General features: G+C 74.0%; 48 protein-coding genes and 2 pseudogenes (2 of these 50 only partly in view). 23 read left to right on the plus strand and 27 right to left on the minus strand.

The window, feature by feature from the left end; translation table 11 throughout:
- From ACIBPC_RS15075 to ACIBPC_RS15085, 3 genes are all read right to left on the minus strand, one after another.
- On the minus strand, nucleotides 1-228 hold the start of the coding sequence (locus tag ACIBPC_RS15075; RefSeq protein ID WP_398844498.1) for an oxidoreductase. Its footprint begins 555 nt before the window's first position; 228 of the gene's 783 nt are visible here — the first part of the coding sequence; it begins with the start codon at nucleotides 226-228; the stop codon falls past the left edge of the window.
- A gap of 109 nt (nucleotides 229-337) precedes the next feature.
- On the minus strand, nucleotides 338-916 hold the full coding sequence (locus ACIBPC_RS15080; RefSeq protein ID WP_362962325.1) for a TetR/AcrR family transcriptional regulator: 579 nt from the start codon (nucleotides 914-916) through the stop codon (nucleotides 338-340).
- A gap of 136 nt (nucleotides 917-1,052) precedes the next feature.
- The gene (locus ACIBPC_RS15085) at nucleotides 1,053-3,221 is read right to left on the minus strand and encodes a discoidin domain-containing protein (protein ID WP_398844500.1); all 2,169 of its coding nucleotides are present in this window, start codon (nucleotides 3,219-3,221) and stop codon (nucleotides 1,053-1,055) included.
- A 329-nt stretch (nucleotides 3,222-3,550) separates the two neighbouring features.
- Between ACIBPC_RS15085 and ACIBPC_RS15090 the strand changes: the two genes are divergently transcribed.
- Nucleotides 3,551-4,690, plus strand: a complete 1,140-nt coding sequence (locus ACIBPC_RS15090; protein ID WP_362962329.1) for a glycoside hydrolase family 88 protein — start codon at nucleotides 3,551-3,553, stop codon at nucleotides 4,688-4,690.
- Nucleotides 4,691-4,721: 31 nt separating this feature from the next.
- Here the strand turns inward: ACIBPC_RS15090 and ACIBPC_RS15095 are convergent, their stop codons facing one another.
- Nucleotides 4,722-5,963, minus strand: a complete 1,242-nt coding sequence (locus ACIBPC_RS15095) for an MFS transporter (RefSeq protein ID WP_398844504.1) — start codon at nucleotides 5,961-5,963, stop codon at nucleotides 4,722-4,724.
- Nucleotides 5,964-6,050: 87 nt separating this feature from the next.
- Between ACIBPC_RS15095 and ACIBPC_RS15100 the strand changes: the two genes are divergently transcribed.
- Nucleotides 6,051-6,413 (plus strand): ArsR family transcriptional regulator, encoded by a 363-nt coding sequence (locus tag ACIBPC_RS15100; protein ID WP_362962333.1) that lies wholly within the window; start codon nucleotides 6,051-6,053, stop codon nucleotides 6,411-6,413.
- A gap of 16 nt (nucleotides 6,414-6,429) precedes the next feature.
- Here the strand turns inward: ACIBPC_RS15100 and ACIBPC_RS15105 are convergent, their stop codons facing one another.
- Nucleotides 6,430-8,478, minus strand: a complete 2,049-nt coding sequence (locus ACIBPC_RS15105) for a glycoside hydrolase family 31 protein (protein ID WP_398844507.1) — start codon at nucleotides 8,476-8,478, stop codon at nucleotides 6,430-6,432.
- Nucleotides 8,479-8,749: 271 nt separating this feature from the next.
- Between ACIBPC_RS15105 and ACIBPC_RS15110 the strand changes: the two genes are divergently transcribed.
- From ACIBPC_RS15110 to ACIBPC_RS15120, 3 genes are all read left to right on the plus strand, one after another.
- Nucleotides 8,750-10,084 carry a hemolysin family protein gene (locus ACIBPC_RS15110; RefSeq protein WP_398845596.1) on the plus strand — a complete coding sequence of 445 codons (1,335 nt, stop codon included), beginning with the start codon at nucleotides 8,750-8,752 and terminating at the stop codon, nucleotides 10,082-10,084.
- Nucleotides 10,081-11,124 (plus strand): hemolysin family protein, encoded by a 1,044-nt coding sequence (locus tag ACIBPC_RS15115; RefSeq protein WP_398844510.1) that lies wholly within the window; start codon nucleotides 10,081-10,083, stop codon nucleotides 11,122-11,124. The genes ACIBPC_RS15110 and ACIBPC_RS15115 overlap by 4 nt, the downstream gene beginning before the upstream one ends.
- A 79-nt stretch (nucleotides 11,125-11,203) precedes the next feature.
- Nucleotides 11,204-11,392, plus strand: a complete 189-nt coding sequence (locus tag ACIBPC_RS15120) for a DUF2795 domain-containing protein (RefSeq protein WP_362962339.1) — start codon at nucleotides 11,204-11,206, stop codon at nucleotides 11,390-11,392.
- Between the two features lie 226 nt (nucleotides 11,393-11,618).
- Here ACIBPC_RS15120 and ACIBPC_RS15125 read toward each other — a convergent pair whose 3' ends face one another.
- The 6 genes from ACIBPC_RS15125 to ACIBPC_RS15150 all read right to left on the minus strand — a co-directional run bounded on the left by ACIBPC_RS15125 (nucleotide 11,619) and on the right by ACIBPC_RS15150 (nucleotide 18,895).
- Nucleotides 11,619-12,968, minus strand: a complete 1,350-nt coding sequence (locus tag ACIBPC_RS15125) for an MFS transporter (protein ID WP_398844513.1) — start codon at nucleotides 12,966-12,968, stop codon at nucleotides 11,619-11,621.
- Between the two features lie 199 nt (nucleotides 12,969-13,167).
- On the minus strand, nucleotides 13,168-14,343 hold the full coding sequence (locus ACIBPC_RS15130) for a zinc-dependent alcohol dehydrogenase (protein WP_362962343.1): 1,176 nt from the start codon (nucleotides 14,341-14,343) through the stop codon (nucleotides 13,168-13,170).
- A gap of 78 nt (nucleotides 14,344-14,421) precedes the next feature.
- The gene (gene ctaD, locus ACIBPC_RS15135) at nucleotides 14,422-16,137 is read right to left on the minus strand and encodes a cytochrome c oxidase subunit I (protein ID WP_398844515.1); all 1,716 of its coding nucleotides are present in this window, start codon (nucleotides 16,135-16,137) and stop codon (nucleotides 14,422-14,424) included.
- Between the two features lie 117 nt (nucleotides 16,138-16,254).
- On the minus strand, nucleotides 16,255-16,725 hold the full coding sequence (locus ACIBPC_RS15140; protein WP_362962348.1) for an SRPBCC family protein: 471 nt from the start codon (nucleotides 16,723-16,725) through the stop codon (nucleotides 16,255-16,257).
- Between the two features lie 24 nt (nucleotides 16,726-16,749).
- The gene (locus ACIBPC_RS15145; protein WP_398844518.1) at nucleotides 16,750-18,333 is read right to left on the minus strand and encodes a phytoene desaturase family protein; all 1,584 of its coding nucleotides are present in this window, start codon (nucleotides 18,331-18,333) and stop codon (nucleotides 16,750-16,752) included.
- Between the two features lie 169 nt (nucleotides 18,334-18,502).
- Nucleotides 18,503-18,895 (minus strand): DUF2267 domain-containing protein, encoded by a 393-nt coding sequence (locus tag ACIBPC_RS15150; protein WP_362962352.1) that lies wholly within the window; start codon nucleotides 18,893-18,895, stop codon nucleotides 18,503-18,505.
- A gap of 210 nt (nucleotides 18,896-19,105) precedes the next feature.
- Between ACIBPC_RS15150 and ACIBPC_RS15155 the strand changes: the two are divergent.
- Nucleotides 19,106-20,029, plus strand: a pseudogene (locus tag ACIBPC_RS15155) (SigB/SigF/SigG family RNA polymerase sigma factor); the annotation flags it as partial.
- Between the two features lie 236 nt (nucleotides 20,030-20,265).
- The gene (locus ACIBPC_RS15160; protein ID WP_398844522.1) at nucleotides 20,266-21,624 is read left to right on the plus strand and encodes a cytochrome P450; all 1,359 of its coding nucleotides are present in this window, start codon (nucleotides 20,266-20,268) and stop codon (nucleotides 21,622-21,624) included.
- 9 nt (nucleotides 21,625-21,633) lie between these two features.
- Here ACIBPC_RS15160 and yicI read toward each other — a convergent pair whose 3' ends face one another.
- From yicI to ACIBPC_RS15190, 6 genes are all read right to left on the minus strand, one after another.
- Nucleotides 21,634-23,922: an alpha-xylosidase gene (gene yicI, locus ACIBPC_RS15165; protein WP_398844525.1), complete on the minus strand. Its 2,289-nt coding sequence runs from the start codon at nucleotides 23,920-23,922 to the stop codon at nucleotides 21,634-21,636.
- A gap of 79 nt (nucleotides 23,923-24,001) precedes the next feature.
- Nucleotides 24,002-25,423 carry a GH1 family beta-glucosidase gene (locus tag ACIBPC_RS15170; protein ID WP_398844528.1) on the minus strand — a complete coding sequence of 474 codons (1,422 nt, stop codon included), beginning with the start codon at nucleotides 25,421-25,423 and terminating at the stop codon, nucleotides 24,002-24,004.
- Between the two features lie 20 nt (nucleotides 25,424-25,443).
- Nucleotides 25,444-26,271 (minus strand): carbohydrate ABC transporter permease, encoded by an 828-nt coding sequence (locus ACIBPC_RS15175; RefSeq protein ID WP_362962359.1) that lies wholly within the window; start codon nucleotides 26,269-26,271, stop codon nucleotides 25,444-25,446.
- 6 nt (nucleotides 26,272-26,277) lie between these two features.
- The gene (locus ACIBPC_RS15180) at nucleotides 26,278-27,234 is read right to left on the minus strand and encodes a carbohydrate ABC transporter permease (protein WP_398844531.1); all 957 of its coding nucleotides are present in this window, start codon (nucleotides 27,232-27,234) and stop codon (nucleotides 26,278-26,280) included.
- Between the two features lie 8 nt (nucleotides 27,235-27,242).
- Entirely contained in the window at nucleotides 27,243-28,478 is a 1,236-nt protein-coding gene (locus ACIBPC_RS15185; RefSeq protein WP_398844534.1) for an ABC transporter substrate-binding protein, read from the minus strand.
- Between the two features lie 24 nt (nucleotides 28,479-28,502).
- Nucleotides 28,503-29,534 carry a LacI family DNA-binding transcriptional regulator gene (locus tag ACIBPC_RS15190; protein ID WP_398844536.1) on the minus strand — a complete coding sequence of 344 codons (1,032 nt, stop codon included), beginning with the start codon at nucleotides 29,532-29,534 and terminating at the stop codon, nucleotides 28,503-28,505.
- A 147-nt stretch (nucleotides 29,535-29,681) separates the two neighbouring features.
- On the opposite strand from ACIBPC_RS15190, the gene ACIBPC_RS15195 reads away from it, so the two are divergent.
- Nucleotides 29,682-30,800, plus strand: a complete 1,119-nt coding sequence (locus ACIBPC_RS15195; RefSeq protein WP_398844539.1) for an NAD(P)/FAD-dependent oxidoreductase — start codon at nucleotides 29,682-29,684, stop codon at nucleotides 30,798-30,800.
- A 72-nt stretch (nucleotides 30,801-30,872) separates the two neighbouring features.
- On the opposite strand, the gene ACIBPC_RS15200 is transcribed toward ACIBPC_RS15195, so the two are convergent.
- The 4 genes from ACIBPC_RS15200 to ACIBPC_RS15215 form a co-directional block, all read right to left on the minus strand.
- Entirely contained in the window at nucleotides 30,873-31,892 is a 1,020-nt protein-coding gene (locus ACIBPC_RS15200) for a hypothetical protein (RefSeq protein WP_398844542.1), read from the minus strand.
- Nucleotides 31,893-31,952: 60 nt separating this feature from the next.
- Entirely contained in the window at nucleotides 31,953-32,099 is a 147-nt protein-coding gene (locus tag ACIBPC_RS15205; RefSeq protein ID WP_362962370.1) for a hypothetical protein, read from the minus strand.
- A 122-nt stretch (nucleotides 32,100-32,221) separates the two neighbouring features.
- Nucleotides 32,222-32,422: a superinfection immunity protein gene (locus ACIBPC_RS15210; RefSeq protein ID WP_362962372.1), complete on the minus strand. Its 201-nt coding sequence runs from the start codon at nucleotides 32,420-32,422 to the stop codon at nucleotides 32,222-32,224.
- Between the two features lie 141 nt (nucleotides 32,423-32,563).
- Nucleotides 32,564-33,544 (minus strand): helix-turn-helix domain-containing protein, encoded by a 981-nt coding sequence (locus ACIBPC_RS15215; RefSeq protein WP_398844546.1) that lies wholly within the window; start codon nucleotides 33,542-33,544, stop codon nucleotides 32,564-32,566.
- A gap of 277 nt (nucleotides 33,545-33,821) precedes the next feature.
- Between ACIBPC_RS15215 and ACIBPC_RS15220 the strand changes: the two genes are divergently transcribed.
- The 4 genes and pseudogenes from ACIBPC_RS15220 to ACIBPC_RS15235 all read left to right on the plus strand — a co-directional run.
- The gene (locus ACIBPC_RS15220; RefSeq protein ID WP_398844549.1) at nucleotides 33,822-34,658 is read left to right on the plus strand and encodes an NAD(P)H-binding protein; all 837 of its coding nucleotides are present in this window, start codon (nucleotides 33,822-33,824) and stop codon (nucleotides 34,656-34,658) included.
- Nucleotides 34,659-34,908: 250 nt separating this feature from the next.
- Nucleotides 34,909-35,292, plus strand: coding sequence for a type II toxin-antitoxin system RelE/ParE family toxin (locus ACIBPC_RS15225; RefSeq protein WP_398844551.1), 384 nt, complete (start codon nucleotides 34,909-34,911; stop codon nucleotides 35,290-35,292).
- Complete coding sequence (locus tag ACIBPC_RS15230) at nucleotides 35,289-35,627, plus strand: helix-turn-helix transcriptional regulator (protein WP_362962388.1); 339 nt, start codon at nucleotides 35,289-35,291, stop codon at nucleotides 35,625-35,627. The genes ACIBPC_RS15225 and ACIBPC_RS15230 overlap by 4 nt, the downstream gene beginning before the upstream one ends.
- 35 nt (nucleotides 35,628-35,662) lie before the next feature.
- Nucleotides 35,663-35,878: pseudogene (locus tag ACIBPC_RS15235) on the plus strand (helix-turn-helix domain-containing protein); the annotation flags it as partial.
- A 33-nt stretch (nucleotides 35,879-35,911) separates the two neighbouring features.
- Here ACIBPC_RS15235 and ACIBPC_RS15240 read toward each other — a convergent pair.
- The 4 genes from ACIBPC_RS15240 to ACIBPC_RS15255 form a co-directional block, all read right to left on the minus strand.
- Nucleotides 35,912-36,775, minus strand: coding sequence for a glycosyltransferase family 2 protein (locus ACIBPC_RS15240; protein WP_398844554.1), 864 nt, complete (start codon nucleotides 36,773-36,775; stop codon nucleotides 35,912-35,914).
- Nucleotides 36,776-36,809: 34 nt separating this feature from the next.
- The gene (locus ACIBPC_RS15245; protein WP_398844556.1) at nucleotides 36,810-37,697 is read right to left on the minus strand and encodes a glucose 1-dehydrogenase; all 888 of its coding nucleotides are present in this window, start codon (nucleotides 37,695-37,697) and stop codon (nucleotides 36,810-36,812) included.
- 53 nt (nucleotides 37,698-37,750) lie between these two features.
- Nucleotides 37,751-39,562, minus strand: coding sequence for a thiamine pyrophosphate-requiring protein (locus ACIBPC_RS15250; protein ID WP_398844558.1), 1,812 nt, complete (start codon nucleotides 39,560-39,562; stop codon nucleotides 37,751-37,753).
- Nucleotides 39,563-39,637: 75 nt separating this feature from the next.
- On the minus strand, nucleotides 39,638-40,699 hold the full coding sequence (locus tag ACIBPC_RS15255; protein ID WP_398844560.1) for an NAD-dependent epimerase/dehydratase family protein: 1,062 nt from the start codon (nucleotides 40,697-40,699) through the stop codon (nucleotides 39,638-39,640).
- A 247-nt stretch (nucleotides 40,700-40,946) separates the two neighbouring features.
- On the opposite strand from ACIBPC_RS15255, the gene ACIBPC_RS15260 reads away from it, so the two are divergent.
- From ACIBPC_RS15260 to ACIBPC_RS15310, 11 genes are all read left to right on the plus strand, one after another.
- Nucleotides 40,947-41,939, plus strand: coding sequence for an NAD-dependent epimerase/dehydratase family protein (locus ACIBPC_RS15260; protein ID WP_398844562.1), 993 nt, complete (start codon nucleotides 40,947-40,949; stop codon nucleotides 41,937-41,939).
- Nucleotides 41,940-41,978: 39 nt separating this feature from the next.
- Nucleotides 41,979-43,655 (plus strand): carbamoyltransferase C-terminal domain-containing protein, encoded by a 1,677-nt coding sequence (locus ACIBPC_RS15265; RefSeq protein ID WP_362962400.1) that lies wholly within the window; start codon nucleotides 41,979-41,981, stop codon nucleotides 43,653-43,655.
- A 4-nt stretch (nucleotides 43,656-43,659) separates the two neighbouring features.
- Entirely contained in the window at nucleotides 43,660-44,691 is a 1,032-nt protein-coding gene (locus ACIBPC_RS15270) for a glycosyltransferase family 2 protein (RefSeq protein WP_398844566.1), read from the plus strand.
- Between the two features lie 61 nt (nucleotides 44,692-44,752).
- Nucleotides 44,753-45,376, plus strand: coding sequence for an HAD-IIIA family hydrolase (locus ACIBPC_RS15275; protein ID WP_398844569.1), 624 nt, complete (start codon nucleotides 44,753-44,755; stop codon nucleotides 45,374-45,376).
- Complete coding sequence (locus tag ACIBPC_RS15280) at nucleotides 45,373-46,467, plus strand: glycosyltransferase family 9 protein (RefSeq protein WP_398844571.1); 1,095 nt, start codon at nucleotides 45,373-45,375, stop codon at nucleotides 46,465-46,467. Before ACIBPC_RS15275 ends, ACIBPC_RS15280 begins: the two co-directional genes overlap by 4 nt.
- Entirely contained in the window at nucleotides 46,464-47,429 is a 966-nt protein-coding gene (locus ACIBPC_RS15285; RefSeq protein ID WP_398844573.1) for a glycosyltransferase, read from the plus strand. Before ACIBPC_RS15280 ends, ACIBPC_RS15285 begins: the two co-directional genes overlap by 4 nt.
- Nucleotides 47,429-48,691: a glycosyltransferase gene (locus ACIBPC_RS15290; protein WP_362962410.1), complete on the plus strand. Its 1,263-nt coding sequence runs from the start codon at nucleotides 47,429-47,431 to the stop codon at nucleotides 48,689-48,691. The genes ACIBPC_RS15285 and ACIBPC_RS15290 overlap by 1 nt, the downstream gene beginning before the upstream one ends.
- A 32-nt stretch (nucleotides 48,692-48,723) precedes the next feature.
- Nucleotides 48,724-49,410, plus strand: a complete 687-nt coding sequence (locus tag ACIBPC_RS15295) for an SIS domain-containing protein (RefSeq protein WP_398844575.1) — start codon at nucleotides 48,724-48,726, stop codon at nucleotides 49,408-49,410.
- Nucleotides 49,407-50,837, plus strand: a complete 1,431-nt coding sequence (gene rfaE2 / locus ACIBPC_RS15300) for a D-glycero-beta-D-manno-heptose 1-phosphate adenylyltransferase (protein WP_398844578.1) — start codon at nucleotides 49,407-49,409, stop codon at nucleotides 50,835-50,837. Before ACIBPC_RS15295 ends, rfaE2 begins: the two co-directional genes overlap by 4 nt.
- A complete protein-coding gene (locus ACIBPC_RS15305) occupies nucleotides 50,834-51,799 on the plus strand; it encodes a glycosyltransferase family 9 protein (RefSeq protein WP_398844580.1) in 966 nt (321 codons plus the stop codon). The genes rfaE2 and ACIBPC_RS15305 overlap by 4 nt, the downstream gene beginning before the upstream one ends.
- A 352-nt stretch (nucleotides 51,800-52,151) precedes the next feature.
- Complete coding sequence (locus tag ACIBPC_RS15310) at nucleotides 52,152-55,676, plus strand: AAA family ATPase (RefSeq protein WP_398844582.1); 3,525 nt, start codon at nucleotides 52,152-52,154, stop codon at nucleotides 55,674-55,676.
- A 27-nt stretch (nucleotides 55,677-55,703) separates the two neighbouring features.
- On the opposite strand, the gene ACIBPC_RS15315 is transcribed toward ACIBPC_RS15310, so the two are convergent.
- Together ACIBPC_RS15315 and ACIBPC_RS15320 are read right to left on the minus strand one after the other, a co-directional pair.
- Nucleotides 55,704-56,003 carry an NIPSNAP family protein gene (locus ACIBPC_RS15315; protein ID WP_398844585.1) on the minus strand — a complete coding sequence of 100 codons (300 nt, stop codon included), beginning with the start codon at nucleotides 56,001-56,003 and terminating at the stop codon, nucleotides 55,704-55,706.
- A gap of 89 nt (nucleotides 56,004-56,092) precedes the next feature.
- A protein-coding gene (locus ACIBPC_RS15320; protein WP_398844588.1) for a LysE/ArgO family amino acid transporter crosses the window boundary here: on the minus strand, nucleotides 56,093-56,227 show its 3' portion. It continues 486 nt past the right edge of the window; 135 of the gene's 621 nt are visible here — the last part of the coding sequence; its start codon lies beyond the right edge, outside the window — the gene reads right to left on this strand; its stop codon occupies nucleotides 56,093-56,095.

Genomic DNA, 56,227 nt, shown 5'->3' on the forward strand with positions numbered 1-56,227 from the left:
GCCGCCCAGTTCGGTGAGGGCGGCGTCCATGAAGCCGGCGACGCCTCCGGCGGTGCTCAGGTCGGCGGACACCGCGTACGCGCCCGTCTCCTTCAGTTCCGGGGTGACGGTGCGGGCGGCCCCGGCGACGCGGACGCCCTCGGCGGTGAGGGCCCGTACGGTGGCCAGGCCGATGCCGCGGCCGGCTCCGGTGACGACGGCGGTCTTGGCGGAAAGATCGAGGTTCACGGTGTGCTCCACGGTGGTGCGGGAAATATTCTTGAATCAGAGGTACAGAATGTGGGCGCGGAAGATCCTGGCCCACGGCCGGGGACGTGTCAGGACTGCCAGGGAGCCGTCAGAGGGAGTCGAGGAGCCCGTCGACCAGGCGCATGAGCCGGTCGGGGCCCTCGGCGACCCGCGCCAGGAGCCGCATGCCGACCATCGCGCCGAGGATCAGGCTCGCCAGCGCCGCCGGGTCGCGTTCCGGCGCGATCTCCCCCGAGCGCTGCCCCTCCTCGATCAGCGCGCGGAAGGCGTCCTCCGTGCGGTCGAGCATGCGCTGGACGAGCCCGGTCGCCTCCTCGTCGACCCCCGCCAGTTCCGACGCCGCCTTCACGGCCATACAGCCCCGGCGGTCCGGATCGGCGAGGTCCGTCTCGGCGAGCAGCAGCAGCGCGTCGCGCAGCCGCTCCTTCACCGGGCCCGGCTCCTCCAGGATCCCGATCAGGACGACCGCCTGGCTGTCGCGGTAGCGGCGCAGCGCCCGCTCGAAGAGGGCGTGCTTGCTGCCGAAGGCGTTGTAGAGGCTGCCCTTGCCGATGCCGAGGGCGTCGACGAGGTCCTGCGGCGTGGTGGCCGCGTACCCCTTGCGCCAGAACACCTGCATCGCCTGTTCGACGGCGGTGTCCGGATCGAACTCCTTGGGTCGTCCCATGGGCAGGACACTACGCCCTTCTTGACCTGGAGGTCAAGAATCGCTCGCCGGACCCGTCCCGCCCGTGGCGGAGGGGCGCCACCCGGGTCGGGTGGCGCCCCTCGGAGTACCTCAGGCGGGCCGGTGCGGGCCCGGCCTACGGGTAGTTGGCGACGTACTGGACCTGGTTGGCCAGGTTCGCCGTTCCCCCTGTGTCGTTGATGACGCGGTTGATCGTGCCGACGCCGCCGAGCGACACGGACACGAGCCCGTGGAACCGCACGCCCGGTTTGTTGGGCACTTCGAAGCTGCGCGCCGCCGTGACGGACGGGTTGGCGTTGAAGAAGCAGTAGCTCCCGACGCCCCACGCCTCGTGCGTGTTCACGGAGTCGGCGACCTTGTAGGCCGCGTACCCCTGGGTGGAACCGTTCATCCAGGCGGCCTGGTTGGGCGGGTCGTACGGCATCTCGTTCTGGTAGAAGTACGTCCTGCCGCGCTCGCCGTTCCAGATCGTCTGGTACTTCTGGTAGTGCTCGACGAACAGGCCGTACATCGTGACGTCGTCGCCGTTCACGATCAGGCCCTGGTCGGCCGTGTTGGTGTTCCAGCCGATCCCCGCGCCGTGGTCGCCGCGCCACAGCCACAGGTGGTCGCCGATGACGTCGTCGCTGTTGACGGTGAGGCTCGTCGTCGCCCGGCCCGCGTGCGCGCCGCCGATGCGGAAGTACACGTCGTGCAGCGACGTCGGGTTGGCCGAGTGGTCGGCCGACGAGCCGGGCGGGCCCAGCTCCATCAGGTTGGGCGAGTTGTTCGGGCCCGCGTCGATGAACAGGCCGGCGATCTTCACGCCGTCCACGTCGGCGACCGAGACGGCCGTCGCGCCGGTGTCGGGGACGAGGGTGGCGAGGCCCAGGCCGAGGACGACCGTGTTCGGGTTCGTGACGCGGATGGTGTCCGACAGGTGGTGGATGCCGGGCGTGAACAGGAGGTGCTTGTTCTGCGCCAGCGCGGCGTTGATCGTCGCGGTGGACGTGCCGGGCTGGACCACGAAGAAGTCGGCCAGGGAGATGGAGGAGCCGGGCGCGTTGCCGTTCGCCCAGCTGGTGCCGACCGCGTTGCGCCGGACGGCGGGGACGAAGACGTTGTACTCGCCCGAGCCGTTGACGTACAGGAACGGCTTCTCCCGCACGACCGGCGTCTGGCCGACGACCGTGTGCGAGGGGTTCGGGAAGTTCTGCCCCGGGGTGCCGGTCGAGCCGACGAACACCATGTTCCACACCGAGCCGGTCCAGGAGCCCAGCTCGCTGTTGCGGGTCAGCCACTGCTGCTGCGAGCCGGACTGCACGAAGCCGTCGATCTTGGTGTCCGCGAACAGGCCGCCGCTCGCCCAGCCGTCGCCGCCGTTCCACAGCTGCGTGCCGATGCCGCGCAGGTGCATGCGGCGGTACGGGGCGGCCTGCGAGACGGCCCAGCGCTCGACCTGGTTGGCGGGCAGGGTGACGGAGAAGTTCTCCGCGCCGCGCCAGAAGTTCTGCGTGGCGTTGCCGAGGTTGTTCGGGTTGTCGCCCTGCTGGAGCCAGTCGGCCTCGACGCGGACGTGCCCGTTGATGTTGACGTCGTCCGGGTTCAGGCCGAGGCCGGCGATCTGGGTGTAGAAGCCGACCGGGACGTCCAGGTTGTAGTTGCCCGGCTTGAAGAGGAACGCGTGGCGCTGCTCGCCGAACTGGTTGGTGTGCTGCTGGTTGTAGACGGTGTTGATGCGGCTCTGGATCGTGGACGCGGGCGTGGACGGGTCGTACACGTACACGTTCGGGCCCAGGTTGGGGTTGCGCGGGTCGGTCGGCGGGACGGTCGGGCCGCTGCCGCCGTCCACGGTGCCGTAGACCTGGAACTCCCAGAGCGAGTAGCCGTACCCGGTGGCGCGCTGGGTGCCGTAGACGCGGACGTAGCGGCCGGTGCCGGTGACGTTCAGGGTCTCGATGCCGCCGGTCCCGGCGGTGGTGGTGTGGACGGTGGTCCAGCTGGAACCGTTGGCGGAGACCTCGACGCGGTAGGCGCGCCCGTACGCCGCCTCCCAGTTGAGGACGACCTGGCTGAGCGTCGCGGTGCTGCCGAGGTCCACCTGTATCCACTGCGGGTCGCTGAACGCGCTGGCCCAGCGGGTCCCGGTGTTGCCGTCCACGGCGGCCGAGGCGGGCGTGCCGCCGTTCTCCGTGGACGAGGCGGTGACGGTCTTGCCCTGGGAGAGCAGGGTGGGCGCGGCCTCGGCCGTGGTGGCGGGGGCGACGAGCAGCCCGGCCGCGACCAGCAGGACGGCCCACAGCATGGCGGCCCGTGAGCGCCGCCAGCTCGGTCGGTATCTGCCCGGTGGATGTGCCGAAAGGGATGTCATGGCGTCTCCTGGTGGGGGGCGGAAGCGGGTGAACACAGGGAGAGAGCGCTCTCTCAGGCCATCGCCAGGAGTGTTGTTGCGGCTCCGTTTCGTGTCAAGGAGCTGAACGGACCGGAACCGCGCGGCAGTCGGCGCTCCGGACGTTCAGCCTGGTGAACGCGTTCCGGATCTCGGGTGGGCCCGTTCAAGACGTGGACACGTCAGGTCTAGACCTGAACGATGGGACCCCCAGCGACGCCCCCCCACCGACGGAGGTTGGTCCCTTGGACAGGCGACAGCTCCTCACCACCGCCGCGCTCATCGCGGCGGCACCCGCCGTTCCGCTCGTCACGGCGGCCCCCGCACACGCCGCGCCCTCCCCCACGCTGCCGTCCCGCGCGGCGATCGTGTCCGTGCTGCGCCGCGTGGCGGACCACTGGATCGGCGCGCACACCGACCCGGGCGACAACCGCTGGGCGCGCGCGACGTTCTTCAGCGGCCTGACGACCCTGCACCGGCTCACCGGCGAGCCCCGCTACCTCGCGTACGCGCGCCGCTGGGCGGAGCGGCACGCGTACGGGCTCAACGGCGGCGTGACCACCCGTCACGCCGACAACCACAACGCGGGCCAGGCGTACCTCGACCTGTACGAGGCCGAGCCGGACCCGGCGAAGATCGCCGCCATCGAGGATTCGCTCCGGCGCATGGTCTACACCGACCGGCCGCAGAAGAACGACGACTGGTGGTGGGACGACGCCCTGCACATGGCGATGCCGCCCTTCGCCCGCATCGGGCGGCTGCGCGGCGACACGCGCTTCTGGGACAAGCTGTACTCCCTCTACCAGCACACCAAGCGCGTCCAGGGCGGGCCAGGTCTGTACGCCCCCTCGCAGGGCGGCCTGTGGTACCGCGACGACCGGTTCCTGCCCGGCGGCATCCTCTCGCCGAACGGGCGGCCCGTGCTGTGGTCGCGCGGCAACGGCTGGGTGGCGGCGGGGCACGTGAAGACGCTCAAGACGCTGCCCGCGACCGCCGCGCACGTCCAGGAGTACCGCGACACGCTGGCACAACTGGTCCGCGCGCTGCGGCCGGTGCAGCGCGCGGACGGCTTCTGGAACGTCAACCTGGCCGACCCCGCGCACCTGCCGGGTCCCGAGACGAGCGGCACGGCGTTCTTCGCGTACGGGACGGGGTACGCCGTGGCGGCGGGCCTCGTGGACCGCGCGACCTACCTGCCGGTGGCGGCGCGGGCGTGGAACGGGCTGGTGGCCACGGCGGTCCACCCGGACGGCTTCCTCGGCTACGTGCAGAACGTGGGCGACCGCCCGGAGTCCAGCCAGCCCGTCACGTACGAGAGCACGGCCGACTTCGGCGTCGGCGCGTTCCTCCTGGCGGGCACGGAACTGGCGGCGCTCACCTCCTGACCACCCGCCCCGGCACACCGCGCCCCCTGCGTCAGGCGGTGGGGGCGCGGTGTGCGCGCGTGAGGGCGGCCAGGACGCCGACGCACAGGACGGCGGTGACGGTCGCGAACCATTGGACGGCGGTCAGGAGTCCTGAGGCCGTCGCCAGGAAGCCGACGCCGATGACCGGCATGCCGCAGCCCGCGTAGAGGATCACGTAGAACCCGGAGATCACCCCGGCGCGGCGGTCGGGCGGCGCGGCCTGGTTGACAGCGGTGAGGCCGCCGAGGAACGTGAGCCCCTGCCCGGTGCCGCCGATCACGGTCGCGGCGAGCAGCAGCGCCAGGGAGGACGCGCCGCCCGCGAGCGCCAGCAGGAGCAGCCCGGCCGCGAGGAGCGGCAGGCCCGCCAGTTCGAGTGTCCTGGCCGCCCGTCCGTGGCCCGCGAGCTGGGCGAGGGCGGAGCACAGCAGCAGGAGCGCGACGGACGCGCCCGCGAGGAGGAGGTTGCCGCTGCCGGAGAGCGTCGCCACGTAGGTGGGCACGAGGGTGAGGAACAGCCCGGTCAGGGCGAACGCGAGGAAGCCCGCCGCCCCGCTGGAGGCGAAGGTGGCGCGCAGCGCCGGGGGGATGCCGGGGCGGGCGGTCGCGCCGGGGGCCGCGCGGGGGATCACCGGCAGAGCGGCGACGGCCAGGGCGGCGGGGACGAGCAGGCCGATCTCGGCCGCGAACGGGAGGACGTCCGGGGCGGGCGCGTACTCGGCGAGCAGTCCGCCGAGCAGCGGCCCGAGGCCGAGGCCGCCGACCGAGACGACGGTGGACACCAGGGCGGCCCTGCGGCGGTCACCGCGCGGTTCCAGCTCGGTGAGGGCGGCGGACAACGGGCCGGAGGCGGCGCCGAGCGCGATGCCCTGGAGGACGCGGGCGGCGAACAGCCAGGTGACGTCCGTGGCCAGGGCGAAGGCCAGCGCCCCGAGCGCCGCGAACCCCACGGCCGACAGCAGCAGCCGGCGGCGGCCGAGGGCGCGCAGGAGCCGGGAGGACAGCAGCAGGGACGGGATGAGGACGGCCATGTAGGCGGAGAAGACGAGCGTGACGACGAGGGGCGAGAAGCCGAAGTCGTCCTGGTAGCCGCGGTAGAGGGGCGTGGGGATGTTGGTGCCGATGAGCAGGATGAGCAGCGTGTACGCCGCGCCCCAGAACCTGGCCGCCGTCGGGACGGGGGCGGTCCCGGCGGGCCGTGCGTACGGGGGGCCGGTGCGCGCGTGCGCGCCGGTGGGCCGGTCAGGGGACATGCGTTCCTCCGCACTGCGACATGTTCGGGAAGAGCGAACATAACAGATGTTCGGAAGATACGAACATACTTTGCTAGGCTCGGCGCCATGGCCAGCCGCACCGCCACCGCGCTCACCCATCCGGACCGCTCCGCCATGCGGTTCACCACCGTGCTCGCCGCCCTGAGCGATCCGGTGCGGCTGGCGATCGTCGCCGGACTCGCCGACGCGGGCCCCGGCGGCGAGCGGGCGTGCACGACGTTCCGGCTGCCGGTCAGCAAGTCCACGCAGAGCGGCCACTTCAGGGTCCTGCGGGAGGCGGGCGTCATCCGGCAGCGGGACGAGGGCACGCGCCGCCTGAACCGGCTGCGCCGCGAGGACCTCGACGCGCTCTTCCCCGGCCTGCTCGACCTCGCCGTCCCGCACGGGCGCGAGGTGCGGGCCGCGTGGGCGGCGGAAGGGGAGGACTGACCGGGGCGGCGGCGCCTCAGGCCGGTTCGAGCACGCCCTCGATGCCGCGCTCGGCCCGCACGAAGGCGGGGAACTCGCCCGGTCCGCAGACGACCTCGCGCCAGCCGGGCCCGCGCTGCGGCGCGCCGCCGAGCAGCGGCAGCCACTCCCCCTCCGGCACCCACACGTTCCTGCGTCCGCCCGGTTCGAGGACGGGCGCGACGAGGATGTCGGGCCCCAGCAGGTACTGGAGGTCGGCGTCGCGCGCGGCCCGGTCGCCCGGGTAGGCGAGCGGCATCGGGCGCATCAGCGGCAGCCCGTCCGCCGACCGGACCAGGTAGCGGCGCATGCGGTGCCGCAGGCGGCACGCGGCGATGGCGGCCGACCTGGCGGGCTCGGGGTAGGCGGTCGGCTCGCGCCTGCCCACGCCGTGGAAGCGCATGATGGGCGTGAACGCGGCCAACTGCGCCCAGCGCCCGTACAGTTCCGGCTCGACGTCGGCGAAGACCCCGTCCGGCGTCATGTGTGCGCGCAGCACGGCCGCCCGTTCGTACGCGGCGGGCGTCCAGAAGCCGCCCCCGTCGTGGCTGACGGCCGAGCAGCCGCTGAGGGACATCGACAGCACGGCACGCAGCGTCGAGACGAGGCCGCTCCACGTGGAGGGCAGGTCCCCGGCCCAGTGCGCCGCGTCGCGCTGCGAGCCCGCCGTGCCCGAGCGGGCGACGGGCACGAAGTCGCCGCCCCGGGCGCGCAGTCCGGCCTCGCGGACGGCCCGCTGGTAGAGGAGGCCGTAGCTGTTGCGGCGCTCGGTGCCGCGCGTGCCGTCGGCGAAGACGGCCTCGTCGGGGATCTCCTCGCCGAAGTCGGCGAGGACGGCCGAGTTGCCCTCCTCGCGCAGGACGGCAGCGAGGCGCTCGACCCACCACTCGTGGGCGTCCGGGTTGGTGAAGTCCACCGGCAGCGAGTCGGGGTTGTCTGCGGTGGCGGCGGGGCGGCCGTGGATGTCGTGCACGAGGAAGCCGCGGCGCGCCGCCTCGTCGGCCACGGGCGTGCCGCGCTTCAGGTACGGGTTGATCCACAGGCTGGCGCGGACGCCCCGGTCGGTGAGGGCGCCGGTCCAGCCCGCCGGGAAGCGGGCGCGGTCGGGCGGCGCGGTCCAGGCGGCGTCGGTGAGGACGTTCTCGTCGAGCCACTCGTCGACGTGGACGACGTCCACCGGGCAGTCGGCCGCCCGCAGTTCGTCCACGGTCCGCACGACCTCGTCGGCGGTGAAGTAGGACGACCGGCTCATCCACACGCCGTACGCCCACTCGGGCATGTCGAGGGAGTGACCGGTGAGCGTGAGGTAGCGGCTCAGGACGGTCGGCGCGTCGCCGAGGATGAGGAAGAGGTCCAGCTCGTCGCCGCGCACCTCGATGCGGGCGGCCTCCGAGTGCGTGGCGCCGAGGTCGGCGGCGACGGGCCCGCCGGTGTTCGCGAACATCCCCCAGCCCGCGTCCGACCACAGGAACGGGATGTTCAGGTACGCGGAGTCACGCCCGGCCGCGCGGTCCTCCTCGACATTGCGCAGGCTGCGGCGGCGGCCGCGCAGGTTGATGCCCTGGTAGCTCTCGCCGCCGCCGTAGACGCCCGCGTCCGGCGCGAGGTGGATCGTCTCCACCCACCCGGCGGGCTTGCCCAGCTCCGGTTCGAGATACCCGGCGCGGAACGGCACGGTCGCGCCCTCGTGCTCGGAGAAGCGCGTGTAGGGACCGAAGCGCAGCCCCTGCGGCGCCGCCTGCTGGGGCGGCAGCTCCCCGGTCGTGCCCTCGTCCCACTCCGCGCGGACGCCGGGCCCGGTGATTACGGTGCCGCCCGGCACGCGGCGCAGCTCCGCCGGGTGGTGCGGCAGGTCCGTCAGCATCGGGGACGCGCCCCGCGGCCCGGGGTCGGCGCCGGTCGGGCTGACCAGCCGCAGCCGCAGCACGCCCGGCAGCGGCACGGTGCAGGAGAAGCGCACCGAACGGCCCGAGGCGAGGGTGACCCGGAGGAATTCGCGGTCGGCGGCCGGTTCCGCCGCGACGTAGGGGTCCGTGCGTGGCGTCATCGGCGGCGAGTACCCGGGGCGCGGGGTGCGTAACGGGTCCGCCGCGTCGCCGAGGGCGCGCGCGGCGGGCGGACGCGCACGTCACCCATGGTGGCGGGGCCCCTGGGTAGATGCATTCGGGTACCGGCTCCCGTCCCTCCCGCACGGCGTCCGCCCGGGGGTGGCCGCGCGCGCCGACAATGTGCGCCGCCGGGGTGGACCGCGGGCGCGGGCGTCCGGCACGGGACCGGCCGGTAAGTGACTGCCGAGAAGGGCTGAAGGGGGCGAAATGCTGACCGAGGTACTGCTGGTGTTCGTCGCGCTGGCGCTGACGCTGGCGTGCGCGGTGTTCGTGGCGGCGGAGTTCTCGCTCACCACGGTGGAGCGTGGTGAGCTGGAACGGGCGGAGGCCGAGGGCCAGAAGGGCGCGGCGGGCGCGCTGCGGGCGGTGAAGGCGCTGACGCTCCAGCTGTCCGGGGCACAGCTCGGCATCACGGTGACGTCGCTGGTCATCGGCATGCTGGCCGAACCGTCGCTGGCCGCGCTGCTGCGGGGGCCGCTGCGGTCGCTCGGCCTGCCGGAGGGGCTGGCGTCCACGCTGGCGGTGGCCCTGGGCGTCGTGGTCTCGACGGTGGTGCTGATGGTGATCGGCGAGCTGGTGCCGAAGAACTGGGCGATCTCCAGCCCGCTGCGGATCGCGCGCGCGGTCGCCGGGCCGCAGCGCGCGTTCACCCACGCGTTCGGCCCCTTCATCCGGCACCTGAACAACACCGCCAACCACCTCGTGCGCCGCCTCGGCCTCGAACCGACGGAGGAGCTGGCCTCGGCCCGCACGCCCCAGGAGCTGGTCGCGCTCGCGCGGCACTCGGCGGCCGAGGGCGTGCTGCCGCCCGACTCGGCCGAGCTGTTCGTCCGCACGCTGCACCTCGGCGACCTGACGGCGGAGAACGTGATGACGCCCCGCGTCGACGTGCACGCCCTGTCCGCCACCGCGACCGCGTCCGACGCGGCGAACCTCACCGTGGCGACCGGCCTGTCCCGCTTCCCCGTCTACGACGACGGGCTGGACGACATCGTCGGCATCGTCCACATCAAGGACGTCCTCGCCCTGGACGACGGCGAACGGGCGGACACGCCGGTGTCCCGGCTGCTGACCGAGCCGCCGCTGGTGCCGGACACCCTCCCCGTGGACCGCCTGCTGGAGCGGCTGCGCGGCACCCGGTCGATGGCGGTCGTCGTGGACGAGTACGGCGGCACGGCCGGGGTCGTCACGCTGGAGGACATCGTCGAGGAGGTCGTCGGCGAGGTCAGGGACGAGCACGACCCGGACGAGGACCCCGACCTGGCACCGGCCGACGAGGGCCGCTGGGAGGCGGAGGGCAGGGCCCGCGTGGACCAGCTCGCCGCCCTCGGGCTGCGGGTCCCGGAGGGCCCGTACGAGACGGTGGCCGGGCTGATCGCGACGCGCCTGGAGCGCATCCCTGAGGAGGGCGACGTGGTGGCGGTGGACGGCTGGCGGCTGGACGTCCTGGTCGTGACCAGGCACCGCGCGGAGCGTGTGCTGATCACGGCGCCCGAGCCCGGCCGGGAGGACGGCGAGGGCGCGGGCGGGGAGGCGGACCGGTGAACCTCGCACAGCTCGCCATCGGCGTCCTCACCCTCTTCACGAACGCGTTCTTCGTCGGCGCCGAGTTCTCCCTGATCTCGGTGCGCCGCGACCAGATCGAGCCGCGCGCCGAGAACGGCGAGCGGCGCGCCCGTACCGTCCTGTGGGCGCTGCGGCACCTCTCGCAGATGCTGGCCGCCGCGCAGCTCGGCGTCACCATGTCGTCGCTGGTCCTCGGCGCGGTGGCCGAGCCCGCGATAGCCCACCTGCTGGAGCCCGCCTTCGAGGCCGTCGGCATGCCGGCCGGGCTCGGGCACACGGTCGCGTTCGCCCTCGCGCTGACGCTCGCGACGTACGCCCACATGCTGTTCGGCGAGATGGTGCCGAAGAACATCGCGCTGGCCGCGCCCGAGCGGTCCGTGCTGCTGCTCGCTCCCCCGCTGGTGGCGCTGACGCGCGCGCTGAAGCCGGTGATCTTCGGGATCAACGCGCTGGCCAACGGCATACTGCGGCTGCTGCACGTCGAGCCGAGGAACGAGGTGGCGTCCGTCTTCAACGACGAGGAGCTGGCCCGGCTGGTGCGCGACTCGTCCGACGCCGGGCTGCTCCCGCCGGACGAGGGCGACCGGCTGCGGGACGCGCTGGCGCTGGGCAGCCGGGCGGTGGCCGAGGTCATGGTGCCGCTGGCGCGCATGAAGACCGTGGACCACCGGGTGACGCCCCGGCGGCTGGAGCGCGCGTCGGCCGCGTCCGGCTTCTCGCGCTTCCCCGTGACCGGCCCCGGCAACCAGGTCCTCGGCTTCCTGCATGTGAAGGACGCGCTGGAGCAGGCGGAGCGCGACCGGCCGTTCCCGCGCGAGGCCCTGCACCCGGTGGTGCGCGTGCGGCTGGACACGCCGCTGGACGACGCGCTGACGGCGATGCGCGGCACGGTCACGCACCTGGCGGCCGTGATCAGCCGCCAGGGGAGGCTGCTCGGCTTCGTGACCATGGAGGACGTGCTGGTCGAGCTGGTCGGCCCGCCCGCGCCGCGTCCGGCGGGGGATCAGCGGGCGGCCTGATTGGGGCGCGCGAGCGTCGGGTACGCGGCAGACGCGACAAAAGGGGCAATCCCTCATGACGTACCCAAGGAGGCCGAGCATGGCGAAGCCGAACCCGATCGAGGTGCAGAAGGCCCTCAAGGGCATCAGCTACCCGGCGGACAAGTCGGACCTGGCCCGGCAGGCGAAGAAGAACCACGCCGACCGGGGCCTCGTCCAGCGCATGGAGTCGCTGAAGGACGACACCTTCGAGCGGCCGAGCGACGTGCAGAAGTCGCTGTTCGACTGACGCGCGCCCCGAGGCGGACCCGGGACGCGCCGCCACCCCTTCCGTGCGGCGGCGCTCTCCCGGCCCACCTCCCCGCCCCCACCGCCCTACGGGCGGCGGGGGCTTTCTCACGTCCGGGGTGGGGCGCGAAGGCACCCCCCTGCGCGGCGGCGCGCCGGGGCGGAACGGCGGTGCGCGTGGTGACGCCCCCGGTGGGAGGGCCGGGGGCGTCGTGGTGGCTGAGGGCTCAGGCCACCGGTGTCAGTTCGGCGGCGCGCGGCGCGGGGACCGCCGCCTCGACAGGCGCCACCGTCGCGGACGGCCTGCGCCGCGCGTGCAGGAGCATGCCGGCCGTGGAGGCGCCCGCGATCACGACGCCGCCGAGGACCAGGGCGCCGCGCGGTCCCATGACCTCCATCAGGACGCCGATGGCGGGCGGCCCGATGAGGCCCCAGCCGGTGCTCATGCTGCGCCACACGCCCAGGACACGGCCCCGCATGTGCTCGGGCGGGTCGGTCTGGAGCACGGTGGCCCCGGCCGTGTCGGACAGGGACTCCACGGCGGCCATGGGCAGCACCAGCAGGATCAGCAGGCCCAGGGACGGGGACAGACCGGCGGCGATCTGGAGCACGGCGCCGGTGGCGGCCATGGCGGCGACCAGGCGGACCGAGGGCCGCTGGAGCACGCCCGCCGCCAGGGCGCCGACGATGCCGCCGACGGCCAGGACCGTCGCGACCGAGCCGAACGACCCGGCGCCGCCCGCCAGCGGGCCCGTCACCAGGACGGCGAGGGTGAGGCCGTAATTCCGGCCGAAGACGGCGCTCAGGCCGGTGACGGCCGCCAGGGCGACCAGCCGGGGGCGGCCCAGGAAGAACCGCAGGCCCTCGCGCGGGTCCGCGCTCACGCGCGGCGCCGGGGCCGGGGCGAGCCCGGCGGCGGCGGGCGCGGACGGCTCGGTCTCCGGCCGCTCCGCGAGCCGCAGGAACGGGATCACGGCGGCGACGAAGAGGAACGACAGGCCGTTCGCGACGAACGCGGACGCCGTGCCCGCCAGCGCCACGGCGACACCGGCCGTGGCCGTGCCCGCGAGGCGGCCGACGCTGTGCACGGCCGATCCCAGGGCGATGGCCGAGGGGACGTCCTCCCGGCGCACCAGGTCGTTGCCCAGCAGGGAGCAGGCCGGGCCGTCCACGGTCGCGATGATGCCGGTGACGGCGGACAGCGCCAGCAGCGTGGGCACGTTCAGCATGCCGAACGCCACCATGGCGGCCGTCGTGAAGGCGACCATGCCGAGCGCCGCCTGGCTGACGGCGGCCGTCAGCTTGCGCGGCCACGCGTCCACGGCGGCGCCGCCGACCAGGCCGAGGAGCAGCCCGGGGCCCGCCTGGACGGCCAGGGACAGGCCGGTCATGGCGGCGGAGCCCGTGACCTGCAGGACCAGCAGGTTCTGCACGGTGAGCTGCATCCACGTGCCGAGGTTGGAGAACATGTTGGCCAGCGACCACCAGCGCATGCTGGGGTACCGGAGGCAGCGCCACGGGTTGCGGTCGCCGCCGGTGCGCGGGGCGCGCAGGCGGGCCGGGACGAGGGAAGGCATCAGGGGTCACCTGGGAGGGGGGACGGCTCCCGGTGCCGGGCGACGTCGCACCGCCGGAAGCGATGCCCACCATGCAGCGCGGCGCCCGCGGTCGGGAAGACCAAGATCGTCCCGGCGCGGGCGCCGCCGCCGTCACTCCGTGCGGCACAAGGGCTGCGGGCCCCGCGTGCCGTTGCTCACACACTCCCCCGGGCGGGGATCAGGGCCGCAGGACGACCTTCACCGCGTCCTTGTGCTGGAACATGTCGTAGGCGAGCGTCGCGTCGTCGAGCGCCATGTGGTGCGTGGCGAAGTCGTCCACGCCCAGCGGGTCGTCGGCGCCGAGCAGCGGCAGGATCTCGGGCACCCAGCGCTTGACGTTCGCCTGGCCCATGCGCAACTGGATCTGCTTGTCGAAGAGGCGCAGCATCGGCATCGGGTCGGCCATGCCGCCGTAGACGCCGCTGAGCGAGATGGTGCCGCCGCGCCGCACCATGTCGATGGCCAGGTTGAGCGCGGCGAGCCGGTCCACGCCCGCCTTCTGCGCCAGCTTCTCCGCCATGCGCTCAGGGAGCAGCCCGGGGAGCGACTGCGCCAGGCGGCCCGCGCCGCTGCCGTGCGCCTCCATGCCCACGGCGTCGATCACGGCGTCGGGGCCGCGGCCGCCGGTGCGCTCGCGGACGGTCTGGGCGATGTCGGAGTGCTGGGTGAGGTCGAGGCCCTCGACGCCGCGCGCCATGACGCGGGCGAGCCGCTCCGGTACGAGGTCGATGCCGATGATCTGGCCCGCGCCCTGGTGCGCGGCGATGCGGCAGCACATGTCGCCGATGGGCCCGAGGCCGAGGACGGCGACGCTGCCCCCGGGCGGGATGTCGGCGTACCGGACGGCCTGCCAGGCGGTCGGCAGGACGTCGGAGAGGAACAGGTAGCGGTCGTCGGGGACGTCGGCGGGGACCTTGACCGGCCCGTACTGGGCCTGCGGGACGCGCAGGTACTCGGCCTGGGCGCCGGGCACGGCCCCGTACAGCTTGGTGTAGCCGAAGAGGGCGGCGCCGCTGCCGTACTCGGTCACCTGGGTCGTCTCGCACTGGCTCTGGAGTCCCTGGCGGCACATCCAGCAGGCGCCGCAGGCGATGCCGAACGGGATGACGACGCGGTCGCCCGGCTTCAGCGCGGTCACGTCGCGCCCGGTCTCCTCCACGACGCCCATCGGCTCGTGGCCGAGGATGTCGCCCGGGGTCATGAACGGCGCGAGCACCTCGTAGAGGTGCAGGTCGGAGCCGCACAGCCCGGTGGAGGTGACGCGGATCACCGCGTCCGTGGGCGCCTGGATGACCGGGTCGGGCACCTCGTCGACCCTGACGTCTCGCTTGCCGTGCCACACCGCCGCCTTCATTCCGGCTCACCTCCGTGGGGGGACTCCTTGCGGCCCGTGTACCCCGATTCGCGGCTTTCGCCCCCCTGGGCGGGCCGGTCAGTTGCCGTCGTGCGCGCGGACCGTGTCCTCGCCGACGTCGCGGTTGCCCTCGCGGCGCGCCTGGTCGCGTGCCGACACGCCCGGGTGGTGCAGCTCGAAGGCGGGCGCCTCGGAGCGGATGCGGGGCAGGGCGGTGAAGTTGTGCCGGGGCGGCGGGCAGGAGGTGGCCCACTCCAGGGAGCGGCCCCAGCCCCAGGGGTCGTCCTCGGTGATGCGGGGCGCGTGGCGGGCGGTGTGCCAGACGTTGTAGAGGAACGGGAGGGTGCTGAGGCCGAGGAGGAAGGCGCCGATGGTGGAGATCGTGTTGAGGGTGGTGAAGCCGTCGGCGGCGAGGTAGTCGGCGTAGCGGCGGGGCATGCCCTCGGCGCCGAGCCAGTGGTGGACGAGGAACGTGCCGTGGAAGCCGGTGAAGAGCGTCCAGAAGTGGATCTTGCCGAGGCGTTCGTCCAGCATCTTCCCGGTGATCTTCGGCCACCAGAAGTGGAATCCGGCGAACATCGCGAAGACCACCGTGCCGAAGACGACGTAGTGGAAGTGCCCGACGACGAAGTACGAGTCGGTGACGTGGAAGTCGAGCGGCGGCGAGGCGAGGAGGACGCCGGTCAGGCCGCCGAAGAGGAACGTCACGAGGAAGCCGATGGACCACAGCATCGGCGTCTCGAAGGACAGCGAGCCCTTCATCATGGTGCCGATCCAGTTGAAGAACTTCACGCCGGTCGGCACGGCGATCAGGAACGACAGCATGGAGAAGAACGGCAGCAGCACCGCGCCGGTGGCGAACATGTGGTGGGCCCACACCGTCATCGACAGTCCGGTGATGGCGATGGTCGCGCCGACGAGGCCGATGTAGCCGAAGACCGGTTTGCGGCTGAAGACCGGGAGGATCTCCGTGATGATGCCGAAGAACGGCAGCGCGATGATGTAGACCTCCGGGTGGCCGAAGAACCAGAAGAGGTGCTGCCACAGCAGGGCGCCGCCGTTCGCCGCGTCGTAGATGTGCGCGCCGAGGAGGCGGTCGGCGGCGAGGGCGAAGAGCGCGGCGGCCAGGACGGGAAAGGCCATCAGCACCAGGACGCTGGTCAGCAGCGTGTTCCAGGTGAAGATCGGCATGCGGAACATCGTCATGCCGGGGGCGCGCATGCAGATGATCGTGGCGATGAAGTTGACCGCGCCGAAGATCGTGCCGAAGCCGGAGAAGGCGAGGCCCATGACCCACATGTCGGCGCCGAAGCCCGGTGTGTGCACGGAGTTGCTGAGCGGGGAGTACGCGAACCAGCCGAAGCTGGCGGCGCCGGACGGGGTCAGCAGCGACGCGACGACGAGCAGCCCGCCGAACGTGAACAGCCAGTAGCTCAGCATGTTCAGCCGGGGGAACGCGACGTCGGGGGCGCCGATCTGGAGGGGCATGACCGCGTTGGCGAAGCCGACGAACAGCGGGGTCGCGAACAGCAGCATCATGATCGTGCCGTGCAGGGTGAACGCCTGGTTGTACTGCTCCTTGCTGAGCAGTTGCAGCCCGGGGCGGGCGAGTTCGGCGCGCATGGCCATCGCGAGCAGTCCGGCGAACAGGAAGAACGCGAAGGACGTGACGAAGTACAGCTTGGCGATCTCCTTGTGGTCCGTCGTCGTCAGCCAGTTGACGGCGCGGCGTCCGGCGCCGGTGGGCCGGTGTGCCTCCGGAGCCCTCGTCTCCGGTGGGGTGAGCGTCGCCATGTCCCGGGTCCTTTCGCGTGGTCCGCGGCCGTTCTACCGTCGCGGGGCCGCGCGGCCCGGGTTTGACTCGTTCGTGGGCGTGGCCGGTACGGGCGCGTACGGCCCGCCCCGCCCGTGTCACGCCTCCTGGCGGGCGGACGCCTCCGATTCGTGCTCGGTGGCGGACTCGACGAGGGACGTCAGGTTGTGGAGCATGCGGCGGTGCCGCACCTGGAGGAACGCGTCGGCGAGGCGGTTGTGCAGGATGCCGCCGGGGCCGGTGAGCGGGTGCTCGTCGATGATCAGGAGGCTCTGCTCGCCCCAGGGGCGGATCTCCAGGGCGATGCGGGCGGTGCCGAGTCCCTTGGTCTGCGCCTCCAGTTCGAGGCGGCGGGCGGGTTCGCTGACGCGCACGACGGTGCGCCCCGTGCCGCGCAGCGGGCCGAAGCCCATCGTGTAGCGCATGGCGGCGCCGACGGCGGGCCAGCGGTCGTCGAGGGGGTCGGAGCGCTGCGTGCCGACGACCCAGCGGGCGAAGTTGGCCGGATCGGCGAGGAACGCCCACACGGTCTCGGGGGTGCGGCGGACGAGGGTGGGGCGGCTGGCCATCGGGGCCTCCGGGACGGCGTGGTGTCAGGGGCGGCGGAGCCGTGCGGCGGCGAGTGCGGCACGGGCGGCGTTGGTACCGGCCGCGCCGTGCACGCCGCCGCCCGGGTGCGCGCTCGCGGACGCCAGGTAGAGGCCGCGCAGCGGCGTGGTGGCGCGGCCGTTGCCCGGCACGGGCCGCAGGAACAGCTGCTGGTGGATCTGCGCGGTGCCGCCGTTGAGCGCGCCGCCGACCAGGTTGCGGTCGAGGCCCTGCAGGTCTGGCGGTGCCAGGACGCGGCGCGCGGTGATGCGGTCGCGGAAGCCGGGCGCGAGCCGTTCGACGGCCTCCTCCACGCGTACGGCGAACTCCTCGCGCCGGGCCGGGGTCCACTCGGACAGGCCGTGGACGTGCTGCGGCAGGTGCGTGTAGGCCCAGGCGGACTCGGTGCCGGCCGGGGACCTGGTGGCGTCGGAGGTGGTCATCTGGCCCAGGACGAGGCACGGCTGCTCGGGCAGGCGGCCCGCCGCGATGTCGGCGGTGTAGCGGGCGAGATGGTCGATGCTGTCCGCGACGTGGACGGTGCCCGCGCGGGCCGCGCCGGGCGACGACCAGGGGATCGGGCCCGACAGCGCCCAGTCCACCTTGAAGGTCGCGCTGTCCCACTCGAAGCGGCGCATGTCGGCGCGCAGCCTGGCCGGGAGGTGCTCCCAGCCGACGAGTCCGCCGTACAGCGCGGGGGCGGTCACGTCGGCGAGGACGGCGCGGCGGGCCGTGATCCGTTCGCCGTCGGCCGTCACGACGCCCGTGCAGCGGCGGTCGCGGACGGTGACGCGTGCGACGGGCGTGCCGCAGCGCAGCCGCCCGCCCTTCGCGTGCAGGCGGCGGATGAGGGCCGCCGTGAGTTCCCCGGCGCCGCCCTCGGGCACGGGCCAGCCGTACTGCTGGCCGAGCATCACCATCAGCCAGCCGAACGCGCCGCTGCCCGGCACCTCGGGCGAGAAGTCGGCGTGCAGCCCGGAACCCGTGAGCAGCAGCGGGCCGCCGCTGCCGCGGAAGTGCTCGCGGCCGAGCCGCCGCGCGGGCAGGGTGAGCATGCGCAGCGTGCGCAGGCCGCCGCCGCCGAACGGGAGCCGCGCGGCGAGGCGGGCGCCCGCGCGCAGCGGCGGGAAGGGGCTGAGCAGCGCGGCGATCATGTCGTCGCCGAGCCGGTCCCAGAGCGCGACGAGCCGCAGGTACGCGTCGCCGTCGCCGGGGGCGAACGTGTCGAGGGACGCGGCGGTCGTCCCGCGGTCCCGGTCGAGGACGGCGCAGCGCCCGTCGGGCACGGGGTGGGCGAGGACCGCCGGGGCGTGCCGCCACGTCAGGCCCCAGTCCTCCAGGCGCAGCGCGCGCAGCGCCGGGGAGGCGACGGCCAGGGGGTAGAACGAGCTGAACGTGTCGTGCACGTGGTCGGGATGGACCGCGCGGTCGCTGCGGACGCCGCCGCCCGGGGTCTCCTCCGCCTCCAGGACGAGGACGCTCCAGCCCGCGTCGGCGAGGACGTTGGCGGCCACGAGGCCGTTGGGACCGGCGCCGACGACCACGGCGTCCGGCGCGTCCGGGGTCACGGGTGCGTCGGGTGCGTTCACGGGCGGCCTCCGGTGCCGGTCGGCGTCTCGTCGGACCTGCGGAACCCGCGCCGCCCCGGGAGCGGCGGGGTGTCCGGCCGCCGGGGCGGTGCCGGGCGCGCTTCCACGTCACGCCCCCGGGAGGTCGGTGCTCCCCGCGTTCCGCGGGCGGTGCGGCGGGCCCGGCGTGTCAGGCGAGTTCCGAGTAGCCGAACAACTCGGCGTAGCCGGACGGGAGCTGGCTGAGCAGCTTGTTCATCTCGCCGCCGCTGACGCGCTCGGATATGGCCGAGAAGACGTTGCGGGTGTCGGTCTCCGCCGTGTCGCGGTCCTCGCCGGTGTGCAGCGCGACCTGCCGGATGAACTCCTCGACGCCCCACGGGCGGCCCTCGGCCGAGACGTCGGCGGCATCTTCGAGAAGTCCCGCGACCGGCTGGGGCAGCTGGTCGGCGAGGTGCTGGGACGAGGGCTGCGGGAGCCGTTCGCCCAGGGTCCTGACGACGGCGTCGACGGCGGTCGCGGCCTCCTCGTCGGGGTAGTCGCCGCTCGCTCTGACGCTGCTGAGGAAGTCTCCGTACGTCATGGTCGGGCTGCCTTTCTGGATCTCCGTGCGTCTGCTGGATGCCCCCCGGCGATCCGGTGGCGGGTTTCCCTCCCGGGCGCGGGGAAACCATCCGCCGCGAATGTCCGAGATGTGGCGATTGCGAAGTACGGGCAGACTGAGGAGGAACGTCCCACCGGCTCCCGTGGCGAGCGCAGAGCGGAACGCACGCCCCCTCACCTGGGAGAGCAGATGAACACTCCCGCACATCCCCCTCATCCCGGGTCCGTCACCGAGTCCCCCGGTACCGGGCCGTCCAATCCTCCGCAGGCGGCGGACGGCACGAACGGCGGCAGCACGCCCGCCGCCCCCGTGCCCGCCACCCCGGCGCCCCCCGCCGGGACGCCCCGCAGGCGCGGCCGCCACCCGCACGACGACGCCCCCGACACCCGGCGGCAGTTCGAACGCATCGCCGAGCTGCCGCCCTGCCCCGAACGCGACCGGCTGCTGCGCGAGGTGGTGTGCGCCTGGATCCCCATGGCGGACCGCCTGGCGCGCACCTTCCGCGACCGCGGCGAGTCCCTGGAGGACCTGGAGCAGGTCGCCGCGCTCGGCCTCGTCAAGGCGGTGCAGCGGTACGACCCCAGCCGGGGCCGCCCGTTCGAGAGCTACGCGGTGCCGACGATCGTCGGCGAGGTCAAGCGGCACTTCCGCGACCACATGTGGGGCCTGCACGTCCCGCGCCGCACCCAGGAGCTGCGCAACCGCGTCCGCGCCGCCGCCCGCCAGCTCACGTACCGGCTGGACGACCGCGGCCCGAGCGTCGAGCAGATCGCCGAGCACGCGGGGCTCACCGAGGACGAGGTGCGCACCGGCCTCGAAGCGCTGGAGAGCTACAGCACGCTGTCGCTCAACGCCGACCTGCCGGGCTCGGACGGCGACTACTCGCTGCTCGACACCCTGGGCGAGCCGGAGCCCGGCTTCGACATGGTGGTGGACCGCGAGTCGGTGCGCTCCCCGCTGCGGGAGCTGCCGGAGCGCGAGCGGGAGATCCTCTACCTGCGGTTCTTCCACGGGATGACGCAGAGCCGCATCGCGCGGCAGCTCGGCATCTCGCAGATGCACGTGTCGCGGCTGCTGAGCCGGGCGTGCGAGAGCGTGCGGGAGCAGGTGGAGGGCACCGGCGAGGCCGCCGCCCCCGGCGCGGCGGCGGGGACGTCCCCCGCCCGCGCCGCCCGCAAGGCCGCGCGGAAGAAGACCGCGGCGGCCGGGCGGAAGGCCGGGCAGGCCGCCGGACGGGCCGCGCGTGCGGCCGTGCCGGGCACCGTACGGGTGGACGGGCCACCGTCCGGGCCGCGTCCGGCCGGGCGCGCCGCCGCGTGAAGCCCCCGGGGTGGGGAAGACGCGGCGTCATGTCCACCATCGAGGAGTCCGACAGCGCCCCGACCCCCGCAGCGTCCAGGACCGGCCTGCCGCGCGTCCGGCCGGGCGACCAGACGCGCCTGCTCACCCGGCTGCTGCTGCCCGCGTTCGCCGAGGGGCTGATCCGGCGGCGGCCCCGGGCGATGGCCTGGGCCGCGCGTGTCCAGGCCGACAGCGACGCCGTCGCGACGGTGCGCGACCTGCGCGAACGGTACGGCCCCGGGCCGCTCCAGCTCTCCCCCGCCGGGCGGTCCGTCGCGCTCGTGCTGGACCCGGACGACCTCGCGCGCATGCTGCGCGAGACGCCCGAGCCGTTCACGCCGGGGGCGTGGGAGAAGCAGCGGGCGCTGGACCAGTTCCAGCCGCACGGGTCGCTGATCACGCGCGGGCCGCGCCGGGAGCCCAGGCGGCGGATCAACGAGCTGGCGCTGGAGACGGACCGCCCGCTCCACGACCTCGCGCCCGCGATCACGGAGCGCGTACGCGCGGAGGCCTCCGCCGTCGCCGGGGTGGCGACCGCGTCGGGCGCTCTGACCTGGGACGACTTCGCCGCGGGGTGGTGGCGCTCGGTGCGCCGGGTCGTGCTGGGCGACGCGGCGGCGGACGACGCCGACCTGACGGACCGGCTCGCGAGGCTGCGCTCGGCGGGCAACTGGTCGTTCCTGCTGCCGCGCCGCCGCCGGGCCCGCGAGGACTTCCTCGCCCGGCTGGAGGAGCGGGTGCGCGCCGCCGGGGACGACACCCTGGCCGGCAGGCTCCCCGACACCGAGGAGGCGGCCGGGCAGGTGCCGCACTGGCTGTTCGCTTACGACGCGGCCGGTGCCGCGACGCTGCGGACCCTCGCGCTGCTGGCCGGCCACCCCGAGCACGCCGCCAGGGCCCGCACCGAGGCCGAGGAGGGCGACCCGGCGCGGCCGCGCACGCTGCCGTACCTGCGGGCGTGCGTCCTGGAGGCGCTGCGGCTGTGGCCGACGACGCCGGTGCTGCTGCGGGAGAGCACGGAGCCGACGACCTGGCACGGAACGGTGGTCCCGGCCGGGACGGTCTTCGCGGCCTTCGCGCCGTACTTCCACCGCGCCGACCCGGCCGGGTCCTGCGGCGACGCGTTCGAGCCGGAGATCTGGCTGGACGGGCGCGCCGGGCGGAACCCGGCGCTCGTCCCGTTCAGCGGCGGGCCCGGCAGGTGCCCGGGCGAGGACGTCGTGCTGCTCACCGCGAGCACCTGGCTGGCCGCGCTGCTGGAGGGGCGGGAGTACGCGGTGACGTCCGGGGTGCGGCCGGTGGCGGGCGAGCCGGTGCCCGCCACGATCGACCACTTCGGGCTCGGCTTCGCGGTCGCCGCCGACTGAACGGGGCCCTCAGCCCCCGGCGACCGGCAGCGTCACCTCGTCCCCCTCCGCCGTGACCGGGGCCGCGTAACCGTCGGGACCGGCCAGGACCACGTGCCACGGGCCGGGCGCGCCGTCCGCCCGCACCGTCACCGTGCCGCCGTCGCGGCGGGTGCGGAAGACGGCGGGCGGCGCGCCGTCCTGGCGCGGGACGCGGGTGACCGTCTCGGTGCCGTCGGCGCCGGGGTGGACGCGGAGGGTGACGCCGTCGGCCCAGTCGTACGCGGGCCGGTCGTCCGTGGCGCCGAAGGGGACGACGGACCCCGGCCTTGCCAGCAGCGGGAGGCTGTCGTAGCCGAAGCGCTCGCGCCGCCAGCCGGGGCCCTCGACGCGCGCGCCTGTCAGCAGGTGCGTCCACGTGCCCGCCGGGACGTAGTACTCGGCCGTCCCGTCCTCGCGGAAGACGGGCGCGACGAGCAGGTCGCCGCCGAGCATGTACTGCCGGTCGAGCGGGTGGCAGCCCGGGTCGTCGGGGAATTCGAGCAGCATCGCGCGCATCACCGGCGTGCCCTCCTCGGCCGCCTGCTGGGCGGCGCGGAAGAGGTACGGCATGAGGCGGTGCTTGAGCCGCGTGAAGTCGCGGGTGACGGCGACGGCCTCCTCGTCGTAGTCCCACGGCACGCGGTAGGAGCTGCTGCCGTGCAGCCTGCTGTGCGACGACAGCAGGCCGAACTGCACCCAGCGCTTGAAGACGGCGGGCGACGGCGTTCCCTCGAAGCCGCCGATGTCGTGGCTCCAGAAGCCGAAGCCGGACAGGCCCAGCGAGAGGCCGCCGCGCAGCGACTCGGCCATGGCGTCGAACGTGGACTCGCAGTCGCCGCCCCAGTGCACGGGGAACTGCTGCCCGCCCGTCGTCGCGGAGCGGGCGAACAGCACGGCGTCGCCCTCGCCGCGCGCCTCGGTCAGCACGTCGAAGACGGTCTGGTTGTACAGCTGCGTGTAGTAGTTGTGCATGCGCTCGGGGTCCGAGCCGTCGTGCCAGACGACGTCGGTGGGGACGCGTTCGCCGAAGTCGGTCTTGAAGCAGTCCACGCCCTGGGCGGTCAGTTCGCGCAGCTTCCCGGCGAACCAGGCGCACGCGTCCGGGTGGGTGAAGTCCACCAGCGCCATGCCCGCCTGCCACATGTCCCACTGCCACACGCCGCCGTCCGGCCTGCGCACGAGGTAGCCGGCCTCGCGCGCCTCCTCGAACAGGGCTGATTTCTGGGCGATGTACGGGTTGATCCACACGCAGATACGCAGCCCCTGCTCCTTTTTGAGGCGGCGCAGCATGCCCTCCGGGTCGGGGAAGACGTCGGGGTCCCACGTGAAGTCGCACCACTGGTAGGCGCGCATCCAGAAGCAGTCGAAGTGGAAGACGCTGAGGGGGATGTCGCGGTCGGCCATGCCGCGGACGAAGCGGGTGACCGTCGCCTCGTCGTAGTCGGTGGTGAACGAGGTGGACAGCCACAGGCCGAACGACCAGGCGGGCGGCAGCGCGGGGCGGCCGGTCAGCGCGGTGTAGCGGTCCAGGATCTCCTTGGGCGTCGGGCCGTGGATGACGAGGTACTCGACGGACTGGCCCTCGACGCTGAACTGCACCTGGCCGACCGTCTCGGAGCCGACCTCGAAGGAGACGGCGCCCGGGTGGTTGACGAAGACGCCGTAGCCCCGGTTGGTGAGGTAGAACGGCACGTTCTTGTACGCCTGTTCGCTGGCCGTGCCGCCGTCGGCCTGCCAGATGTCCACGGACTGGCCGTTCCTGGTGAACGGGGTGAAGCGCTCGCCGAGCCCGTAGACGAGTTCGCCGACGCCGAGGGACAGGCCGCCGACCGAGAAGTGCCGTCCGTCGTCGGTGGTGACCCAGCCGGTGCCGCGGCGGCGGGTGGAGACGAGGGGGCTGCCGCCGGCGGAGAAGTCGAGCGCCCAGGGCTCTGCCGTGTCGACGCGCAACGTGAGGCCGCCGCTGGTGAGTTCGAGCGCCGTGCCGTCGCGGCGGGTGGCGGGCCGGTGCGCCGGGTCGGCGGTGAGGGCGAACGACGGGCCGTGGTCCACGCCGCCCGCGTGGTGCGTGGAGCGCACCCCGATGACGCCCTCCGCCGGGGAGAAGCACTCGACGGTGATCAGGGGTTGGTTCAGCGTGCCGCCGCGGCGCGTCACGGGGGTGGGCGTGGCGTACAGGGTGAGGCGGTCCTCCTCGACCCGGGCGTCCGCCACCTGCCGCGCGAACGACGCCCGCACGCCGTCGCGCATGAGCCAGTAGCCATCGGTGAACTTCACGGTGTTCGTGTCTCCTCGGTGGCGCCGCCGCGGGGGCGGCGGCGCCGGTGGTGCGGGTGGGGTGGTGCGGGCGCGCCGGTCACTCCCCGCCGGTGCGGCCGCGGTGGTCGGCGATCAGGTCGCGGAACCACCGGTAGCTGTCCTTGGGGAGGCGCTCCTGCGTGTCGTAGTCCACGCGGACGATGCCGAAGCGCTTGTCGTAGCCGAAGGCCCACTCGAAGTTGTCCAGCAGCGACCAGACGTAGTAGCCGCGTACGTCCACGCCCTGTGCGAGGGCGTCGGCGAGGGCGTGGAGGTGGCCGTGGAGGTACGCGACGCGGTCGGCGTCGTGGACCTGGCCGTCGTCGGCGACCGTGTCGTCCTCGGCCGACCCGTTCTCCGTGATGACCAGCGGCGGCATCGCCGGGTAGCGGCGCGTGAGGTCGGTCAGGAGGTCGGTGAAGGTGGACGGGACGACGGGCCAGCCCATCGCCGTGTGCCGGACGTCGTCGCGCCACGTCTCGGTCGCGCGGATGTCGACGGCGGTGCGGGTGGCCGGGTCGGGGTCGGTGTGGGGGGCGTCGGCGATGGTGATGGGGCGGTAGTAGTTGACGCCCGCGAAGTCGAGGGGTGTGCCGATGACGTCGAGGTCGCCGTCGTGCCGCCAGGCGGGGTCGGCGGCGAGTTCGCCCCAGGTGTCGGCCTCGTTGTCCGGGTAGCGCCCGGCGAAGAGGGGGTCGAGGAAGACGCGGTTGTGCAGCGTCTCGGCGCGGTCGGTGGCGGCGCGGTCGGCGGGGCTGCCGGTCGCGGGCAGGAGGCGGTCGGGGTTGAGCGTGATGCCGATCTCGCCGTCCGTGGTCTCGCGCAGGACGCGGGTGGCGAGGCCGTGCCCGAGCAGCAGGTGGTGGGCGACGGCGAGGGCCGCCGCGCCCTCGCGGGTGCCGGGCGCGTGGCGGCCGATGGCGTGGCCGACGAACGCGGTGCAGAACGGCTCGTTCAGCGTGATCCAGCGCGGCACGCGGTCGCCGAGGCGCGCGGCGACGTGGCCCGCGTACTCGGCGAACCGCTCCGCCGTCTCCCGTACGCGCCAGCCGCCCCGGTCCTCCAGGGCCTGCGGGAGGTCCCAGTGGTAGAGGGTCGCGGCGGGGGTGATCCCGGCGGCGAGCAGTGCGTCCACGAGCCGGTCGTAGAAGTCCAGGCCGCGCGGCTCGGGGGCGCCCGCGCCGGTGGGCTGGACGCGTGGCCAGGCGACGGAGAAGCGGTAGCTGTCGACGCCGAGGCCGCTCAGCAGGGCCACGTCCTCGCGGTAGCGGTGGTAGTGGTCGCAGGCGACGTCGCCCGAACTGCCGCCGGCGACGCGGCCGGGCTCGGCGCAGTAGGTGTCCCAGATCGACGGGCCGCGCCCGTCCTCGCGGGCGGCGCCCTCGATCTGGTAGGCGGCCGTCGCGGCGCCGAAGAAGAAGCCCTCGGGGAATCGCGGGAACGAGGCGGTGGAGTCGCCAGGGGTCACGGTGCTGTTCATCCCTTGCTCGCGTGGACGGGTCACTTGACGGAGCCGCCGGCGATCCCGGCGGCGATGTACTTCTGCGCGACGACCAGCAGCACGGCGGCCGGGATCGCCGACAGCACGGCGGTCGCCATGACGGCCCCCCAGTCGCTGACGTGGGCGCCGATGAACTGGTAGATCCCGAGCGTCACCGGGCGGACGTCGTCGGTCGTGTTGAGGGTGAGGGCGAAGATGAAGTCGGCCCAGGCGAAGAGAAACGCGAACAGCCCGGACGTGATGAGGGCGTTGCGGCTCATCGGCAGGACGATCCGGACGAACGCGGTGAAGCGGTTCGCGCCGTCCACCATCGCCGCCTCCACGACCTCCGCCGGTATGGACACCATGAAGGCCCTCAGCAGCACGATCGCGAACGGCAGCCCCAGCGACGCGTCGGCGAGGATCAGCCCCAGGTAGGAGTTGACCAGGCCGAGATCCGCGTACGCACTGTACAGCGCGTTCGCGACGACGATGCCGGGCACCATCTGCGTGATCAGCGTGCCGAAGACGATGCCCCGGCTGCCGCGCAGGCCGAAGTGCGCGAGGCCGTACGCCGCCGGGGCCGCCAGCGCCAGGCAGACGGCGACCGCGCCGAGCGCGACCACCAGGCTGGTGACGAGCGACCCGCCCTGGCTGTCCAGCGCGGCCGAGAAGTTGTCGAAGGACGGCGAGGTCGGGAAGAGGTCGGTCGCGGCGATGCTGGTGTCCGGCTGGAGCGCGGTGGACACCATCCAGTACACCGGGAAGAGCATGACGGCCAGGACGAGCAGGGCGACGGCCGTGTTCACGCCGCCGCGCAGCCGGGCGCGGGTGGGGGTGCGGTTCATGTCGGCTCACTTCCCCCGGGCCGCGTCGGCTCGGTTGGCACGCAGGTAGAGCACCGCGAAGACGGCGCTGATGAGGATCAGGACGTTGCCGACGACCGCGCCCGCGCCGAAGTCGAGCCGCAGGAACGACAGCTGGTACGTCAGCGTGCCGAGCGTCTGCGTCGAGTCGGCGGGACCGCCGCCGGTCAGCGCCAGGACGAGGTCGAGGATCTTGATCGTGGACATGAAGCCGAGGACGAGCACGACCGTCACGACCGGCCGCAGCGTCGGCAGCGTGATGGAGCGGAACGTCCGCCACGGCCCGGCGCCGTCGAGCGACGCCGCCTCGTACAGCTCGCGCGGGATCTCCTGGAGGCCGCCGTAGAGGATCACCATGTTGAACGGGATGCCGATCCAGATGTTCACCAGGATCGCGGACAGCAGCGCGACGCTCGGGCTGCTCAGCCACGGCACGCCGTCCTGGGACAGGCCGACGGTCTGGAGGAAGCTGTTGAGGATGCCGTGGTCCTCGTCCATGATCCGCCGCCACACCACGGCGGACACGACCATCGGCACCAGCCAGGGCAGCAGCAGCACGGCGCGGATCACGCCGGACAGGCGGAAGCGGCGCGAGAAGAACACCGCCAGGGCCAGGCCGAGGACGAACTGCCCCGCGAGCGAGCCGACGGTGAACAGGATCGTCTGCCACAGCGCGTCGCCGAACAGCTCGTCCTCCAGGACGTGCCGCCAGTTGTCGAGCCCGTTGAACGGCGCCTCGCCGGTGAAGTACGTGCGCGGCGTGAACGACTGGAAGCTCATCAGCACGTTCCGCACCAGCGGGTAGCCGAAGAACGCCAGCAGGTAGACGACGGCCGGGGCGACGAACAGCCAGGACCACAGCCGGCGCCCGGCCGCGCCGCCGCGACGGGGGCGGGGCGCGGGGGCGGGCGGGGCCTCGGCCGGGGTGGGGACGGTGGTGGTCATGGGTGTGCTCACTCCCCCGCCTCGGCCTGCCGCTGGGCGCGCCGCAGCGCGTCCTCGGGCGAGGACCTGCCGGTCAGTACGGACTGGAAGGCGCCGGACATCGCGTCCTGGACGACGGGCCAGCGCGTGCCGACCTCGGCGGTGCGGGAGCGGGCCGTCAGCACCAGGTCGGCGAACGCCGCCAGCTCCGGGTTGGCCTCACGGTAGGCCTCGGAGGCGTCGGCGCGCGTCGGGACGTTGTTGACGCGTTCGCCCCAGGCGAGCTGGTTCTCCTGGGAGTTGAGGCAGTCGAGGACGCGGGCGGCGTTGTCCTCGCGCTCGGGGTGGCCGTCGTTCTCGGGGATGGTCATCACGGTCCCGCCGATGGGCGGCACCGGGTCCTGCCCGGCCTCGGGCACCGGTATGGAGGCGACGGCCCAGTCGACGTCGGTCTGGGCGCTGAGCACCGGCACCTGCCAGGGCCCGTTGATCATCATGGCGGCGCGCCCGGCGATGAACTGGTCGTTGATGTCCTGCTGGTTCCAGTTGACGACGGAGCGCGAGGCGGACCCGTCGTCCACCAGGTCCTTCCACAGCTGGAGCGCGGAGGCGCCCGCCGCGTCGTCGAGCCGCGTCTCGTCGCCGCCCGCCGACCAGAAGAAGGGGAGGAACTGGTAGACGCCGTCCGCGTTCGGCGAGGCGCTGAACGCCATGCCGTACGTGTCGCCCTGCGTGAGGGCGGCGGCGGTGGAGCGCAACTCGTCCCAGGTGGTGGGTGGTTCGAGCCCGGCGTCGGCGAGCATGTCCACGTTGTAGACCAGCGCGAGGGAGTTGACGGACCTGGCGACGCCGTACTGCGTGCCGTCGAACGAGCCGAGCTGGTTCGCCGCGTCCGAGAACTCGCCCGTGTCCACGCCGAGATCGGCGAGGGGCCGCAGCCCGTCCGTCCCGGCGAACTGCGGCAGCTCCGAGCCGTCCAGCTCCAGCACGTCGGGCAGCGAGTCGGACGACGCCATGCGCAGCGCCTTGGACGCCACCTGGTCGGCCGGGACGCTGATCTGCTCGACGCGCAGGCCGAGCGGCTCGGCGCAGCGGTCGAAGAAGTCCTGGTTGGCGTCGTGCTCGGCGGTGTCGGTGGCCGGGTTGAGGACCGTGACGGTGTCCGGGTCGGGTTCGGCCGCGCAGCCGGGCAGCCCGACCGCGGCCAGGGCCCCGGCCAGGGCAAGCGCGACGGGCGCGACGGTGCGCCCGGGTCTCGTTCGCATGGGGGTGGTTCTCCGTTTCGCGGCTCAGGAGGAGCGGGTCGGGGGTGTGACGGGGTGGCCCTCCGCCATCTGCGGGGTGAGCAGCTCCCCGGCGGAGCGCGGCGCGTCGCGGGCGTCGCGCCCGGCGATGGCCTGGACGACGAGCTGGGCGACGGCGGCCGACATCCGGGCCACGGGCAGGTCGATGCGGGGCAGGGAACGGCTCTCCGCCTCGTCCGGCAGGCTGCCGACCGGCACCACGGCCAGGTCCTCCGGCACGCGCAGGCCGAGCGCGGCGATCTCGTCCAGCAGCGTCGGCAGGAGGATGAGGTGCTGGACGACCAGGGCGGTGGGCGCCGAGCCGGTCGTCAGGGCCTGCCGGAGCCGTTTGCGCAGCTCGTCGGGGTCGCCGCTGGACGGCGCGACGCGGATGTCCGCGCCGGTGGCGCGCGCGGCGCGGCGCGCGCCGGCCAGGCCGTGCAGGGCATAGCCGCGCCGGGCGTCGATCTCGTGGTCCGCCGACGACCAGAAGAGGACGCGGTGGTGGCCCGCCGCGACGGCCTCGCCGATCGCGAGGGCGACGGCGGCGTCCCAGTCCAGGTCCACCCAGGGCGGGCCGGTGTCGTCGTCGCTGTCCGCGTGGCCGAGGAGCGCGGCGGGGAAGCCGAGGTCGCGCAGAGCGGCGACGCGGGGGTCCCGTTCGCGCACCGCCATGAGGATCGCGCCTTCCGCCAGGCCGCTGGCGGCGATGCGGCGCAGCGGGGCGACGCCCTCGGGGTCGGTCATCAGCAGCACGTCGTAGCCGTGGCCGCGGGCGGCGTCCGCGATGTCGATGGCGAAGCGGCCGTCCATCGCGCGGTACTTCCCGGGCTCGCGGGGGACGGCGAGGACCAGGACCTCGCTGCGGGCGCTGCGGAGCGTACGGGCGCTGGCGCGGGGGTGGTAGCCCAGCTCGGCGATGGCCTCCTGGACGGCGCGGCGGGTCTCGTCGGAGATCTTCCGCGAGCCGCTGAGCACGTACGACACGGTGCTGGGCGCGACACCCGCGCGCTCCGCGACGTCCTTGATCGTGGCCATGCCCGCTCCTTCGCGGTCGGTCCTGTGCTGCTGTCGAATCGATTCGTCGAATCGATTCGATCGATGGACGGCATCGTAGGCACCCCGGGCCCCGCTGGCAATACCCCTAGGGTGGCGGGGGTCGGCGGCCGAGGACGGGAGCGTGGCGTGCGTACGGTGATCGTGGGCGGAGGGGTCGCGGGGGCGGCGCTGGCGTGGCGGCTGGCAGGGGCGGGCGCGGCGGTGACCGTCGTGGAGGAGTCGCGGCGGGGCGCGGCGACGCTCGCGGGTGCGGGGATCGTGAAGGCGTCGGCGGCGATACGCCCGGCGCCGTACGCGGACCTGTTCGGCCGGGCGGTGGCGCACCACGGGCGGCTGATGGCGGAGCTGGCCGACGAGGGTGCCGACGACCTGGGCCACCGCGAGGTGGGCGGCCTGTGGGTCAGCCGCGATCCGGCGGAACTCGACAGCGTCGAGGCCCTGCTGCGGGAGCGCCCGGAGGACGAGACGGGCACGGTGAGCCGGGTGGAGGGCGGCGAGCTGCGGGAGCTGTTCCCCGTGCTGGCGCCGGACCTGGCGGGGCTGCACACGTCGCGCGGCGCGCGGGTGGACGGGCGGCTGCTGCGCGTCGCCCTGCTGACGGCCGCCGGGCGGCGCGGCGCGTCGGTCGTCACGGGCCGGGCGGAGCTGCGGCTGCGCGGCGGGCGGGCCGAGGCGCTGGTGGACGGGCTGGCGCTGCCGGCGGACGAGGTGGTCGTCGCGGCGGGCGCGTGGAGCGGGGAGCTGCTGCGCCCGTGCGGCATCGACCTCGGCATCCGCCCGCAGCGGGGGCAGATCAGCCACCTGGGACTGCCGGACACGGACACGTCGGCGTGGCCCGCCGTGTCGGCGGTGCGGGGGCACTACCTGCTGGCGTTCGACGACTCGCGGGTGGTGGCGGGCGCGACGCGGGAGGAGGGCACCGGCTTCGACGAGCGGGTGACGGCGGCCGGGCAGGCGGAAGTGCTGCGGGAGGCGCTGGAGACCGCGCCGGGTCTGGCGGACGCGACACTGATTGAGACACGCGTCGGCTTCCGCCCCGTCTCACGCGACGGCCTCCCCCTGGCGGGCCGCCTCCCCGGCACATCCAACCTGAGCACCCTGACCGGCTACGGCCCTTCGGGCCTGGCACTGTCCCCCTGGCTCGCCGACCGCTGGGCAACGGCACTGCTGACGGGCGGGACACCGCCCGACCTGGAATGCGTCTCCCCGCACCGCCCGGACGCCGTAGGGGAGTTGACGGATTGACGAGCCACGAGACCAGGACAGTTCACAGAACGCGCGCCCTAGCACCAAGAAACACGCCCGGGGCGGGGGCAGTCAGCCAAGCGGCTGGGTGACGGCGGCTGTCGGCGTCTCTCCGTTCTGAGCCTGCTGAGCCCGCTCGGCCATCATCCGCGTCAATGCCTCCAGAGTCGCAGGATCGAACCGCCTACTGTCGCTCCCCCAGCCATCCACCACAACTATGACGGTGCCCACTCTGACTGCGGTCTCCACGCTTGCGTCCTGCAACTGCATCGCGAAGCTCTCCTCGCCGATCGCAGGTAATGTCAACCGGCTATGGTCACCTGCTTCTATGTCGGCCTCTTGCCTCTCCGTGGCCTCCGCGAAATAGCGGTGCGCAGCCTCCGTGCTGGACCACGCGACCACAACGAATCTTGCGCGATGCCCAACTCCCGGGATGTCATAGGACGTCTCGCCCACAGCCAGGACCTCGTCGCAGTAATCGCCGTCGCAAGGAGGAATGGTGGCCTCCTGCTCCTGACTCCAGCCTGTCGGCAGGCTCTGGCTGTCCGGGAGCACCGAGCGGACCTGTTCCTCGGTGAGTACAGCGGTGAGGTCCATGCGCCCCGCTCGTTGAGCTGAGTCACTCCTGTCCTGGACTTCAGCACCGCCGCGAATCACCTGAAACGCCAGTACGGCGACCGCGACAGCCAGAATCGCGGCTACGGCATAACCCCCGGGTGACTGCGAGATGGCCAGCGGGCCGAGGGAGATCGTTGAGTTGCGCGGTCTGCTCCGGCCGTTGGCGACCGCACCGTTCCGCCCCTGCGGTGCTGGCACGGCAGGTGGTGGACCGGCCAGCGCCACCGCCAGCCTGCCTGCGAAGTCCGGATCGGCCGCGAGTGTGTCCCCCAACACCGCCCGCAGCCCGTCCGTGGCTCCGGGATCGGCGTCCACCCCGGCCAGAGCGGCCCGGCCCTGCTCGGTGGTGCCGAGCCGCGCGCGCACCAGATCCGAGACGGCTGTTCCGGCGCCGGCCCCGATGGATTCGGCCGCCCCGCGGCCGGCCCCCGACAGGATGTCCACCACCGCCGATGTCAACCCGGCGTATTCCATGACCACTCCTCCCCCGGCAGAGAGCAATCAGCCCGCAGCCGCAGCACACACGTCGCCTCGTCAGCCCGAGCACGCCTTGACGATGAAATAGATGATCAAGGCGACGGCGAGATAGCTGAAACAGCCCGGTTCGTCGCCGTCGACCGCCCTGCGGATTCGCTCACGCTCATCCCTCCGCCCCCTTTCATACGCGTCCCAGTCAGTCACGGAAGTCCCCCAGATCCCCATGAAGCGAAGGGGACGCAGCATTCGCACTGGGCCCCTCACACACCGGCGAAACGGTCACGCACGAACGCGCCGCGCGCCTCCGGACGATTCTCCGGTCACGGTCAGTAAGTCGACCGGTACCGGTCCTCGGACGACCGCACGGCCATGGCGAGGGCCACCACCCAGCCGACAAGCGTCCAGCCGAGGAACAGGTCGACCACCAGCACCGAGCCCGCGTTGCGCACACGCCGGACGAACGCGATGAACGTCGGGAGGAAGTAGAGCGCGACGCCGACCAGCAGCATTGTCGACGAGACGGTCATGCGGCCTCCTGAGGACCTCGGGCGTTGACAGCGGCGGCAGGAAAGGGCGAGAAGGGCTTTACGCGGTGCCAGGCCCGTATTCCCAGTCAATCCGCATCATGGCACCGCGCCGCGGGCAGTGAATTAGCTCTGCGTGCAGAGTTATTTGTCGCTCAGCGCACCCGGCGCGCCGCGCAGCGCCGCCTGCCGGAATTCCCCGGGCGGCATGCCGTAGGCGGCGCGGAAGGCGCGGCTGAAGTCGGCGGGATTGCGGAATCCCCAGCCGAGGGCGATGTCCCCGGCCGTCCTGTGCCGCAGGCGTGGATCGGCGAGGTCGGCGCGGCAGTGTTCCAGCCGGCGGCGGCGGATGGCCGCGCCGACCGTCTCCGGCCGTTCGCGGAACAGCTCGTGCAGCGTCCGCACGGAGATGTGGTGGTGCGCGGCGATGTCGGGCGGTCGCAGGTCGGCGTCGTGCAGGTTGCGCTCGATGAAGGCGTCGATCCTGGCGAGCAGCGCCTGTCTGCGGCTCTCCGGCGGGACGGCGTCCGCGAGGTCCAGCCGCCCGGCGATGAGCGTCACCGCCAGGTCGGCCGCGACCGAGGCAAGCCCGGCGAGTTCGGCCGGGCCGCACTCCGGGGCGCGTCTCAACAGCCCGGTCAGATACGGGGCCAGCAGCGCGCCCGCCCCGGTCCTGGCGGGCAGGGGCTCGGCCAGCAGCCGGTCCACCGCGTCGAGGGGCAGCGGGAGCAGCGCTCTGGGCAGCCGGATCATCTCCACCCGGACCGGGCGGCCGTCGGCGCTGAAGTCGGCCTCCAGCGGCCGGGAGGTGGAGTACAGCCCCAGGTCGCCGACGCGGAGCAGGGAGGTGGTGCGGTTCTGCTCCAGCCCGATCCGTCCCTCGCGGGCCGCGAACAGGTAGTAGTCCTCGGGGTCGTGGCGCCGGATGTGCGCGGACGTCCGTGACCCCGACAACGACGAGAGGCGCAGGGACGAGACCGTCGTGGCCGGGGTGCCGATGCTGTCCACTCCCCCGTAGAAGTCTGCGGGGCGGGGGCAGTCGATCGACACCGCCATGATCTGCTCCCCTATGATCCGCCCCCACCAGTCGAACCGGTGGCCGACGGGCAGCCCGTCGGTCGACACGGACACGAACCCGCTCGGGGCAGCCGCCTGTTGTGGAGGCACGGCACTCGCTCGATCAGCCACGAGGGCATGGTCCCGCGTACGGGCCCCCGGAACACAGCCGCGCACAGGCCAAGTCCGGGGCTTCCCGGTGTCCAGCTGTCATCGGGCGGCGGCCCAGTCGCGCAGACGGCCCGACGCGGCGGGACCTGGCCCGCCCGGGGCGGCCTTGACCTCAACGAGACTTGAACTCCTAGCCTGCCGGGGTATCGACCGACCGACGTCCCGGAGAGACCCGATGATCCTCGTGACAGGCGCCACCGGCAACATAGGCCGCCCCCTGCTGGCGAAGCTGCGCGCGTCCGGCACCGCCGGGCCCGTCAGGGCACTCACCCGCGACGCCTCGCGCGCCGCGTTCCCGCCCGGCACCGAGGCCGTGGAGGGCGACCTCACCGACCCGGCCTCCCTGGAGCGCGCACTCGACGGCGTCCGCTCCCTCTTCCTCCTCGGCGGCACCGGCACGGAGACCGGCCTGCTCGACACCGCCCGCCGCGCCGGGGCCGAGCACGCGGTCCTCGTCTCCTCCATCACCGTCCTGACCCACCCCCACCTCAACCCCGCCCTCCGCAACCTCGCCACCGAGCGGCACCTGCAGGACAGCGGTTTCGACTGGACGATCCTGCGACCCACGCAGTTCGCCTCCAACACCCTCTGGTGGGCCGACGCCATCCGTGCCCGCCGCGCCGTCCGCGTCCCGTACGCCGACACCGGCCTGCCCACCATCCACCCCGCCGACATCGCCTCGGTGGCCCACGCGGCACTCACCGCCTCCGGCCATCGGGGGAGCACGTACGCCCTGACCGGGCCGGAGCGGATCAGCCCGCGGCAGCAGGTGGAGGCCATCGCCGCTGCGCTGGGGCGGCCGGTGGGCGTCACTCCGGTGACGAGGGAGGAGGCCCACCGGGACATGTCCGCGTTCCTGGGCGATGAGGTGGCCGCCGCCGTGCTCGACCTGACGGGCGGGGACGTCAACGCGGAGCTGCGTGCGGTGCGCGACACGGTGGAACGGGTCACCGGCGCGCCCGCCACCCCGTTCGCCCGCTGGGCCGAGGAGAACGCCGCCGCCTTCCGCTGAGCACTCCCATGCCACGCGCCGCCACCCCATCCGGCGGCGCGCGGCGCCGCACGTGCGCCATCACCACGCCAAATCCCGCCCGTCGCCCTGCTCGGCACCGCCGGACGCGAGGCACCGCCGACCGCACGCTGCCTCTTCATGGGGGGCCTTTGGGCTGTGCGACGCGGGAGTGGCTGCGGCAGCGGCGACGGCATACAGCCTGAGCCAGAAAGTCGCGATCTCGCATCCCCTGCCCTATATCATCCGCGCTATGGACAGTGAGCGGTACTCGATCGAGATCGAGCCGGAGGTGCGGCTGTGGCTGGAGAATATTCCAGCCCACCACTACAAGCAGGCCGAACGCATCGCCGACCTCCTCGCCGAGCACGCCACCACGCTCGACGAACCGCACTCCCGCCACCTCGGCGGCAAGCTCCGCGAGCTGCGCTTCCGCCTCGGCGATACTCACCAGCGCATCACCTACTGGCTCGCGCCCGACCGACGCGTCGTGCTGCTCACCGTGTTCCGCAAGACGAAGATGCGCGAGCAGGCCGAAGTGGAACGCGCGCACGCCGCTCAAAGGCTGTGCGAAGCCGACCACCAGGCAGCCTCTGAACACGACCTCTACAGCCGCGACCTCAAGGAGAACCGGTGAATCACAGCGAATGGAGGACCCGACGCCACCGTCGGCTGGTCGGCGAGCACCTTGACGCCGACATCGAGTACGACCGCGTCTACGAAGAAGCCGGCCTGGCCATGACGCTGGGCAAGGCCGTCTACGACCGGCGCAAGCAACTCGGTCTGAGCGAAGCCGACCTGGCCGAACGCCTGCACACCAGCACCGACGAGATCGAGGGAATCGAAACCGCCACCGAACTGCCGCCCATTGCCGTCATCATGCGCCTGGCCCAAGCCCTGGACCTCACCATCGACATGCACGTCGCCCCTGGGGACGATCCCACCGTCACCATCGTCACCCCGGCTGCCTGAACCCAGGAGGAGCCATGCATGACGCCTCCACAGCGCTCGCCCGCGAGCTGGGCAGACTCGTCCATGACCGGCGCACCGAGCTCGGGCTGTCCCAGGCAGAGCTCGCTGAGCGGTGCGAGATGAAACAGCCGCAGATCTCCCGCTTCGAAACCGGCGGAACGGTGCCCACTCTTCCGATGCTGCGCCGCCTGGCGCGTGCTCTCAAAGCCGACTTGAGCGTCAGTTTCACTCCGTACGACAAGACCGCTTGACTGCTCAAGTGCCGCTGGGCGCCTGGGTGGTGGTCAGCGTAGTTCGCCGAGTGTCGTGAGTTGTGCTGTCAGGTGGGGTGGGGTCGGGGTGCGGCGGTGGAGTGCTGTGGGGAGGCGGCGTAGGAGGCCGGCCAGTGCTCGGGCTGCTGCGCGGTTGTGTGTTGCCTGGGCTGCCAGGAGTGCTGTGCGGCGGGCTGCGGTGGTGAGGGGCAGGCGCATCCAGTGGATCAGCAGGTCGTTGCGGCGGTGCAGTGCCCAGCGGCGGGGGGCGATGGCCCGGTGGGGGGAAGGCGCGTGGCGGGCGGTGATGTCCGGCGTGTAGGCGATGCCCCAGCCGTGTGCGGCGAGGTCGAGGGCCAGGAGGGTCTCCTCGCCACCGAAGAAGAGCAGGTCGTCGAAGCCCCCGGCGGCGGTGAACGCGTCGCGGCGGACGATCGCCGCGCAGGCCGGGAAGCCGAGGACGGCGGGGCCAGGCAGGTCGTCCGGGGTGCCGAGCGGCGCGGTGGCCATCTTCTCCGAGACGTGGTCGGCGGTCGTGCCCTCGCCGAGGAGGATGCGGCCGACCAGCAGGCCCAGTGCCGGGTAGCGGGAGAAGACTTCCGCGGCACGGGTGAGGGCGTGGGGTTCCCACCAGGAGTCGTCGTCGCTGAACGCGATGTACGGCGTGTCCGTCAGGCGCGCCCCGGCGTTGCGGGCGCAGGCTCCGTGGTTGCGGGCGAGTGCGACCAGTCGAACGGCGGGGAAGCGCGCGGCGACGGCGGCCGCGGTGCCGTCGTGTGAGCCGTTGTCCACGACCACGACGGGCGGGCGGTCGGGAAGCGCGGTGAGCCGCTCCAGCGTGCGGAGCAGCTCGTCCCGGCGGTCGCGCGTCGCGATCACCACGCTGACTTCTGCCATGCGCGCTTCCCTTCCGTGCCCGCCCACCGGAGGCTCAGAGCCGGCTGCCGCCGGTCGCGTTCATCACCTCTGCCGTGATGTAGCTCGCCTCGCGCGACGCCAGGAACACGTACGCGGGCGCCATCTCGGCCGGCTGCGCGGCACGCCCGAGGGGCGTCTGCGCGCCGAACTCGCTGGTGTCCGGCATCGTCGCGGGGATCAGGGGCGTCCAGACCGGCCCCGGCGCGACCGCGTTCACGCGGACGCCGTCGCCCGCGAGGTGCGCGGCGAGGCCCTTCGTGAAGGTGACGAGGGCGCCCTTCGTCATCGCGTAGTCCAGCAGGTGCGGGCTCGGCTGGAACGCCTGCACCGACGTGGTGTTGATGATCGAGGCGCCCTTGCGCAGGTGCGGGACGAGCGCCTTCGTCAGCCAGAACATGCCGTACAGGTTCGTCCGCATCACGCGGTCGAACTGGTCCGTCGTGATGCCGGAGATGCTGTCCGGCTGGGCCATCTGGTAGGCCGCGTTGTTCACGAGGATGTCGAGCCCGCCGAACTCCTCCACCGCCTGCTCGGCGAGGTGCGCGCACTGCTGCTCGTCCCGCAGGTCGGCGGCGACGGAGACCGCGCGGCGGCCGCTGTCGGTCACGAGGCGGCAGGTCTCCGCCGCCTCCTTCTCCTCCTCGGGGAGGTGGCTGATCAGGACGTCCGCGCCCTCCCGGGCGAAGGCCAGCGCCACGGCCCGGCCGATGCCGGAGTCCCCGCCGGTGACGAGGGCGTGCAGGTCGCGGAGCCTGCCGCTGCCCTCGTACGAGTCCTCCCCGTGGTCGGGGCGCGGCGACATCTCCTCGGTGTCGCCCGGCGGTCGCTGTTCCTGCCGCGGGTAGTCGGGGCGGGGGTGGGCGCGGGTGGGGTCCTGTCGCCGGTCGTCCTGCGTGCCCATGCCGGGCGCCTCCGTTCGGTGGTTCTGTACGCGGTCGTTCTGCACGCGGTGGTTCACCTGTCGTGCCGTGGCTGGGGGTCGCCCCCGGCCAGGAATTCCTGGAGCTTCGCCTTGATGCCGCGCGTGATGACGTGGCCGCGTTCCGGGTCGCCCTTGAGCAGCGCCTTCGCCGTGGCCTCCATCTGGTCCCAGGTCGCCGACGGCGGGATGGGCGGCACCGATCCGTCGGTGAGGAACTCCACGACGGCCGGGCCGTCCGCCGCCAGCGCCTCGCGCCACGCCCCCTCCACGTCCTCCGGCTTCTCGACGCGCACGGCGTGCAGGCCGAGCGTGCGCGCGAACGCGGCCGTGGACACGTCGGGCAGCACCTGCGACGGCTGGAACTGCGGCGCGCCGGACATCGAGCGCATCTCCCACGTGACCTGGTTGAGGTCCCGGTTGTTCCAGACGCCGACGACGAGCCGCGGGTCGAACCAGCGGTCGCGGTACTTGGCGGCGGTGATCAGCTCGTTCATGCCGTTCATCTGCATCGCGCCGTCGCCGACGAGGGCCACCACGGGCCGGTCGGGGTGCGCGAACTTGGCGCCGATCGCGTACGGGACGGCGCAGCCCATCGTGGCGAGCGTGCCGGAGACCGAGCCGCGCATCGTGCCGCGCATGGTGATGTGCCGGGCGTACCAGTTGGTGACCGAGGCCGAGTCGACGGTGAGGAGCGTGTCGTCGGGCAGCAGCGGGTCGAGGGTGTGGGCGACGAGCTGCGGGTTGATGGGGTCGGCGTCGACCAACTCGGCCTGCCGGGCGAGGACTTCCCACCAGCGCAGAACGGACTTCTCGATCTGCTCATGCCGCTCGGCCGCGTGCTCCTTGGCCTCGATCAGCGGCAGCAGCGCCCGCAGCGTGGCCGCCGCGTCGCCGACGAGGTTGACGTCGAACGGGTAGCGCATCCCGATCATGTTCGGGTCCACGTCGATCTGGACGCCGCGCGCCTGCCCGTACTCAGGCAGGAACTGGCTGTACGGGAAGCTCGATCCGATGGCCACCAGCGTGTCGCAGTCGTCCATCAGGTCCTGCGACGGGCGGGTGCCGAGCAGCCCGATGCTGCCCGTCACATACGGCAGCGTGTCGGGCACGACATCCTTGCCGAGCAGCGCCTTGGCGACGCCCGCGCCGGTCAGGCGGGCGAACTCCTCGATCTCCGCGCGCGCCCCGGCGGCGCCCTGGCCGACGAGGAGGGCGACCTTGTTGCCCGCGTTGATCACTTCGGCGGCGCGGCGCAGCGCGTCGGCGTCGGGGACGGTGGACCAGCCCTGGAGGTCGAGGCTTGAGGGGACCATCTTGAACGCGTGGCCGGGCGGCGTGTAGTCGAGCGCCTGGACGTCGGCCGGGACGATGACCACGGCGGGCGCGCGGCGGGAGAGGGCGGTGCGCATCGCGCGGTCGAGGACGTTCGGCAGCTGCTCGGGGACGTTGACCGTCTCCAGGTAGCAGGCGACGTCCTTGAACAGCGAGTGCAGGTCCACCTCCTGCTGGTACGAGCCGCCCATCGCGCTGCGGTCGGTCTGGCCGACGAGGGCGACGACCGGCACGTGGTCGAGCTTCGCGTCGTACAGCCCGTTCAGGAGGTGGATGCCGCCGGGCCCCGAGGTCGCCGTGCAGACGCCCACGCGGCCGGAGAACTTGGCGTACCCGACGGCCTGGAACGCCGCCATCTCCTCGTGCCGCGCCTGGATGAACGCGGGCTGGTCGTCCGCGCGGCCCCAGGCGGCGAGGAGGCCGTTGATCCCGTCGCCGGGGTATCCGAAGACCACGTCCACGCCCCATTCGCGCAGGCGGGAGAGGATGTGGTCGGCGACTTTCTGGCTCATGACCGGGGTCACCTTCTTCTGCTTCTTCTGCCTCTTCGGCGAGGCCTTGTCGGATGAGGTGCCACCGGCGGGCGGTCAGGCGCGGCGGCCGACGCCGGTGGCCAGTTCGTTGAAACGCCCGCCCGGCAGCCGGGGGACGAGGGGCGGCGTCAGCGCGCCGGTGCCCGACCTGAGGGCGTCGACCAGTTCGCGCAGCGTGTCCTCGGCGCTCACCCGGGGCTGCCAGCCGAGGACTTCGGCGGCGCGCGTGCGGTCCATCACCGGCAGCCGGACGAACGCGTCGAACAGCTGCGGCGAGGCGGGCGTCAGCCGGGCGCGCCAGGCCGCCGCCAGCGCGGCGCGCACCAGCGGGCGCGGCAGCCGTACGGGCCGCGCATCGAACAGCCGCCCGAGCAGCGCCGCGTCCACGACCGGCTCGGCCGCGAGGTTGAACGCGCCGCGCACCGGCTCGGTGATCCCCAGCCGGAACGCCTCGGCCACGTCGCTCGTGTGCACGACCTGGAAGCGCAGGCCGCGGATGTCCGGCATCACCGGGCTCAGCTCCGGGCGCACCATCGGCCCGAAGAGCAGCGGTCCGACGAACAGGCGGCGCTGCGCCGCCGCGGCGTGCCGGGAGAGGACGAACCCGGGCCGCATCCGGACGACCCGGACGGTCGGCTGCCGGTACTCGAAGGCGTCGAGCAGCCGCTCGACGTACGCCTTCTCCCTGCTGTACGCGGCCTGCGGCCAGCCGTGGGTGGGCCAGCTCTCGTCCACGGCGCGGTCCTTGGGGCCCGGCGCGTAGGCCGCGACGGACGAGGACTGGATCAGGGCCGGGACGCGGGCGGCGGCGACGGCGTCGAGCAGCCGTGTAGTGCCGAGGACGTTGGCCTGCCAGGTGGTCACCGGGTCGCGGGCGGGCTGGATGAGCCAGGCGAGGTGGACCACGGCGTCGGCGCCCTCGAAGTGGGCGCGCAGTTCGTCGCCGACCGTGTCGGCGTCGCGCAGGTCCACGGGCGCCCAGGTGGTCTTGGCGACCTGCCAGTCCGGGACGCGCCGGGCGAGGCCGAGGACGGAGGTGACGGCCGGTTCCCCGGCGAGGGCGCGGACCAGCGCGCTGCCGATGTTGCCGGTCGCTCCCACGATCACCACACGCATGGGACTTCCCTTCGCCGGGTGTGTCGTCGGGCCGCTGGGGCCGTGAAGGCTCCAGGTACCCGGGGCCGTCGGCACGACACCCCGTTTGCCCGTTTTTCCGGTGGGTACTTGGGACGGGTCGCCAACGGGCGAATCACCATCAATCCGTACAAGCACTACGGATTGCCACAGGACGTCACAGGAGCGGACGGAACGAGCGAAGGACGCACGGGAGAACGCGGGGACCACGCGGAGAAAGGGCACGCCCATGCACCACCAGCACGCTGTCGTCACCGGCGGAGCAGGCTTCGTCGGGTCCCACCTGTGCACCGCGCTCCTCGCCCAGGGGACGGCCGTGACCTGCGTGGACGACCTGAGCACGGCCGATCCGCGCACCGTCGGGCACCTGCGCGGCCACCCGGGCTTCACGATGGTGGAGGCCGACGTGCGGGAGCCGTTCGACGTGGCGCCGCAGGCCGACCTGGTGCTGCACTTCGCCTCGCCCGCCTCCCCCGCCGACTACCTGCGGCTGCCGCTGCACACGCTGGAGACCGGCAGCCTCGGGACGCGCAACGCGCTGCTGCTCGCCCGGCGGCACGGCGCCCGTTTCGTCCTGGCCTCGACGTCCGAGGTGTACGGCGACCCGCGGGAGCACCCGCAGCGCGAGAGCTACTGGGGGCACGTGAACCCGGTCGGGCCGCGCAGCGTGTACGACGAGGCGAAGCGTTTCGGCGAGGCGCTGACCATGGCCGAGGCGCAGGTGCACGGCACGGACGCGGGCATCGTGCGGCTGTTCAACACGTACGGCGCGCGGATGCGCGGGTACGACGGCCGCGCCGTCCCCACGTTCATCCGGCAGGCGCTCGCGGGCGAGCCGCTGACCGTGGCCGGGGACGGCACGCAGACCCGTTCGCTGACCTACGTGGACGACACGGTGCGCGGCGTGCTGGCGATGGCCGCGTCCGACCTGCGCGGGCCGGTCAACATCGGCAACCCGCACGAGATCTCCATGCTCGACCTGGCCACCACCGTGATCCGCCTCGCCGGGTCGCGCTCCACGGTCCGGCACATCGAGCGGCCGACGGACGACCCGACCGTCCGCTGCCCCGACATCACCCTCGCCCGCGACCGGCTCGGCTGGGAGCCGCGCGTGCGGGCCGCCGAGGGACTGGCGCGCACCATCGCCTGGTACCGCGAGCAGGGCCGCGCGCGGGGCCGGGAGGAGCACGAGCCCGACCGCGCGGCGCGCAAGGCCGCCTGAGATCCCCCGACCACCCCCGCGCGCCCTACGGAGGACCCCATGCGCGTACTCGGTATCAACGCACTCTTCCACGATCCGGCCGCCGCCCTGGTGATCGACGGGCGGACCGTGGCGGCGGCCGAGGAGGAACGGTTCTCCCGCCGCAAGCACGGCAAGCGCCCGGTGCCGTTCGCCGCCTGGGAGCTGCCCGAGAAGGCGGCGGCCTGGTGCCTCGGCCAGGCCGGGCTGCGGCCCGAGGACCTGGACGCGGTCACCTACTCGTTCGACCCGGGACTGGCGCGCCCCGCCGAGGAGATGGGCCTGTTCGACCCGTGGGACGGGCTGCGCCTGACGTACGCGCGCGAGGCGCCGTCGTTCCTCGCCGACGCGCTCCCCGGGCTCTCCCCCGACCTGGTGCGCTTCGTCCCGCACCACATGGCGCACGCCGGGTCCGCCGTCTTCGCCGCGCCGGACGCGGAGAACGCGTCGGTCCTCGTCCTCGACGGGCGCGGCGAGTCGGCGTCGCACCTGGCCGCCCGGCGCGTCGGCGACCGCCTGGAACCGCTGCACAGCCAGGCACTCCCCCACTCCCTCGGCCTGGTCTACGAGGAGCTGACGGAACACCTCGGCTTCCTCCGGTCGAGCGACGAGTACAAGGTCATGGCGATGGCCTCCTACGGCTCGCCGCGCATGCTCGACGAGCTGCGGAAGTACGTGCACTCCACCGGCGACGGCGGCTTCCGCGCCGTGGGCGTGCCGTGGTCGGAGCTGTGCCCGCCGCTGCGGCCCGGGCAGGCGTGGACGCGGGAGCACGCGGACCTGGCGGCGAGCGCGCAGGCCGTGCTGGAGGAGACGCTGCTCGACATGGTGCGCTGGCTGCACGGCCGCACCGGCGACTCCGTCCTGACGATGGCGGGCGGCGTGGCGCTGAACTGCGTGGCGAACGCGCGGATCGTCCGCGAGGGCCCGTTCTCGCGCGTCTGGGTGCAACCCGCTTCGGGCGACGCCGGGACGGCCCTGGGCGGCGCGCTGCTGCACGCCGCCGCGTACGACCCGGCGCCCGTCGAGCCGATGGCCGGGGCGGACCTGGGGCGCGGCTGGTCGGACGCGGAGATCGAGGCGTGGCTGAAGACGGCGGCGGTCCCGTTCGAACGGCCGCCGGACGTGGCGGCGGCGGTGGCGGAGGCGCTGGCGGCGAACGCGGTGGTGGCCTGGTTCCAGGGGCGCGCCGAGTTCGGGCCGCGGGCGCTGGGCCACCGGTCGCTGATGGCGCACCCGGGCCGTTCGGGGAACCTGGAGCGGCTCAACGACATCAAGGGCCGCGAGCAGTTCCGCCCGGTGGCGCCGATGGTGCGGGCGGAACGGGCGGCCGAGCTGTTCGAGGGCGGGCCGCTGCCGTCGCCGTACATGCTGTTCGTCCACGGCGTGCGGCCCGAGTGGCGCGAGCGCATCCCGGCCGTCGTGCACGTGGACGGGACGGCGCGCATCCAGACCGTGGACCCGGAGCAGGAGCCGCTGGTGGCGCGGATGCTGTCCCGCTTCGAGGAGCTGACGGGCCTGCCGGTCGTCGTCAACACGAGCCTGAACACGGCGGGCCGGCCCATGGTGGACGACCCGCGCGACGCGCTGGAGTGCTTCGGCTCGTCGCCGGTGGACCTGCTGGCGATCGGCCCCTTCACGGTGCGGCGCGCGGGGCTGTTCGCGGGCGGCGGCGACGGCAGCGGGACGAGGGGTTGAGAACGTGAGCACACCGCGGTCCGCCGAGTTCGCCATCGTCATCCCGACCCTGGGCCGGCCGAGCCTGAACCTGGTGCTGGCCGCCCTCGCCGCCGAGCGCGGGCCGCGCCCGGCGCGGATCGTCCTGGTGGACGACCGGCCGCCGCACGACCCGACGCCGCTTCCGGTGACCGTGCCGGACGAGGTGCGGTCGCTGGTCGAGACCGTCCCGGGGCGCGGGGCCGGGCCCGCCGCCGCGCGCAACGCCGGGTGGCGCGTCACGCGCGAGCCGTGGGTGGTCTTCCTGGACGACGACGTGGTGCCGGGACCCGGCTGGGCGGCGGCGCTCACCCGCGACCTGACCCGCGCCGACCCCGACACGGCAGGGGTGCAGGCGCGCATCACCGTGCCGCTGCCGACCGACCGGCGGCCCACCGACTGGGAGCGCACCACGGCGGGGCTCGCGACGGCGCAGTGGATCACCGCCGACATGGCCTACCGCCGCGCCGCCCTGGCGGACGTGGGCGGCTTCGACGAACGCTTCCCCCGCGCGTTCCGGGAGGACGCGGACCTGGCGCTGCGCGTGCTGGACGCGGGCTGGGCGCTCGCCATCGGCGAACGGCGCACGACCCACCCCGTACGCCCCGCCGGGACGTGGGTGTCCGTCAGGACGCAGGCGGGCAACGCCGACGACGTCCTGATGAACCGCCTCCACGGCCCCGTCTGGTGGGCACGGGCGGGCGCGCCGCGCGGGCGGCTGCCGCGCCACCTCCTCGTCACGGCCGCCGGGCTGCTGGCGCTGCTGTCCGCGGCCGGACGGCAGCCCCGCCTGGCGGCGGGGTGGGGGGCGGTGTGGCTGGCGGGGACGGCCGAGTTCGCGGCGGCGCGCATCCTGCCGGGACCGAGGACGCGGGAGGAGATCACGCGCATGCTGCTGACCAGCGCCGTCATCCCGCCGGTGGCCTCCGCGTACTGGCTCGGAGCGGTGATCCGCCACCGAGTGCGGCCCAGGCCGTTTGAGCCGACAAAATCGGGCAACTCACTCGTTCATGACTAATCGCCCGAGGGGCCCCTGGCTCCTTCCGCCAGAACCCGGCCGCGCCGCCGGGGTGTCCGGCGTGGGCCAGGACCCGGAGGGACCCGGCCCCGGCGCGGTCCTCTTCGACCGCGACGGGACGCTGATCGTGGACGTCCCCTACAACGCGGACCCCGCCCTCGTGCGGCCCATGCCGGGCGCCCGCGCGGCGCTGGACGCGCTGCGGGCCCGGGGCGTGGCGGTGGGCGTGGTGACGAACCAGTCGGGCGTGGCGCGCGGCCTGTTCGGGCGCGACGGCGTGGCGGCCGTCAGGCGGCGGACCGAGGAGTTGCTCGGCCCGTTCGCCGTCTGGGCCGTGTGCCCGCACGGCCCGGAGGACGGCTGCGGCTGCCGGAAACCGGCGCCCGGACTCGTCCTCGCGGCCTGCGACCGGCTCGGGGTGCCCCCGGCGCGGACCGCGGTCGTCGGCGACATCGGCGCGGACCTCGGCGCCGCCGCGGCGGCGGGGGCGCGCGGCGTCCTCGTCCCGACGCGCGCCACGCGCCGCGAGGAGATCGCGGCGGCCGGGGAGAAGGCCCACGATCTGCCGGGCGCGGTGGCGCTGCTGCTGCGGCCGGTCGGGGGAACGTCCGGCGCCGGCCGGGGCGGGGACGGCCGGTGCGCGGACGGGGGCGTCCGGCGGCGCAGGGAGGGGTGTGCGCTGTGACCGCTGAGTCCGCTCCGACCAATGCGACCGCCGCGACCGCGACCGGCCCCCGCACGCTCGTCGTCCGCCTCGACAGCGCGGGCGACGTCCTCCTGGCGGGCCCGGCCGTGCGCGCCGTCGCCGCCGGGTCGTCCACGACCGCGCTGCTGTGCGGCCCGCGCGGCGAGGACGCCGGGCGGCTGCTGCCCGGCGTGGACCGGCTGCTGGTGTACGACGCCCCCTGGGTGAGCCTGACGCCGCCCGAGCCGCGCCGCGACGACGTGCTCGCGCTCGTGGAGCGGATCGCGGACGGACGGTTCGACCGGGCGCTCGTCCTCGCCTCGTACCACCAGAGCCCGCTGCCCGCCGCGCTGGTGCTGAAGATGGCGGGCATCCCGTGGATCGGCGCCGACAGCGAGCACTACCCCGGCTCGCTCCTCCAGCTGCGCCACCGCCGTTCGCCCTACCGGCACGAGGCCGCCGCCGCCCTCGAACTGGCCGAGGCGGCGGGCTTCGCGCTCCCCGAGGGCGACAACGGCACGCTGCGCGTCGCGGGCCATCCCGACATGTCGGCGCTCACCGGCACCGAGCCGTACCTGGTCGTGCACCCGGGCGCCGCCGTACCCGCCCGCACCTGGTCGCCGGAACGGGCCTCGCGCGCCGTCGCGGCGCTCGCGGCGGCCGGGCACCGCGTCGTCGTCACGGGCGGCGCGGGCGAGGCGTCGCTGACGCGGCGCGTGGCCGGGGACGACGCGCTCGACCTCGGCGGGCGCACCGGGCTGCGCGAGCTGGCCGGTGTGCTGGCGGGCGCGCGGGCCGTGATCGTCGGCAACACCGGGCCCGCCCACCTGGCGGCGGCGGTCGGCACGCCCGTGATCAGCCTGTTCGCGCCGGTCGTGAGCGCGGAACGGTGGCTGCCGTACCGGGTGCCGCACCTGCGGCTCGGGCGGCAGGACAGCCCGTGCGCCGACAGCAGGGCGCGGCTGTGCCCGGTGGCGGGCCATCCCTGTCTCGACTCGATCACCGACCAGGAGGTGCTGGCCGCCGTCGCCGCGCTGACGGGCGGCGGAAACCGGCACGGCGCCCCGGTCGGCCCGAAGGCGGTCGCATGAACATCCTCCTGTGGCATGTGCACGGCTCGTGGACGACGGCGTTCGTCCAGGGCCCCCACTCCTACCTGGTGCCGGTGCTGCCCGACCGCGGCCCGGACGGGCTCGGGCGGGCGCGGACGTACTCCTGGCCCGCCTCGGTGACCGAGGTGGCGCCCGAGGGGCTGCGCGACGCGCCGGTGGACCTGGTCGTCCTCCAGCGGCCGCACGAGGCGGACCTCGCCGAACGGTGGCTCGGCGGACGCAGGCCGGGCCGCGACGTGCCCGCCGTCTACCTGGAGCACAACGCGCCGCACGGCGACGTGCCGGACACCCGCCACCCGTTCGCCGACCGCGACGACCTGACGCTCGTGCACGTCACCCACTTCAACCGCCTGTTCTGGGACGCCGGGCGGACGCGGACCGCCGTCATCGAGCACGGCGTCGTGGACCCCGGGCACCGCTGGACGGGTGAACTGCCGCGCGCCGCCGTCGTCGTCAACGAGCCGGTCAGGCGCGGCCGCACCACCGGCACCGACCTGCTGCCGGGACTTTCGTCCGCCGTCCCGCTCGACGTCTTCGGCATGCGCACGGAGGGCCTCGCCGAGCAGCTCGGCGTCCCGTACGCGCGCTGCCGCTCGTACGACCTGCCGCAGGCGCGCCTCCACCAGGAGGTCGCGCGGCGGCGGCTGTACCTGCACCCGGTGCGCTGGACGTCGCTCGGCCTGTCGCTGATCGAGGCGATGCACCTCGGGATGCCGATCGTCGCGCTGGCCACCACCGAGGTCGCCGACGCGGTGCCCGCGGAGGCCGGGGTGATCTCGACGCGGCCCGAGGTGCTGGAACGGGCGGCGGACGCGTTCCTGCACGACGAGGACGCGGCGGCCGAGGCGGGGCGTGCGGCGCGGCACGCGGCGCTGGAGCGCTACGGCCTGAAGAGGTTCCTCGACGACTGGGACCTGCTGATGGAGGAGGTGATCCGCTGATGAGGCCCCACACGACCCCTGCGAATCCGGCCGAGCCCCCGGGAGGGCTGGCCATCGCCCTCGTCTCCGAGCACGCCAGCCCGCTGGCCGCGCTCGGCGGCGAGGACGCGGGCGGCCAGAACGTGCACGTGGCGCAGCTCGCCGCCGAACTGGCCGACCGCGGCCACGCGGTGACGGTCTACACGCGCCGCGACTCCACCGCACTGCCGCTGACCGTGCCGATGCGGCCCGGCGTGACCGTCAGGCACGTGCCGGCCGGGCCGCCGGAGACGGTGGCGAAGGACCGGCTGCTGCCGTTCATGGCGCAGTTCGGGGCGTTCCTCGAACGGGAGTGGGCGCAGGCGCCGCCCGACGTGGCGCACTCGCACTTCTGGATGTCGGGCGTCGCGACGCTGCAGGCGACCGGCCCGCTGCGCATCCCGTTCGCCCACACGTTCCACGCCCTCGGCACGGTGAAGCGGCGCCACCAGGGCGCGGCGGACACCAGCCCGGCCGACCGCGTGACGTGGGAGCGGTACGTGGGCCTCAGCGCCGACCACACCGTGGCGACGTGCCGTGACGAGGTGGCCGAGCTGACCGCGATGGGGCTTTCCCCGGCGCGGATCAGCGTGGTGCCGTGCGGCGTCGATCCGGAACGGTTCACTCCGGTCGGCCCCGCCGAGCCGCGCGGCCGGTGGCGGCACCGGATGCTCCAGCTCGGGCGGCTCGTGCCGCGCAAGGGCGCCGAGCTGTCCATCGCGGCGCTGGCGCGCGTGCCCGACACCGAGCTGGTCATCGCGGGCGGCCCGCCGCCCGCCGAGATCGACCGCGACCCGGAGGTACGGCGGCTGCGGGCGGTGGCGCGGGCGCACGGCGTGGCGGAGCGGGTGCGCTTCACCGGCGGCGTGGCGCGCGACGAGGTGCCGACGCTGCTGCGCGGCGCCGACCTGGTGCTGTGCCCGGCGGACTACGAGCCGTTCGGCATCGTGCCGTTGGAGGCGATGGCGTGCGGCGTGCCCGTCGTGGCGAGCGACGTCGGCGGGCAGCGCGACACGGTCGCCGACCCGGGCACCGGCAGGCTCGTGAAGCCGGGCGACCCGCTGGCGCTCGCCGAGGCCGCCGCCGGGCTGCTCGCCTCCCCGCGGGAACGGGCGGCGCGCGGCGCGGCCGGGCGGCGGCGGGTGCTGACCCGCTACCGCTGGGCCACGGTCGCCGCGGCCACCGAGGAGGTCTACCGCGACATCACCAGCCGCCGTCCCGCGCCCGTCAGCGGCACGGCCTGACCCCGACCCCCGCACCACCGGAGGAGACCACCATGCACGCACCGCGCAGCGCGCACCGGCACTGCCAGTCGCTCCACGACGCGCTCCGGTCGTTCCGGGACGACGGCGAGTACGGCCTGACCCAGGCCGTCCTGTGGGGGCGGCGTCTCGCGGACGTCCTGTCGGGCGGCGGCAGGCTGCTGGCGGCGGGCAACGGCGGCAGCGCCGCCCAGGCGCAGCACCTGACGGCGGAGCTGGTGGGCCGTTACGCGGCGGACCGGCGCCCGTTCTCGGCGATCTCGCTGCACGCGGAGACGTCCAGCGTCACGGCGATCGGCAACGACTACGGCTTCGACGAGGTGTTCGCCCGCCAGGTCGCCGCGCACGGCAGGGAGGGCGACGTCCTCGTCCTGATGTCCACCTCGGGCAGCAGCGACAACCTGCTCAGCGCCGCCACGGCGGGCCGCAACGCGGGTCTGCGCGTGTGGGCCATGACCGGGCCGGTGCCCAATCCGCTGGCGTCGCAGGCGGACGAGGTGCTGTGCGTGGACTCCGCCAGCTCGGCGACGGTGCAGGAGGCGCACCTGGTCGCGCTGCACGTGGTGTGCGAGGCGTTCGACGAGGCGCTGGAGGAGGCTCCGGAGGCGCGGCAGGCCGCCAGGCCCGCCAGGCCCGTCAGCCCCGAGACGGCCGACGCGCCGCCCGCGCCCGCCGTGCTGACGCGCCGGGAGGCGGCGTGAGCGCGCCGCGCGGGCCGCTGGTCGTCGTCGGCGACATCCTCCTGGACGAGGACGTGACCGGCGAGGCCACCCGGCTCGCGCCCGACGCGCCCGTGCCGGTGGTCGAGGTGCAGGCCGAGCGGCGCCGCCCCGGCGGCGCGGGGCTCGCGGCCGCGCTCGCCGCGCGGGACGGCCGGGAGGTCGTGCTCGTCACCGCCATCGGGCAGGACAGCGCGAGCGAGGCCGTACGCGCCATGCTGCCGCCGTCCGTACGGCTCGCCGAACTGCCGCTCGCGGGCACCCTGCCGGTCAAGTCCCGGGTCATGGCCGACGGCCGCCCGCTGGTGCGCATGGACAGGGGCGGCGGCACGACCGGCGAGCCGGGCCCCGCCGTACGCCGCGCGCTGGCCGGGGCGGGCGCGGTCCTCGTCGCGGACTACGGGCGCGGCGCGGCGGCCGCCGTGCGGCAGGAACTGGCCGAGGCCGCCGGGCGCGTCCCCGTCGTGTGGGACCCGCATCCGCGCGGACGCCCGCCGGTCGCCCGCGCCCGCCTGGTCACGCCGAACGAGCACGAGGCCCGGCTGTTCGTCCGCGAGCACTGCCCCGGCGTCGCCGGGATCGTCACCGAGGAGGGCGACGACTCGCTGCGCGCCCACAGCCTGCGCGGCGCGCTGCTCGCCGAGCGCTGGCAGGTCGGCGCGGTCGCGGTGACGCTGGGCGACCGCGGCGCGGTGCTGACGCGCGCCGACTCGGACGACCCCCTGTACCTGCCGGTGGCGGCGGGCGGCGACTGCGACCCGTGCGGCGCGGGCGACTGCTTCGCGGCGACGGCGGCGACCGTCCTGGCGGACGGCGGGCTGCCGTCGGAGGCGGTGAGCCGCGCCGTCGAGGCGGCGGCGGCCTTCGTGACGGGCGGCGGGGTCGCGAGCCCGGTGGGCTGGCGCCGCCAGGCCGCGCCGGCGGACGTGCCCGGCACGGTGCCGCGCGACCTGCCCGCGATCCGCGCGCTGACGGAGACGGTACGGGCGCGCGGCGGCACCGTCGTCGCCGCCGGGGGCTGCTTCGACCTGCTGCACGCGGGCCACGTCCAGTTCCTGGAGAACGCGCGGCGCACCGGCGACTGCCTCATCGTGTGCGTCAACTCCGACGCGTCCGTGCGCCGCCTGAAGGGCCCCGGCAGGCCGCTCAACCCGGCGGAGGACCGGGTGCGGGTGCTGGGCGGTCTCGGCTGTGTGGACGCGGTCGCCGAGTTCGGCGAGGACACCCCGGAGGCGCTGCTGCGGGAGCTGCGGCCGGACGTGTGGGTGAAGGGCGGCGACTACCGCGTGAGCGACCTGCCGGAGGCGGCGGCGCTGCGCGAGTGGGGCGGCCAGACCCTCGTGCTGCCCTACCTGGACGGCCGCTCGACGACGGAACTGGCGCGGCGCGCCGCGTTCGTACGCCGGTGAGCGCTCCTCGCGTACTGGTGCTGCGGGCGCTGGGTCTCGGCGATCTGCTGACGGCCGTCCCCGCGCTGCGCGCGCTGCGCCGCGCGTACCCGGGCCACCGGCTTGTGCTGGCCGCACCCGAGGCGCTGCGCCCCGCCGTCACCGCCACCGGCACGGTGGACGAACTCCTGCCGACCACCGCACCCCTGCGCGAGGTCCCCACCCACATCCCCTGGACGGGACCGCCCCCGGCCCTCGCCGTGGACCTGCACGGCTGCGGCCCGGATAGCGCCGCCCCACTGCGCGCACTGCGCCCTGGCGCCCTCCTCGCCTACGCGGACGCGTCCGGCCCGGCATGGGACGAGGGCGAACACGAACGAGCCCGCTGGTGCCGCCTCCTGACGTGGCACGGCATCCCCGCCGACCCGACGGACTTCCGCATCCCCCCGCCCACCGCCCCCTCCCCCGCGCCGGGCGCCGTCATCCTCCACCCGGGCGCGGACGCGGCCGCCCGACGCTGGCCCCCCGACCGCTTCGCAACGGTCGGCGCGGCACTGCACCAGGCGGGTCACCGGGTGGTGGTGACCGGCAGCCGGACGGAGACGGCACTCACACGACAGGTGGCACAGGACGCGGGCCTGCCGGACGACACCGTACTGGCCGACATCCCGTTCCCGACCCTCACGGCACTGGTGGCATCGGCACGCGCGGTGGTCGTCGGCGACACGGGCATCGCACACCTGGCGACGGCACTCGGCACACCATCCGTCGTCCTCTTCGGCCCTGTATCCCCCGCCCTATGGGGCCCACCCCAACTCCCACACCACCGCACACTGTGGCACCCGGACAACCCATCACTCCCCCACCCAGGCAACCCTCACGCCACAACCCCCGACCCATTCCTTCTCCGCATCACACCACCCGAAGTCCTGACGGCACTCGACACGGCCACACTGTCCAACTCGGCACCCCGCCCCCACTGACGACCTGTCGGCCTTCCCGGTGGACGACGGCGCCTCCGGCCGACTGGAGTCCGGTGGGAATGGACTCCGACCCGACACCTGAGGACGTGTCCCTATCCCTGGGTGTCTGACGCGGCCCGCCCGGCAGCACGCCGGGGCGTCCCGGGCCCCTTGTGAGGTGCGGAGCGATCGCCAATCATGGGACGGTTGGGGGAAGTCGCCCAAGTGATGCAGGAGTGGCGTGCATGGTGGTGGGGAACGGCGAGGCCGCCTGGGGGCGCGGCGGACCGGCGGTCCGGCGGGTGACGCCGACCGGTGAGGCGGACAACTCCGGTTGTCACGGGCGCGCATGAGGAACCGCCGCCTCAGCCTCATGCTGCAGATCCTGGTGGTCCTCCTCGCGAGCCTGCTGGGGATCGTCACCAACTACGCGACCAACGTCGAGGACGTGCCGTTCGCCCTCCAGGTGTTACAACGGGTCGCGGTGCCCGCGATCGGCCTGCTGATCCTCGCGATGATCGTGACCCAGGCCGCCGTCTACCGGCTGGAGAGGCCGGCTCCCCCGCCGCGTGTCTGGGACCGGAGGCAGCCGCCCTACCCGGGGCTCGACGCCTTCACCGAGAACGAGGCCGCCGTCTTCTTCGGCCGCGAGGCGCAGATCGCCGAACTGACCCGGCGGCTGCACGAGTCGCCGTCCCGGCACGCGGACCGCTTCGTGGCACTGGTCGGCGCGTCGGGCAGCGGCAAGTCGTCCCTGGCCCAGGCCGGGGTGCTGCCGCGGCTGCGCGAACGGCGCTGGACCGTGCTCCCGGTGCTGACCCCGGGAGCCAACCCTGTCGGTGCCCTGGCCGACGTACTGGCCGAGGCGGCGGGCGGCGCGGAGAGCGGCGGCGTGATCGCGCGGCGGCTGCGCCAGTCGCCCCGGATGCTCACCGAGGAACTCGCGCGGCTGCGCCGTAGCGGCCGTTTCCGCAGCATGCTGCTCCTGGTCGACCAGTTCGAGGAGCTGATCACCCTCGCCGGGGAACGCGAGCGGACCGCGTTCCTCCATGCCGTCGAGCACGCCCTCCGGCACGACTCGCGACTGTACGTCCTCGCCACCGTCCGCATCGAGTTCCTGCACGACTTCCTCGGCACACCGCACGCGGAGCTGTTCCAGAACCCCGTCGCCATCGGCAAGATCGGACGCGCCCAGCTCGCCGAAGCGGTGGAACGGCCCGGCGCGCTGGTGAACATGGCCTTCGCCCCGCGCCTCGTGGACACGATCCTCGACGACACGGGCGACCACGACGCGCTGCCGCTGCTCGCGTATCTCCTCCAGGAGCTGTACTTCGCCTCGGGCCCGGACTCGACCGTCACCGAGGAGCTGTACCGGGGGCTCGGCGGCGTGGCCGGAGCCCTGGCGCGCCAGGCCGACCACGTGGTGTCGGAACTCCGCGGCACCGAGGGCGCCGACGCGATCCCGCGCGCCCTGCTGAAGTTCGTCACGGTCGAGGGACGGCAGGCCACGCGCCGCCGCGTACCACTCGCCGAACTGACGTCCGGGGAACGGCGCATCGTCGACGCGTTCATCGACGCCCGGCTCCTCGTCTCGGACTCGGGCAGCGGGAGCGGCGGATCACCGGAGCCTTTCGCGCACGTGGCGCACGAGGCGCTGTTCCGCCAGTGGCCGCCCCTGCGGCAGGAGGTCGAGGCCCGCGCGGAACAGCTCAGGCAGCGTGCCGAGCTGGAACGCTGGGCCGCGGACTGGGAGCGGGCCGGGCGCAGCGCCGACTACCTGCTGACCGGGGAACGGCTGTCGCTCGCGCAGAGGTGGCTCGTCGCGCTGGAGGAGAGCGGCCAGGCGTCCGGGACGGTCCGCGCGCTGGTCGTCATGTCGCGCGACCGTGATCTGGCGCATCTGCGGCGGGTGTCGGAGAGCATCGGCCAGTACGTACTCGCGAACGCGGAGCAGGATCCCGAGTACTCGATCCTCCTCTCACTGGCCGCGCTGGACGAGTGCGCGCAGACGCCGACGGCCAGGCGGGGGCTGATGGCGGCGCTCGCCTCCAGCCATCTCGCCGCCCAGTCGGCCGGACACACCGACACGGTGCGCGGCGTGGCCTGGTCCCCCGACGGCCGCTGGATCGCGACCGCGTCCCGCGACGGCACGGCGAGCGTCCTCGACGCGGCGTCCGGCCGCGTCCGTACGGTGCTCCCGGCGCAGGGGTGCATGGTCGAGGCGGTGGCCTGGGCGCCGGATTCGCGGAAGGTCGCCACAGCCTCCCGCGACCGGCTGGTACGCGTGTGGGACGCCGACACGGGTGCCCAGCTCACGGCGCTCACCGGGGCCACCGACATCGGGCGCTCGGTGGCGTGGTCGCCGGACGGCACCTGGCTCGCCGGGACGTCGCGTGACCGCGTCGTCCGTGTCTGGCACGCGGAGACCGGGCGCCTCGCGCACGAGTTCCCGGGGCACACCGACGATGTGTGGGGCGTGGCCTGGTCGCCGGACGGCGCGCGGCTGGCCAGTGCGTCGCACGACCGCACCGCGCGCGTGTGGGATCTGGCGGCCGGGACGTTCGTGGCGACGGTGCGCGGCCACGCCGACTTCGTCGAGGGCGTGGCCTGGTCCCCCGACGGGCGGAGCCTCGCCACCGCCTCCGGCGACCACACCGTTCGCGTATCCGACGCCGCCACGGGGCGGCTGCGCCTGCTGGTGCGGGGGCACAGCGACTATGTGTGGAACGTGGCGTGGGCGCCCGACGGGCGTTCGCTCGCCTCCGTCTCGTCCGACCGGACGGTGCGGCTGTTCGATGCGGAGGACGCCAAGCCGCTGGCCGTGTTCCGGGGGCACGGCGACACCGTGTGGGGGGTGGCCTGGTCGCCGGACGGCACGCGTGTCGCGTCGGGTTCGTCGGACGCGACGGCCCGCGTCTGGGATGTCCGGCCGCGTGGCGCGGAGCGGGTCCTGGTCGCGGGGCACCGGCTGCCGGCGAACCAGGCGGTCTGGTCGCCGGACGGCAGGCAGATCGCCACGGCGTCGGACGACGGCACCGCGCGCGTGTGGGACGCGGAGACCGGCGCGGCGACGGAACGGACCGTACGTCACCCGGAACGGGTCTGGGGCGTCGACTGGTCGGCCGGACGACTGGCCACCGGATCGGGCGACGGAAGCGCGCGCATCAGCGGCGAAGGACGCGGCATCGACCTGGGCGACGGCCGCACGACCGTCGAGGCGGTGGCGTTCTCGCCCGACGGCACCCGCCTCGCCACCGGAGGGCATGACGCGGTCGTGCGCGTCTGGGATGTCCGAACGGGTGACGAACTCGCCGTCTTCGAAGGGCACCAGGACTGGGTCGGCGCCGTCGCCTGGTCGCCCAGCGGGCGTTTCCTCGCGTCCGGGTCCGACGACCGCACCTGCCGCGTGTGGGATGTCGCGGAGGGCCAGCAGGTCACCGTCCTGCGGGGTCACGAGGGGTACGTGGACGATGTCGGCTGGTCGCCCGACGAGCGGCGGATCGTCACCGCGTCCGGCGACTGGACCGCGGGCCTGTGGCTCGTCGCCAGCGGTCAGCGGGTCGGCGTCCTGCGCGGGCACGGCGGCCGGGTCCGCGGCGCGTCCTGGTCCCCCGACGGGAGCCGGCTGGCCACCTGCTCCGACGACCGGACCGTCCGCGTCTGGTCGGCCGACAGCCAGGAGGAGACCGGGATCGCCGGGGTGCACCAGGACAAGGTCACCTCCGTCGTGTGGTCGGCGGACGGCAGCGAACTGCTCACCGCCTCCTTCGACGGCACCGCGCGCGTCTGGTCTGCCGGTCCGGACCTTGACCGGCTCCTCGCCGCGGCGCGCAACCGCGTCTTCCGGTCGCTCACCCCGGAGGAACGGCTGCGCCACATGCTGCCGCTGGCCCCCTGAGCGGATCGGGTGCCGGGTGGAGGGCCGTCACAGGACGGTTTCGACCTCGCGCTCTTCGGTCCGCACCAGGTAGTCGTCCGGGTCGAGGTCCATGGCCGCCCGCTCGGGGGCGGCCCAGTAGCGTGCGTTGCGTTCGGCGAAGGTCTCGGGGCCCTCGTAGGAGATCAGCCAGATGAAGAGGTTCCGCTCGCGGTCAAGCCAGGCACCGCCGATCTCGAAGCCCAGCCGGAGGCGCAGAGGCACGATCTGGCGGCGCCACCGTTCGGCCCACTCGTCGAGCAGCCCCTCGCGGACGGTGTAGGTGCGCAGTTGCGTGGTCCTCGGCATGCTCTGCTCCCTCGGATGTCGACCGGACACAGGCGAACCTTCCCACTCCCCCCACGGGCAACCTCCGGGAGGCGACGGGTTGTTCGGGGTCAGTCGGTGAGGAAGGTGACGAACTCGTAGAGCAGCAGGGCTGCGAAGAAGAGCATGATCGTGCCGGATATGCGCTCGAACCACAGGGCTTTGCGGGGGGTCAGGAAGCGGCGTGTCGCGGCTGCGCCTGCGGC

The sequence above is a fragment of the Streptomyces sp. NPDC049879 genome (assembly GCF_044461265.1).
In the GTDB taxonomy this organism is placed as follows: domain Bacteria; phylum Actinomycetota; class Actinomycetes; order Streptomycetales; family Streptomycetaceae; genus Streptomyces.

Bases quoted from the DNA above. Each gene is read 5' to 3' on its own strand.
- ACIBPC_RS15080 (WP_362962325.1), bottom strand. From the start codon at position 916: ATGGGACGACCCAAGGAGTTCGATCCGGACACCGCCGTCGAACAGGCG.
- ACIBPC_RS15085 (WP_398844500.1), bottom strand. From the start codon at position 3,221: ATGCTGTGGGCCGTCCTGCTGGTCGCGGCCGGGCTGCTCGTCGCCCCC.
- ACIBPC_RS15095 (WP_398844504.1), bottom strand. From the start codon at position 5,963: ATGTCCCCTGACCGGCCCACCGGCGCGCACGCGCGCACCGGCCCCCCG.
- ACIBPC_RS15100 (WP_362962333.1), top strand. From the start codon at position 6,051: ATGGCCAGCCGCACCGCCACCGCGCTCACCCATCCGGACCGCTCCGCC.
- ACIBPC_RS15105 (WP_398844507.1), bottom strand. From the start codon at position 8,478: ATGACGCCACGCACGGACCCCTACGTCGCGGCGGAACCGGCCGCCGAC.
- ACIBPC_RS15120 (WP_362962339.1), top strand. From the start codon at position 11,204: ATGGCGAAGCCGAACCCGATCGAGGTGCAGAAGGCCCTCAAGGGCATC.
- ACIBPC_RS15125 (WP_398844513.1), bottom strand. From the start codon at position 12,968: ATGCCTTCCCTCGTCCCGGCCCGCCTGCGCGCCCCGCGCACCGGCGGC.
- ACIBPC_RS15130 (WP_362962343.1), bottom strand. From the start codon at position 14,343: ATGAAGGCGGCGGTGTGGCACGGCAAGCGAGACGTCAGGGTCGACGAG.
- ctaD (WP_398844515.1), bottom strand. From the start codon at position 16,137: ATGGCGACGCTCACCCCACCGGAGACGAGGGCTCCGGAGGCACACCGG.
- ACIBPC_RS15140 (WP_362962348.1), bottom strand. From the start codon at position 16,725: ATGGCCAGCCGCCCCACCCTCGTCCGCCGCACCCCCGAGACCGTGTGG.
- ACIBPC_RS15150 (WP_362962352.1), bottom strand. From the start codon at position 18,895: ATGACGTACGGAGACTTCCTCAGCAGCGTCAGAGCGAGCGGCGACTAC.
- ACIBPC_RS15160 (WP_398844522.1), top strand. From the start codon at position 20,266: ATGTCCACCATCGAGGAGTCCGACAGCGCCCCGACCCCCGCAGCGTCC.
- ACIBPC_RS15170 (WP_398844528.1), bottom strand. From the start codon at position 25,423: ATGAACAGCACCGTGACCCCTGGCGACTCCACCGCCTCGTTCCCGCGA.
- ACIBPC_RS15175 (WP_362962359.1), bottom strand. From the start codon at position 26,271: ATGAACCGCACCCCCACCCGCGCCCGGCTGCGCGGCGGCGTGAACACG.
- ACIBPC_RS15180 (WP_398844531.1), bottom strand. From the start codon at position 27,234: ATGACCACCACCGTCCCCACCCCGGCCGAGGCCCCGCCCGCCCCCGCG.
- ACIBPC_RS15185 (WP_398844534.1), bottom strand. From the start codon at position 28,478: ATGCGAACGAGACCCGGGCGCACCGTCGCGCCCGTCGCGCTTGCCCTG.
- ACIBPC_RS15190 (WP_398844536.1), bottom strand. From the start codon at position 29,534: ATGGCCACGATCAAGGACGTCGCGGAGCGCGCGGGTGTCGCGCCCAGC.
- ACIBPC_RS15200 (WP_398844542.1), bottom strand. From the start codon at position 31,892: ATGGAATACGCCGGGTTGACATCGGCGGTGGTGGACATCCTGTCGGGG.
- ACIBPC_RS15210 (WP_362962372.1), bottom strand. From the start codon at position 32,422: ATGACCGTCTCGTCGACAATGCTGCTGGTCGGCGTCGCGCTCTACTTC.
- ACIBPC_RS15220 (WP_398844549.1), top strand. From the start codon at position 33,822: ATGATCCTCGTGACAGGCGCCACCGGCAACATAGGCCGCCCCCTGCTG.
- ACIBPC_RS15225 (WP_398844551.1), top strand. From the start codon at position 34,909: ATGGACAGTGAGCGGTACTCGATCGAGATCGAGCCGGAGGTGCGGCTG.
- ACIBPC_RS15240 (WP_398844554.1), bottom strand. From the start codon at position 36,775: ATGGCAGAAGTCAGCGTGGTGATCGCGACGCGCGACCGCCGGGACGAG.
- ACIBPC_RS15245 (WP_398844556.1), bottom strand. From the start codon at position 37,697: ATGGGCACGCAGGACGACCGGCGACAGGACCCCACCCGCGCCCACCCC.
- ACIBPC_RS15250 (WP_398844558.1), bottom strand. From the start codon at position 39,562: ATGAGCCAGAAAGTCGCCGACCACATCCTCTCCCGCCTGCGCGAATGG.
- ACIBPC_RS15255 (WP_398844560.1), bottom strand. From the start codon at position 40,699: ATGCGTGTGGTGATCGTGGGAGCGACCGGCAACATCGGCAGCGCGCTG.
- ACIBPC_RS15260 (WP_398844562.1), top strand. From the start codon at position 40,947: ATGCACCACCAGCACGCTGTCGTCACCGGCGGAGCAGGCTTCGTCGGG.
- ACIBPC_RS15265 (WP_362962400.1), top strand. From the start codon at position 41,979: ATGCGCGTACTCGGTATCAACGCACTCTTCCACGATCCGGCCGCCGCC.
- ACIBPC_RS15285 (WP_398844573.1), top strand. From the start codon at position 46,464: ATGAACATCCTCCTGTGGCATGTGCACGGCTCGTGGACGACGGCGTTC.
- ACIBPC_RS15290 (WP_362962410.1), top strand. From the start codon at position 47,429: ATGAGGCCCCACACGACCCCTGCGAATCCGGCCGAGCCCCCGGGAGGG.
- ACIBPC_RS15295 (WP_398844575.1), top strand. From the start codon at position 48,724: ATGCACGCACCGCGCAGCGCGCACCGGCACTGCCAGTCGCTCCACGAC.
- ACIBPC_RS15310 (WP_398844582.1), top strand. From the start codon at position 52,152: ATGCTGCAGATCCTGGTGGTCCTCCTCGCGAGCCTGCTGGGGATCGTC.
- ACIBPC_RS15315 (WP_398844585.1), bottom strand. From the start codon at position 56,003: ATGCCGAGGACCACGCAACTGCGCACCTACACCGTCCGCGAGGGGCTG.